Source organism: Bradyrhizobium sp. 31Argb, from assembly GCF_043638955.1.
Taxonomy (GTDB): Bacteria; Pseudomonadota; Alphaproteobacteria; order Rhizobiales; family Xanthobacteraceae; genus Bradyrhizobium.
Map to the genome: position 1 here is coordinate 1 of NZ_JBEGDB010000017.1, position 56647 is coordinate 56647.

Annotated in this window: 45 protein-coding genes; 33 read left to right on the forward strand and 12 right to left on the reverse strand. The window is 62.5% G+C overall.

Going from position 1 to position 56647, the window contains the following annotated elements; genetic code table 11:
* The first annotated feature begins 114 nt into the window (after window positions 1–114).
* From AAFX91_RS05390 to AAFX91_RS05460, 15 genes are all read left to right on the forward strand, one after another.
* Entirely contained in the window at window positions 115–1077 is a 963-nt protein-coding gene (locus tag AAFX91_RS05390) for a zinc-binding alcohol dehydrogenase family protein (protein WP_394565778.1), read from the forward strand.
* On the forward strand, window positions 1074–1508 hold the full coding sequence (locus AAFX91_RS05395; RefSeq protein ID WP_207234451.1) for a PaaI family thioesterase: 435 nt from the start codon (window positions 1074–1076) through the stop codon (window positions 1506–1508). The genes AAFX91_RS05390 and AAFX91_RS05395 overlap by 4 nt, the downstream gene beginning before the upstream one ends.
* A 67-nt stretch (window positions 1509–1575) precedes the next feature.
* Window positions 1576–3180 (forward strand): ABC transporter substrate-binding protein, encoded by a 1605-nt coding sequence (locus AAFX91_RS05400; protein ID WP_130578622.1) that lies wholly within the window; start codon window positions 1576–1578, stop codon window positions 3178–3180.
* 16 nt (window positions 3181–3196) lie between these two features.
* Window positions 3197–4165: an ABC transporter permease gene (locus AAFX91_RS05405; protein ID WP_130578621.1), complete on the forward strand. Its 969-nt coding sequence runs from the start codon at window positions 3197–3199 to the stop codon at window positions 4163–4165.
* 4 nt (window positions 4166–4169) lie between these two features.
* Window positions 4170–5015, forward strand: a complete 846-nt coding sequence (locus tag AAFX91_RS05410; protein WP_130578620.1) for an ABC transporter permease — start codon at window positions 4170–4172, stop codon at window positions 5013–5015.
* A 1-nt stretch (window position 5016) separates the two neighbouring features.
* The gene (locus AAFX91_RS05415; protein WP_130578619.1) at window positions 5017–6033 is read left to right on the forward strand and encodes an ABC transporter ATP-binding protein; all 1017 of its coding nucleotides are present in this window, start codon (window positions 5017–5019) and stop codon (window positions 6031–6033) included.
* Window positions 6011–7000, forward strand: coding sequence for an ABC transporter ATP-binding protein (locus AAFX91_RS05420; protein WP_130578618.1), 990 nt, complete (start codon window positions 6011–6013; stop codon window positions 6998–7000). Before AAFX91_RS05415 ends, AAFX91_RS05420 begins: the two co-directional genes overlap by 23 nt.
* 26 nt (window positions 7001–7026) lie before the next feature.
* Complete coding sequence (locus AAFX91_RS05425) at window positions 7027–8538, forward strand: class I adenylate-forming enzyme family protein (RefSeq protein ID WP_130578617.1); 1512 nt, start codon at window positions 7027–7029, stop codon at window positions 8536–8538.
* Window positions 8535–9296, forward strand: a complete 762-nt coding sequence (locus tag AAFX91_RS05430; RefSeq protein WP_130578616.1) for an SDR family oxidoreductase — start codon at window positions 8535–8537, stop codon at window positions 9294–9296. The genes AAFX91_RS05425 and AAFX91_RS05430 overlap by 4 nt, the downstream gene beginning before the upstream one ends.
* A gap of 251 nt (window positions 9297–9547) precedes the next feature.
* A complete protein-coding gene (locus tag AAFX91_RS05435; protein WP_130578615.1) occupies window positions 9548–10012 on the forward strand; it encodes an Lrp/AsnC family transcriptional regulator in 465 nt (154 codons plus the stop codon).
* A gap of 273 nt (window positions 10013–10285) precedes the next feature.
* The gene (locus AAFX91_RS05440; protein WP_130578614.1) at window positions 10286–11047 is read left to right on the forward strand and encodes an STN domain-containing protein; all 762 of its coding nucleotides are present in this window, start codon (window positions 10286–10288) and stop codon (window positions 11045–11047) included.
* Entirely contained in the window at window positions 11044–11559 is a 516-nt protein-coding gene (locus AAFX91_RS05445; protein ID WP_130578613.1) for an RNA polymerase sigma factor, read from the forward strand. Before AAFX91_RS05440 ends, AAFX91_RS05445 begins: the two co-directional genes overlap by 4 nt.
* A gap of 100 nt (window positions 11560–11659) precedes the next feature.
* Window positions 11660–12658, forward strand: a complete 999-nt coding sequence (locus AAFX91_RS05450; protein WP_394565779.1) for a FecR family protein — start codon at window positions 11660–11662, stop codon at window positions 12656–12658.
* A 165-nt stretch (window positions 12659–12823) separates the two neighbouring features.
* Window positions 12824–18967, forward strand: coding sequence for a filamentous hemagglutinin N-terminal domain-containing protein (locus AAFX91_RS05455; RefSeq protein WP_394565780.1), 6144 nt, complete (start codon window positions 12824–12826; stop codon window positions 18965–18967).
* 65 nt (window positions 18968–19032) lie between these two features.
* Window positions 19033–24903: a filamentous haemagglutinin family protein gene (locus tag AAFX91_RS05460; protein WP_394565781.1), complete on the forward strand. Its 5871-nt coding sequence runs from the start codon at window positions 19033–19035 to the stop codon at window positions 24901–24903.
* A gap of 78 nt (window positions 24904–24981) precedes the next feature.
* Here AAFX91_RS05460 and AAFX91_RS05465 read toward each other — a convergent pair whose 3' ends face one another.
* The 3 genes from AAFX91_RS05465 to AAFX91_RS05475 are packed head-to-tail and all read right to left on the reverse strand — an operon-like array spanning window position 24982 to window position 29319.
* Complete coding sequence (locus AAFX91_RS05465; protein ID WP_394565782.1) at window positions 24982–25953, reverse strand: HlyD family secretion protein; 972 nt, start codon at window positions 25951–25953, stop codon at window positions 24982–24984.
* Complete coding sequence (locus AAFX91_RS05470; RefSeq protein ID WP_394565783.1) at window positions 25940–28270, reverse strand: ABC transporter permease; 2331 nt, start codon at window positions 28268–28270, stop codon at window positions 25940–25942. The genes AAFX91_RS05465 and AAFX91_RS05470 overlap by 14 nt, the downstream gene beginning before the upstream one ends.
* Entirely contained in the window at window positions 28267–29319 is a 1053-nt protein-coding gene (locus AAFX91_RS05475) for an HlyD family secretion protein (protein ID WP_130577630.1), read from the reverse strand. Before AAFX91_RS05475 ends, AAFX91_RS05470 begins: the two co-directional genes overlap by 4 nt.
* Window positions 29320–29561: 242 nt before the next feature.
* On the opposite strand from AAFX91_RS05475, the gene AAFX91_RS05480 reads away from it, so the two are divergent.
* The 4 genes from AAFX91_RS05480 to AAFX91_RS05495 all read left to right on the forward strand — a co-directional run bounded on the left by AAFX91_RS05480 (window position 29562) and on the right by AAFX91_RS05495 (window position 34761).
* Window positions 29562–29759, forward strand: coding sequence for a thiamine pyrophosphate-dependent enzyme (locus AAFX91_RS05480; RefSeq protein WP_245475745.1), 198 nt, complete (start codon window positions 29562–29564; stop codon window positions 29757–29759).
* A gap of 110 nt (window positions 29760–29869) precedes the next feature.
* Entirely contained in the window at window positions 29870–31117 is a 1248-nt protein-coding gene (gene dinB / locus AAFX91_RS05485; RefSeq protein ID WP_394565784.1) for a DNA polymerase IV, read from the forward strand.
* A 301-nt stretch (window positions 31118–31418) separates the two neighbouring features.
* Window positions 31419–32471, forward strand: a complete 1053-nt coding sequence (locus tag AAFX91_RS05490; RefSeq protein WP_130577637.1) for an NAD(P)-dependent alcohol dehydrogenase — start codon at window positions 31419–31421, stop codon at window positions 32469–32471.
* Window positions 32472–33090: 619 nt separating this feature from the next.
* Entirely contained in the window at window positions 33091–34761 is a 1671-nt protein-coding gene (locus AAFX91_RS05495) for an aromatic/alkene/methane monooxygenase hydroxylase/oxygenase subunit alpha (protein ID WP_394565785.1), read from the forward strand.
* Between the two features lie 40 nt (window positions 34762–34801).
* On the opposite strand, the gene AAFX91_RS05500 is transcribed toward AAFX91_RS05495, so the two are convergent.
* Window positions 34802–34957: a hypothetical protein gene (locus AAFX91_RS05500; protein WP_245475749.1), complete on the reverse strand. Its 156-nt coding sequence runs from the start codon at window positions 34955–34957 to the stop codon at window positions 34802–34804.
* Between AAFX91_RS05500 and AAFX91_RS05505 the strand changes: the two genes are divergently transcribed.
* The 12 genes from AAFX91_RS05505 to AAFX91_RS05560 all read left to right on the forward strand — a co-directional run bounded on the left by AAFX91_RS05505 (window position 34886) and on the right by AAFX91_RS05560 (window position 46241).
* Window positions 34886–35884, forward strand: a complete 999-nt coding sequence (locus AAFX91_RS05505) for a 2Fe-2S iron-sulfur cluster-binding protein (RefSeq protein ID WP_394565800.1) — start codon at window positions 34886–34888, stop codon at window positions 35882–35884. The two genes, AAFX91_RS05500 and AAFX91_RS05505, sit on opposite strands and share 72 nt — an antisense overlap.
* Before the next feature lie 55 nt (window positions 35885–35939).
* The gene (locus AAFX91_RS05510; protein WP_165421014.1) at window positions 35940–37010 is read left to right on the forward strand and encodes an aromatic/alkene monooxygenase hydroxylase subunit beta; all 1071 of its coding nucleotides are present in this window, start codon (window positions 35940–35942) and stop codon (window positions 37008–37010) included.
* 6 nt (window positions 37011–37016) lie between these two features.
* Window positions 37017–37388, forward strand: coding sequence for an MmoB/DmpM family protein (locus AAFX91_RS05515; protein WP_130577625.1), 372 nt, complete (start codon window positions 37017–37019; stop codon window positions 37386–37388).
* Between the two features lie 123 nt (window positions 37389–37511).
* The gene (locus AAFX91_RS05520; RefSeq protein ID WP_394565786.1) at window positions 37512–38534 is read left to right on the forward strand and encodes an amidohydrolase family protein; all 1023 of its coding nucleotides are present in this window, start codon (window positions 37512–37514) and stop codon (window positions 38532–38534) included.
* 5 nt (window positions 38535–38539) lie between these two features.
* Window positions 38540–39385 carry an iron-sulfur cluster assembly protein gene (locus tag AAFX91_RS05525; RefSeq protein ID WP_394565787.1) on the forward strand — a complete coding sequence of 282 codons (846 nt, stop codon included), beginning with the start codon at window positions 38540–38542 and terminating at the stop codon, window positions 39383–39385.
* A 91-nt stretch (window positions 39386–39476) separates the two neighbouring features.
* On the forward strand, window positions 39477–41108 hold the full coding sequence (locus AAFX91_RS05530) for a molecular chaperone GroEL (RefSeq protein WP_394565788.1): 1632 nt from the start codon (window positions 39477–39479) through the stop codon (window positions 41106–41108).
* A 312-nt stretch (window positions 41109–41420) separates the two neighbouring features.
* Window positions 41421–41915 carry a hypothetical protein gene (locus AAFX91_RS05535; protein ID WP_130577621.1) on the forward strand — a complete coding sequence of 165 codons (495 nt, stop codon included), beginning with the start codon at window positions 41421–41423 and terminating at the stop codon, window positions 41913–41915.
* A 121-nt stretch (window positions 41916–42036) separates the two neighbouring features.
* Window positions 42037–44079, forward strand: coding sequence for a sigma-54-dependent Fis family transcriptional regulator (locus AAFX91_RS05540; protein ID WP_394565789.1), 2043 nt, complete (start codon window positions 42037–42039; stop codon window positions 44077–44079).
* 14 nt (window positions 44080–44093) lie between these two features.
* Window positions 44094–44543: a hypothetical protein gene (locus tag AAFX91_RS05545; protein WP_394565790.1), complete on the forward strand. Its 450-nt coding sequence runs from the start codon at window positions 44094–44096 to the stop codon at window positions 44541–44543.
* Between the two features lie 26 nt (window positions 44544–44569).
* On the forward strand, window positions 44570–44863 hold the full coding sequence (locus tag AAFX91_RS05550; RefSeq protein ID WP_282528459.1) for a hypothetical protein: 294 nt from the start codon (window positions 44570–44572) through the stop codon (window positions 44861–44863).
* 8 nt (window positions 44864–44871) lie between these two features.
* Window positions 44872–45987, forward strand: a complete 1116-nt coding sequence (locus AAFX91_RS05555) for a WD40 repeat domain-containing protein (protein ID WP_394565791.1) — start codon at window positions 44872–44874, stop codon at window positions 45985–45987.
* A 20-nt stretch (window positions 45988–46007) separates the two neighbouring features.
* Entirely contained in the window at window positions 46008–46241 is a 234-nt protein-coding gene (locus tag AAFX91_RS05560) for a hypothetical protein (RefSeq protein WP_245475742.1), read from the forward strand.
* 14 nt (window positions 46242–46255) lie between these two features.
* Here AAFX91_RS05560 and AAFX91_RS05565 read toward each other — a convergent pair whose 3' ends face one another.
* From AAFX91_RS05565 to AAFX91_RS05590, 6 genes are read right to left on the reverse strand one after another with little or no spacing between them, the layout of a single operon-like run.
* On the reverse strand, window positions 46256–47290 hold the full coding sequence (locus AAFX91_RS05565; protein WP_394565792.1) for a Bug family tripartite tricarboxylate transporter substrate binding protein: 1035 nt from the start codon (window positions 47288–47290) through the stop codon (window positions 46256–46258).
* On the reverse strand, window positions 47283–48422 hold the full coding sequence (locus tag AAFX91_RS05570) for a mandelate racemase/muconate lactonizing enzyme family protein (RefSeq protein WP_282528456.1): 1140 nt from the start codon (window positions 48420–48422) through the stop codon (window positions 47283–47285). Before AAFX91_RS05570 ends, AAFX91_RS05565 begins: the two co-directional genes overlap by 8 nt.
* Before the next feature lie 9 nt (window positions 48423–48431).
* Complete coding sequence (locus AAFX91_RS05575) at window positions 48432–49394, reverse strand: NAD(P)-dependent oxidoreductase (protein WP_394565793.1); 963 nt, start codon at window positions 49392–49394, stop codon at window positions 48432–48434.
* Window positions 49387–50292 (reverse strand): fumarylacetoacetate hydrolase family protein, encoded by a 906-nt coding sequence (locus AAFX91_RS05580; RefSeq protein WP_394565794.1) that lies wholly within the window; start codon window positions 50290–50292, stop codon window positions 49387–49389. Before AAFX91_RS05580 ends, AAFX91_RS05575 begins: the two co-directional genes overlap by 8 nt.
* A gap of 15 nt (window positions 50293–50307) precedes the next feature.
* Window positions 50308–51447: a mandelate racemase/muconate lactonizing enzyme family protein gene (locus AAFX91_RS05585; protein ID WP_394565795.1), complete on the reverse strand. Its 1140-nt coding sequence runs from the start codon at window positions 51445–51447 to the stop codon at window positions 50308–50310.
* Between the two features lie 59 nt (window positions 51448–51506).
* Window positions 51507–52475, reverse strand: a complete 969-nt coding sequence (locus tag AAFX91_RS05590; protein WP_394565796.1) for a Bug family tripartite tricarboxylate transporter substrate binding protein — start codon at window positions 52473–52475, stop codon at window positions 51507–51509.
* Window positions 52476–52553: 78 nt separating this feature from the next.
* On the opposite strand from AAFX91_RS05590, the gene AAFX91_RS05595 reads away from it, so the two are divergent.
* The gene (locus AAFX91_RS05595; protein ID WP_245475741.1) at window positions 52554–53288 is read left to right on the forward strand and encodes a GntR family transcriptional regulator; all 735 of its coding nucleotides are present in this window, start codon (window positions 52554–52556) and stop codon (window positions 53286–53288) included.
* A 49-nt stretch (window positions 53289–53337) separates the two neighbouring features.
* Here AAFX91_RS05595 and AAFX91_RS05600 read toward each other — a convergent pair whose 3' ends face one another.
* Together AAFX91_RS05600 and AAFX91_RS05605 are read right to left on the reverse strand one after the other, a co-directional pair.
* Entirely contained in the window at window positions 53338–54168 is an 831-nt protein-coding gene (locus AAFX91_RS05600; protein WP_394565797.1) for an IclR family transcriptional regulator, read from the reverse strand.
* A gap of 153 nt (window positions 54169–54321) precedes the next feature.
* Window positions 54322–55236: a dihydrodipicolinate synthase family protein gene (locus AAFX91_RS05605; protein WP_394565798.1), complete on the reverse strand. Its 915-nt coding sequence runs from the start codon at window positions 55234–55236 to the stop codon at window positions 54322–54324.
* Window positions 55237–55478: 242 nt separating this feature from the next.
* Here AAFX91_RS05605 and AAFX91_RS05610 point away from each other — a divergent pair.
* The coding region (locus tag AAFX91_RS05610; protein WP_394565799.1) for an MFS transporter at window positions 55479–56647 on the forward strand (1169 nt) is incomplete at its 3' end.

Below are 56647 nucleotides of genomic sequence, written 5' to 3' on the forward strand. Positions count from 1 at the left end.
CCGCGCGAAACTACTTCGCCGTCGTCGCCATTGCCGCCACTCTGCTCTGGATAAGGTAACTGTCCACACGGCCTAGTCCTTCGCGAACATGGCGACAACGACAAGCTTCAATTCGTGCCCGATTATCCAACGCCGAAGGCGGCGGAGGGTGACGTCGTCGTGCGGGTCAAGGCCTCTTCGATCAACTACCACGATGTGTTCACCCGCCGCGGCATGCCCGGCATCAAGGTGCCGCTGCCGGTCATCATCGGCCTCGACGTAGTCGGCGAGATCGCGGAGCTTGGCGCGGGCGTCACCGGCTGGAAGGTCGGCGATCGCGTGCTGATTGATCCGGTCAACCGCGTCGAAGGCGGCTTGATGGGCGAGACCCAGGACGGGGGCCTCGCGGAATATTGCCGGGCCAAGGCGCACCAATTGGTTAAGATTCCCGACAATGTCGGCTTCGAGCAGGCGGCGGCGCTGCCGGTGGCCTACGGCACGGCGATCCGCATGATGAACACGATCGGCAAGATCAAGCCGGGCGAAAAAGTACTGATCCTTGGCGCGAGCGGCGGCGTCGGCGTTTGCTGTGTGCAACTCGCGAAACTGGCCGGCGCCTATGTGATCGCCTGTGCCGGCAGCGAGGAGAAGGGGCGGCGGCTCAAGGAGCTCGGCGCCGACGAAATCATTCTCTACACGCAGACCGATTTCATGAAGGCAGTCTTCGAGCGCCACGGCAAGCCGCATCGCCGGCGCTTCGTTGAAGGCGGCGGCGTCGACGTGGTGGTCAATTTTACCGGGGGCGACACCTGGGTGAAGTCGCTTCGCTGCCTGAAGCTGGGAGGCCGTCTCCTGACCTGTGGCGCCACGGCTGGATTTTCGCCCACCGAGGACCTCCGTTTCATCTGGACTTTCGAGCTGCAGGTCCTCGGTTCCAACGGCTGGGAGCGCGAGGATATCGAAAAGCTGTTCGATCTGGTGCAGGCGGGCAAGCTGCAGGTCCTGATCGACAAGTCCTATCCGCTTGAACAGGCCAAGGAAGCGGTGCGCGTGATCGAAGATCGGGCGGTGTTCGGCAAAGTCGTGGTGACGCCGTGAGCAAGACAGAAGTCACCACGCTTACCGCGGCCGATATCCAGAAGATGCTGGATGTCTCGCCGTTCAATCTGTTCCTCGGTCTGACCGTCATGGACGCCGATCCGGTCAAGCAGGAAGTCACCATGCGCTCGGCGATGCGTCCCGAATTCGAGCGTCGTCCCGGCTCGAAGCAATGGCACGGCGGCGTGATCGCTTCCGTCATCGACACGGTCGGCGATTTTGCCGTCGGCATGATGGTCGGGCGGGGCCTGCCGACTGTCAATTTCCGCGTCGACTACCTCAGGCCTGCGGTCGATACGGCGCTGGTTGCAGTGTCACGCGTGCGGCGCGCCGGCAAGAGCGTCGGCGTCGCTGATGTCGATGTGTTCGACGAGAAGGGTTCGTTGCTCGCGATCGGAAGGGGCACCTATTCGACGCTGGATACAAAGTAACAGCAAGAACGGGACGGATGCGCGCTGCAATGAGGCCGGTTCGACGCAATCATAGAGGGGCCAGACGATGAGCAGGTTTTCGAGACGTGACTTTCTGATCACCACGGCGGGTGCCGCGCTCGCATCAAGCATGGCCGAACCTGCGCTGGCTGGGCTGGAAACGCCAAAGCGTGGTGGTACGCTGATCGGCACCTGGGGCGGCTTCGAGCCGCAATCCCTGTTCGTGCCGCCGGGCGGCGGCTCAAGTCCGTACTTCACCTCGACCAAGGTACTGGAGCGTCTGATCCGCCTGACGGTCGATCTGAAGTTCGAGCCGGTGCTGGCCGTCGACATCAAGCCATCGGCCGACTTCAAGAGCTACACGATCAAGCTGCGCGAGGGCGTCACCTGGCATGACGGCAATCCGTTCACCGCCGAGGATGTCGTTTTCAACGCGATGCAGTACTGGAAGCCGATCTCGGCCGGCGTCTCTCTCGATGCGCTCGAAAGCGCGGAGGCTACCGACCCGCTCACCGTGGTGCTGAAGTTCAAGGCCCCGGTCCCTGAATTCTTCCTCAAATCTGTGCTGGCCGGCAAATCCGGCTTGGTAATTCCAAAGCACATCTACGCCGGCAGCAACATCATCACCAATCCGATCAATAACGCGCCTATTGGTACCGGCCCGTTCAAAGTCAAGGAATGGGTGCGTGGCAGCCATGTCGAGTATCTGCGCAACGAGAAATACTGGAATCCGGGACTGCCGTATCTCGACCGCCTGGTCATTCGCTGGTGGCGCGATCCGGCGTCAAGGGCGGCTGCGTTTGAGGCAGGGCAGCTCGACATCGGAACCTTCAATCCGATCCCGATGCCGGATATCGCGCGGCTGGCCTCCGGTGGCAAGATTATCGCCGAGACCAAGGGATATGCGAACTCGGCCTGGGTCACCACCATCGAGTTCAACCAGCGCCGCGACATCTTCAACAAGCGCGAGGTGCGTCAAGCGCTGATGCAGGCCATCGATCGGCAGTTTATTGCGGACACCGTGTTCTTCGGCCGTGCGCGTCCCTCGCTCGGCGCCGTTCACAGTTCCAATACGATCTTCTTCACCAACGACGTCCAGGACTATCCGTTCGACGTCAAGAAGGCAGGGAAGATGCTGGATGCCGCGGGCTTCCCGGTGAAGGGCGGCTCGCGCTTCAAGCTCAGCCTGGTTTCGGCCGGCTGGTTCGAGGAGAACATCAAGATCGGCCAGTATGTGAAGCAGGCGTTCGAGGACCTCGATATCACCGTGGATCTCGCGGTGCCGGATCGAGCCACCTCGCTCAAGCGGATCTACAGCGATTACGACTATGACGTCGCGATCTCCAATAATTCCGGCGGCATCGAGCTCATCCCGAGCACGACGCAATATTACACCACCGACGGCATCGTGAAGGGCGCCGCATTCCGTAACGCGACCGGCTATTCCAATCCGAAGCTCGACGAGATCGTTGCCAAGATGACGGTCGAGACCGATGAGCCGAAGCGCATCGTGCTGGCCAAGGATTTCGATCGCCTGGCCACGATAGAGGCTCCGCTGCTTCCCATGGTCGATCTGGAGCCGGTGACGATTGTCCGATCCGACGTCCGCAATCACTCCGCTACCGCCGACTTCATGGGGGAAAGCTGGGCTGAACTCTGGCTCGATCGCTAGATAAGGGAGCACCGACTTGAACCGCATCGTGCTTCGCCGATTGGCTCAGGTAATCCCGCTGGTTCTGGCGGTGATCGTGCTCAACTTCGTGCTGATCCACCTCGCGCCGGGCAGCCTGTTCGACGTCATGACCGCCGAGCAGCAGATCTCCGATCCGGCGATGCTGGATCAGCTCCGTCACACCTACGGCGTCGACCAGCCGACCTGGGTGCAGCTCGCCAAGTATATCTGGTCGGTGATGCGGCTCGATCTCGGCTTCTCCTACCGGCAGAACGCGCCGGTGCTCAACGTGATCATGGACCAGTTGCCGGCCACTGTGATCCTGATGCTGGCGGCGACTTCGGTGGCACTGCTCGTGGGGGTCACGGCCGGTGTGCTGGCGTCCGTCAGGGTCAACACGATCTGGGACAATTTGATCTCGCTTGCGGCAGTGTTCTTCTTCGCCGCGCCAAGCTTTTGGCTCGGCATCATGATGACGGTGCTGTTCGCGGTCAAACTCGGCTGGTTTCCGGTCGGAGGCATGCGGACGATTGGAGCCGGCAACGGCGCGTTCGCCGATGCGCTCGATGTCATGCACCATCTGGTGCTCCCGGCGACGGCGCTCGGGTTGTTCTATGCCGCGACCTATGCGCGGGTGATGCGGGCCTCGATGCTGGAAGTGTTCCGGCTCGACTTCGTCCGCACCGCGCGCGCCAAGGGGCTCTCGCCGTCACGCGTTGTGGTCGCACATGTCATGCGCAACGCGTTGCTTCCGATCGTGACGCTGCTCGGCCTGCAGCTCGGCACCATCCTGGGTGGCTCCGTCGTGATCGAGGCCGTGTTCAGTTGGCCCGGCATCGGCAGCCTGCTGTTCGACAGCGTGATGAGCCGGAATTTTCCGATGGTGCTTGGCGTGCTCGTGCTTGGCTCGCTGCTCGTGGCGGTCGCCAACGCAACCGTTGATCTGCTCTATCTGCGGCTCGACCCGCGCATCCGGGCGAGGTAGGCGGATGCTCAGGCTCGGGATCGATTTTGTTCGTCGCTTCGCGCGCAACCGCGCCGCGCTGATCGGCCTTCTGCTCGTCATTGTCGTGATCGGCGTCGCGCTGGCGGCGCCTTGGCTGTTCCCGCGCAACCCCTTGCGCATCGTCGGCCGTCCCGAGATCTGGCCCTTTGTCAATTCGCGCTACCCGTTGGGCACCGACTCGCTCGGCCGGGACATCGCGGCGATGATCGCGTACGGCGCGCGCACGACGCTGTTGATAGGGCTATGCGCCAGCGTCACGGCGACGCTGATCGGGATCACGGTCGGCGCCACCGCCGCTTACTTCGGCGGTTGGGTCGATGAAATGCTGATGCGTTTCACCGAGCTGTTCCAGACCGTTCCGAATTTGATTTTCGTACTGACGATCGTCTCGATCCTCGGCCAGAAGATTGAATATGTCACGATCGCTGTCGGTATCGTTACATGGACTCCGATTGCGCGACTGACGCGGGCGGAATTCATGGCGCTGCGCGATCGTGAGTTCGTCCAGGCCTGCCGCGCCATGGGCATGGGAAACTTGCGCATCATGCTTGGCGAGATCCTGCCAAATGCGCTGCCGCCGGTGATCGTGCTGTCTTCGCTCGTGATAGCCGGCGCCGTGCTGTTCGAATCCGCGGTGTCGTTCCTGGGGCTTGGCGATCCCAACGTCTCGAGCTGGGGGCGGCTGATCGGCGATGGCCGGACCCTGATCCGCACCTCCTGGTACATCTGCGCCGTGCCGGGACTGGCGATCATGGTCACGGTGCTGGCGCTCAACCTGGTCGGCGATGGTCTCAACGATGCGCTTAATCCGAAACTCAGGGATCGCTGACATGGCGGCTGGCAACGGCCCGGTTCTCGAGATCGACCGGCTGAAGGTGTCGCTGTTCACGCGCCGCGGCGTGCTGCCGGCGGTGGATGGGCTGTCGTTGACGGTGGCGGCAGGCGAGACGGTAGCGATTGTCGGCGAGTCTGGCTGCGGCAAATCGCTGACCGCGCTCGCGGTCATGCGGCTGTTGCCATATCCGCCGGCGAAGGTCGTCGGCGGTAGCGTGCGTTTCATGGGCAGCGAGCTGACGTCCTTGTCCGATCGCGAGATGCGGCGGGTTCGAGGCAAGGACATCTCGATGATCTTTCAGGATCCGATGACCTCGCTCAATCCGGTCACCACCATCGGCGACCAATTGATCGAGGCGATTCAGCAGCACAATGACGTCTCGCGTGCCGAGGCGCATGCCCGCGCCGTCGAATTGCTGCGCCAGGTGCGCATCCCCGATGCCGAGCGACGGCTGAACGATTTTCCGCATCAGATGTCCGGCGGCATGAGCCAGCGCGTCATGATCGCGATGGCGATCGCCTGCGGGCCGAAGCTTTTGATCGCCGATGAGCCGACCACGGCGCTCGACGTGACGATCCAGGCGCAGATCCTTGCCTTGCTCAAGGAATTGCAAGCGAGTTCGGGCATGGGGCTGATCATCATCACGCACGACCTCGGCGTCGTGGCCGAGACCGCCGACCGCGTTGTGGTGATGTATGCCGGCCGCAAGGTCGAGGAGGCGCCGGTAGAGGCGCTATTCGAGCGGCCGCTGCATCGCTACACCCGCGGCTTGCTCGGTGCCACGCCTTCGGCGACGCGTCGGCGCGGCACCCGCCTGGCAGAGATTGGCGGCAGCGTGCCGCCGCTGTCGGACCTGCCGGCCGGCTGCGCCTTCCAGAATCGCTGTCCCGACGCATTCGATCGTTGCCGCGCGCAGAGACCGGACCTGATGTCGCTATTGCCGGGACGCACTGCGGCGTGTTTCGCCGCCGAAGAGGAGCTGTCGCGACATGCCGCTGTTGTCCGTACGTAGCCTTTGCGTTCAGTACCAGACCGCGCAGGGCACTGTGCGCGCGGTCGACGACGTCAGCTTTGAGCTCGAAGCCGGAGAAACCGTCGGCTTGGTCGGCGAATCCGGTTGCGGCAAGTCGACCCTCGGCAAGGCGATCATGCGGCTGGTCCCGAGCTCCGACGGCCGCATCGTGCTTGACGGGCGGGACATCACGAGCATGTCGAGCGGGCAGCTCAAGTCCCTACGCAAGAACATGCAGATGATCTTTCAGGATCCCTATGGCTCGCTCAATCCGCGCCATGACGTCGGCACCATCATCGGCCAACCGCTCAGCGTTGCCGGCTGGTCGCGCCGTGACATTCGCGATCGTGTTGCCGAGCTGATCAGGCAAGTCGGCCTGCCGGCGGATGCCGAGCGCCGCTATCCGCACGAGTTCTCCGGCGGCCAGCGCCAGCGCGTGGGCATTGCGCGTGCGCTCGCGCTGCGGCCGAAAGTCATCATCTGCGACGAGCCGGTATCGGCGCTGGACGTCTCCGTCCGCGCACAGGTGATCAATCTGTTGCAGGACCTGCAGCAGCAGACCGGCGTGTCCTTTCTCTTCATTTCCCACGACCTCTCGGTGGTCGAACACATCTCCGATCGTCTGATCGTGATGTATCTCGGCCGCATCGTCGAAAGCGGCAGCGGTGAAGAAATTTGGCGGCAGCCGGCGCATCCTTACACGCTTGCCCTGCTGGCGGCGGCGCCGATCGCCGATCCACGACTGGCGCGCGGCCGGGCCAAGCAGGTCTTGCAGGGCGAACTGCCAAGCCCGCTCGATCCACCCCAAGGCTGCAGCTTCCATGAGCGCTGCCCGATGGCGCGCGAGCGCTGCGGCAAGGAGCGGCCGGTACTGCGAAAGGTGTCCGGCAGCCGAATGGTGGCCTGCCATTACGACTTGCTTGAGCAGCCCGCCGAGTTGCCGCGGGCAGTGAGTGCGGCCAGTTAGCTGATACGAAAGACGGAGTTCTGCCGATGCGTTGGCACAATCTGGGCGATCTGATCGATCGCAGGGGCAACCTGGACAAGGAAGCGATCATCGATCTCGCCTTGCCCGGTGGCCCGAGGATCTATACCCACCGACAGGTCGATCAGCTCGCCAACGGGGTCGCAAAATATCTGACAGACCGTGGATTTTCCCGCGGTACGCATATCGCCATCCTGTCATTCAATCGCGCCGAATATGTCGCGGCTTATTTCGGCATCATGCGCGCGGGCTGTATCGCGGTGCCCGTCAATATCAAGGTCGCGCGCGATACCATCGACTATGTGATGGACGACGCCAAGATCGCGCTCGCCTTTGTCGACGGTGCGAACCGCCCTCAGGTGCGCGAGGGCATTCCGGCGATCGACTTCGACGACGTTGGGCCGAACGGTTTTGCCGCGAGCATAAAGCCCTTCGATTCCTTCGACAGCGTCGTGGCCGGGCCGGACGAAGTGGGCCAGATGCTCTACACCTCCGGTTCGACCGGCCGGCCGAAAGGCGTGCCGTTGTCGCATCTCGGTCAGCTCTGGGCGCTCTCCACCCGAACCAGCGGCGCGCTCAACGAAAGCGAGCGCTACATCATCGCGCAGCCGCTGTTTCACATGAATGGGTTATTCGCGACCAAGACAATCTTTGCGACCAACGCGTCCGTGGTGCTGCTGCCATCGTTCGAGACCAGGAGCTATATCGAGGCGATCGCCAAGTACAAGGCAACGGCGGCGACGGCCGTTCCCACCATGTGGGCGCGGGTGGTCAAGGAGCGCGAGCTGCTGGCTCAGAACGACATCACTTCCGTCAGGCGATTGATGCTGGGCTCGGCGCCGATGACGATGGGCCTGTGGGACAAGATCAAGCAGGTCCTGCCGAACGTCACGCTCTCCATCGGCTACGGCACCACCGAAGCCGGGCCCGCGGTGTTCGGGCCGCATCCAAAGGGCATTCCAACGCCGCCGCTCGCGCTCGGCTATCCTATCGATCCCGAGACCGTCAAGCTCATCAATGGTACCGAGAATGAGGGCGTGCTGTTGATGCGCAATCCTGCGCTGATGGATCATTATCACAATCTGCCGCAGCAGACGGCGAAGGCGATCACCGATGGCTGGTATTACAGCGGCGACGTGATGCGTCGCGACGGGAACGGCTTCTACTATTTCGTCGGCCGCGCCGACGACATGTTCGTCTGCTCGGGCGAGAACGTCTATCCGGGCGAGGTCGAGAAGCTGCTCGAACGTCATCCGCAGGTGCAGCAGGCGGCGGTGGTGCCGCTGCCGGACGAGGAGCGCAGCCAGGTCCCGGTCGCCTTCATCGTCACCCGCGCCGACGCCAAGCCGACCGCGGACGATATCCGCAAATTCACGATCGCGAATGGACCGGCCTATCAGCATCCGCGCCGCATCGAGTTCGTCAATGAGCTGCCCTGGGCTGGCACCAACAAGATCGACCGCAAATCGCTGATTGATCGCGCCCGCCAGCTCGAGGCGGCGAAAGGCTGGTCGGCGTGAGCACGCTGGCAGGCAAGATTGCATTGGTCACCGGCGCCAGCCGCGGCATCGGGCAGGCGATCGCACTCAGGCTTGCAGAAGACGGTGCGATCGTTGCGGTTCATTATCACTCTGCCGAGGGTGCCGCGCGCGCTGTTGTCGACGCGATCGTCGCTGCCGGTGGGGCTGCGTTTGCACTGCAGGCCGATCTATCGGCGCGTGGCGGTGCCGTGGCGCTTGCCGCAAAGTTCACCGCGGAACTAACCGAGCGATACGGCAACACAGCGTTCGATATCCTCGTCAACAATGCCGGTGTCGGCAAGCGTGCGACGATCGAGGAGATTACGGAAGAAGATTTTGAGCTTCTGTTGCAGACCAATCTCAAATCGCCGTTCTTTCTTATCAAGGCTCTGTTGCCCCATCTCCGCGACGGTGGCCGCATCATCAACATTTCGTCGATGGGAACGCGCGCCGCTTACCCCGCCATGGCGGCCTATGCGCCGACAAAAGCGGGCCTGGAGGCGTTCAGTCGGCTGCTCGCCGTTCATCTTGGCGGGCGACAAATCACGGTGAACTCCGTGATGCCAGGCGCCACTGCGACCGACATGAACGCCAACGCGCGCGACCCCGTCGCCAGCCGCGCGGTTGCCAATTCGATTGCGCTTGGACGTGTCGGCCAGCCCGCCGATATCGCCAAGGTCGTCGCGTTCCTGGCGTCCGACGATGGCGGCTGGGTCACGGGCCAACAGATCGACGCCAGCGGCGGCCAGCGGCTGTAAGCCGCACTGCCGCCGGAACAGGCAAGGATTGGCCGCTTTAGCTGTCCGATGCCTCGCCTGGCGGGCTTTTCATCAGCAGATTTCCCATGAGGGCGCCTGGCTCGCGGCGGGGACGCTACACGCTGCCGCGAGATTGTACAGCGTCTGATGAAAGTTCATGCTAGCCGCAGCGTGCATATGGCAATAACATTCTTCAAACAAGGTTCACGGCAACCAAAACATTCTTTTCCCTCCTGGATTCGGAGGTTTGCATGCTCGACGACTTCGACCGCAAGATCTTGGCAACGCTGCAGGTGAATAGCAGCCTCTCGATGCAGGACATTGCCGAGCGGGTCGGGTTGAGTTCGACGCCCTGCTGGCGGCGGATCCAGAAGCTTGAGAGCTCCGGCTACATCAAACGCCGGGTGGCGCTATTGGACGCGGAAAAGCTGAACCTTGGTGTCAGCGTCTTCATCGCCGTCAAGACCAACCAACACAATGCGGAGTGGGCGCAGAAATTCCGGAAAATCGTCACGAGTTTTCCGGAGGTCGTGGATTTCTATCGCTTGAGCGGCGACGTCGATTATTTGATCCGAGCTGTCGTATCTGACATTCGCGCCTATGATGATCTCTACCAACGATTGATCGCAAAGATCGACTTGCACGACGTTTCGTCGATGTTCACGATGGAGCAGATCAAGTCGACCACCGAATTGCCACTTGCGAGTCTCGCGTGAGCGACTGAGGCGGGCACCCATGTGCCTGGGCTGGATCGTCGACACGGATACCGAGATGGGACACGACGGGGACATGGAAACCGGCTTCTGCCGCGGCGAAGCCGGACACGTGAGGGCTTCGGTTGTCGTCAAACCGTAATATTACGTCACTAGCGTCCGCCGCGCGTTGGCTTGGGATGTGCGCTGACGCGCAATTTGGACCGTCGGCGGGCAGGTCGTAGCACTGGGAAGCTGGAGCGGCTGTCCTGATCTGCGTGGGCGGGGACAGTGGTGATGCTTCGATCGGCCCAAGCCGAACTCAAACCGGATCGCGCCAAGCGTGTTGTCGCTGCGTCGGCCAATAGGCGGCTGGCAGCTTGGGCATGCGCGTTGACCGTCGCGGGCATGGCTGCGGGTATCGACATGGCCGCGGCTCAGACAAGGCCAGCGAATGCGCCGATCGAATTCAATATCCCCTCGCAACCGCTCGCCGCCGCACTCAGTCGCTATGTCGATGCGACCGGACGCGACGCCCTCTACGACACGAGCCTTGCGGCCGGCCGCCTCTCCGGCGATGTCCTGGGCGTGTTTGCGCTGGACGAGGCGCTCCGAAAGCTCCTGTCGGGCACCGGTCTGGCTGCCGAGTTCGTCGCCGAGACGACTTTCGTGCTGTTGCCAGAACCGCTCGCCACTCAGCAGGCGGCGCAGCAAACACGATCGCCAGAACATCGGCGTTACTATGGACAGATTCAGGCGAGCATTGCGGATGCTCTTTGCCGATCGGGCGGCGCGCGTCCGGGCAGGTATCGCTTCGCCGCCGTGTTCTGGATCGCGCCAGACGGTGCCGTCCAGAGATCCCAACGTATCGGGTCCACCGGCACGCCGGATGCCGATGAGCGGATTGATGCGACCTTGCGCAGCGTGCGGTTCAACGAGCCGCCGCCGGCGGGCTTCCTGCAGCCGGTCTTGATCTTGATCGTGCCGCAAGGGCCCGGCGTGGTGCAGGGTTGCGGCAAGCCCGATCCCAACCTCCGATCGGCCGGGACCCGGCCATGACCGAGAACGCCTTGACGATCATCCGCCGCCTGTTTGTCGATCGCTATGACGACCTCAAGGCGCGTCTGACTCAACGCCTCGGCTCGGCCGATCTCGCCGGCGATGCCATGCAGGACACGTGGTTGCGCCTGTCGCGCGCGGAATCGATTGGCGCCGTTCAAAGTCCGCGCAGCTATCTCTTCCGAATCGCGTTGAACGTGGCAGAGGATCGCCGCCGGATGGAGCGGCGTCAACGCATATCGGCCATCGAGATCGAAAGCCTGCTTGAGCTGCCCGACGATGCGCCGACGGCTGAGCAAACCATGTTGGCGCGGTCTGACCTGGAGGCATTCGAGGCGATCGTCGACGAACTCCCCGAGCGGCGACGGGTGATCTTTCTGGCGGCGCGGGTGGGCAATGTTCCCCGCCAGGAAATCGCCGACCGGCTCGGAATCTCCCGGCAGCTCGTTGCGAAAGAACTCCGCTTGGCACTCGAACATTGTCTGGCGCGCTATAAGGAATTGAAGGGTTGAGCGTGCACTTCCGGTCGCCGAGAATCGTCTTAGAGGCAAGAATTCCTGCAATCGTCGCCGGCGTTCTCACGGAAGAAGCCGCGAAAGGTGCAGCATCGAGATGAGCAAGGCACATCCAGGTCTGGATCCGGTAGAGCGGGAAGCGGTCAACCGGCTGCAGAAGCTCACATCCGGAGACATGACGCCGAAAGACCTGGCGGCGCTGGAACTCTGGCGCGCGCGCAGTCCTCTCCATGAAGCCGCCTTTTTGGAGGCGAAGCGCCTATGGCGTACGGCCGGTGCCGCCGGCCATGCTCTGTCGGATCCGGATGAAAGCTTTGTAGCCAAGCTCGATGCGCTGGGACGGCGCCGCAGGATGAGCCGTCGCGCGGTGTTGAGCGGCGGCGTCGCGGCACTTGCCGCGGTATCGGTCTACGGCGTGCTCGACCCGCCGTTCGGACTTTGGCCGTCATTGTCCGAACTGAATTCGGATTACCGCACCGGCACCGGCGAGCAACGCCATGTCACATTCGCTGGCGACGTGGCGATCGGCCTGAACACGCAGACGAGCCTGGCCATCCGTCCCGCGGAAGGAATCGAAGATCGCATCGAGTTGCTCTCCGGCGAGGCGTCGTTTGCAATATCGACGCGCCTGGCGCGATCGCTCGTGGTCCTGGCGGCAGACGGCAGGACGACCACCGAATCCGGCCGGTTCGATGTTCGCTACACCGCAAGCGGCGAGCGGTCCCCGGTCAGCGTGACCTGTTTCGAGGGCGCGGTGCGGATTGAACGTGGAACCGACGTGGTGGCCCTGCGATCTGGCCAGCGCGTGCGCTATGATCTTGCGGGACTGAGCCAGATTGCTGCAGTCGATCCGCAGCTAGCCTCGGAGTGGCAGCGCGGCATCGTCGAATTCCGCGGTACGCCACTCATCGAAGCCGTGGAAGAAATCAATCGATATCGGCCCGGCCGCATCATTTTGATGAACGCGGCCTTGGGCCAGAAACAGCTCAGCGGTCGCTTTCGCATCGATCAGATGAATGAGGCGCTGTTGGGATTGGGGCGTGCGTTCGGCGCAAAACTGCAGCGATTGCCGGGTGGAATCGTGCTGCTGAGCTGATTCGGGCGAGGGCGGGTAAAAAATTTCTCAAAAAAATCTTCCGAAAGCGTAGTCAACGGCCACTCGGGATTCGGTCTCAGCGGTGAGACCTCTCTTGACCCCCGAGGCGGCGGCGACATCCGGCTGCAGCGTCAGGGGCGTACCGTTGTCTGAAGGAGCCGCCCGATGTCCGCCCGTCCGTCCTCGACCGCCACCGGTCCCACGCGCCGCCATGCCCGTCACGCGGCGCTGCTGACCGGCGTCAGTGTGATGGCGCTGTTCCTGGCGAATGCGGCGGTGATGGCGCGCCCACTGGGCGGACAGGCGCCGACACCATCGGCGGCGGCGATGGCAGCATCGCAGTCGGCGGCGCAGGAGGCCGCGGCAGTCGCCAAGCAAAGCCAGGATGCGCTGGCGCGGGCCACGCGCGCCATCCAGGCGATGCAGGCGGTGCAGGATGCGGCGCGCCTCGCAGCGCAGGCCTCGCAGCGCTCCGCGACGCTCCCGCAGGTCGCGGTACCGAACGGGCTGGCGCCGGGCGGCCTGCAAGCCGCGCCCGGATGGCAGGGCGCGAATGCGCCGACGCAGGCCGTCGATGCCAGCGGCCAGACCCAGGTCGGCATCCAGCAGACCAGGGCGCAGGCGATCCTCAATTGGAATTCGTTCAACGTCGGCGCGCGCACCACGCTCACTTTCGACCAGCAGGGCAATGCGAATTGGGTGGCGCTCAACCGCGTGGTCGGCAGCACGGCGCCGAGCCAGATCCTCGGCAACATCAAGGCCGACGGCTCGGTCTATGTGATCAACCAGAACGGCATCATCTTCGGCGGCGCGAGTCAGGTGAATGTCGGCAGCTTGATCGCTTCGACCGCCAACATCACCAACGACCAGTTCCTCACCAGTGGCATCTACGCACGGCAGCAGGGCGGCCAGTACGTGCCGAGCTTCACCGATGCCGGCGGCGCCGTGACGGTTGAGGCCGGCGCGCTGATCGTGACCAGGGCGCCGTCGTCGGCGAAGCAGGGCGGCGGCTTCGTCTTGTTGATGGGCACCGATGTCAGCAATGCCGGCTCGATCAGCGCGCCGCGCGGCCAGGTGCAGCTAGCGGCCGGCAACGACTTCCTGCTGCGGCCGGGCTACAGCACCGACTCCAACCAGGCCTCGACCACTCGCGGTAACGAGATTTCGCCGATCGTCCGTGATGCGTTCGCGGCCGTTGGCAATTCCGGCCTGATCTTCGCCCAGCAAGGCGATATCACGCTCGCGGGCCACAGCATCGGCCAGGACGGCGTGCTGGTTGCCACCACCTCGGTCAACACCCGCGGCACCATCCACCTCTTGAACGCTGCCTCCGATGCCGCCGGCAGCGTCACGCTCGGCAGCGGCAGTCTGACCGCCATCCTGCCCGAGCTCGGCAGCACCGAGACCGCGCTCGACAGCCAGCGCAACCAGTTGATTGCCGATTCCAACGCCTTCACCCACGTCCCGGCCGCCAACGCCCAGTTCAACAATCTCTCGCTGCTCGCCGATCGGCTCGACCAGGGCCGCGTCGAGATCGTCAGTGGCGGCAACGTGGTCTTCAAAGATGGCTCCATCACGCAGGCGCAAGGCGGGCAGGTCGCAGTCTCCGCCGGTCGCCGCGTTTTCGCCGAGGATGGCGCGGTGATCGATGTCTCGGGCGTGCGCGGCGTGCTGCTGCCGATGTCGGCCAACAACATCATGGTCAACGTGCAAGGCAATGAGCTGCGCGATTCACCCATCAATCGCGATCAGGACTATCTGAAGAACGCGGATGTCTGGATCGACGCGCGCAACCTGGTGCTGGTGCCGGCCGGCACCGGCGGCTATTCGACCGACCGCTATTATACGCCGGGCGGCTTGCTCGAGGTCTCGGGCTATCTCGCCAATACCGCCCACCGCATCGGGGAATGGACCGCGCTCGGCGGCACTATCACCCTGGCGGCGCCGGAGGTGGTCGCGCAGAAGGGGGCGGTGTTCGACGTCTCCGGCGGCTCGGTCAGCTATGAGGGTGGCTATATCAGGACCACCAACTTCCTGGGAGCCGACGGCCGAACCTACAATATCAACAATGCGCGCGCCGATATGCAGTTCATGGCGCTCGGCGGCGGCTATGTGCGCAAGCATTATATCCAGGGCGAAGCTTACGATCCGCTGACCGAGATCTGGGCGTCCCCGTTCGGCAAGGGCGCCGTCAATCTGCGTTGGGAGGATGGCTACACCGTCGGCCGCGACGCCGGCTCCCTCATTCTGTCGACGCCGACGTCGATCTTCGAAGCCACCATCCTCGCCGACATCGTCAAGGGTGAGCGCCAGACCACGGCGCGGCCGAGTGGCACCACCGATGGCTACAAGCTGCCGCAGGACGTCGCGCCGCTCCAAGGCAGGCTCGCGCTCGGCAGCTACTCGGGCATCGGCCTCACCGATGCATCCGCTGCGCGGGTCGTCTTTGGCCGTGTGCCTGGCATCACCGAGGCGCTGAACGACACATCGGCGTTGCCTGACAGCCGCATCGGCACCGCGTTGTTTGATGCGGATGCGATCAATGCCGCCAAGCTGGGCGGTCTCAACTTTGCGAGCAGCAAGGAAATCGTTGTCGAGGCGCCGCTTGAGCTTGCGCCCGGCGCGGAGGTGACCTTCGCGGCGCCGCATGTCGATATCGCCGCGGACGTCACGGCTCGCGGCGGCAGCCTCACGCTGACCAATCTCATGCATGCCGTGCTCGGCAAGGGGCAGAACGAGCAATGGTGGGCGCTCAACGATGCGAACGGCAATTCGCAGGTCACGATCGGCGAGAGGGTTGCCGTTGATCTCAGCGGGTTGTGGACCAACGAATTCCGCGACACGCAAACCGATTCATCACGTCTCGCGCATCTTGATGGCGGAAATTTCACCGTCTCGACCACAGGCGGCATCACGCTTTCGAAGGGTTCGCTCATTGACGTGTCGTCAGGCGGCGCCATCCTGGTGGATGGCAAAACCAAAGGCGGCAAGGGCGGCAATGTCAGCCTCGTCGCCAATGATTATGCGCATCTAGCCTCGACGCAGTTCTTCACCAATCCGCTCATCCTTGATGGCGCTATCCGCGCCTATGGTTTTGGCGGCGGCGGCACACTGACATTGGATGCGGGCCAAGCGATCGCGATCGGCAAAAGCGTGGCCGATGCGCTGGTGCTCGATCCCGAGATCTTCCGGTCCGGCTTCTCCGCGTACAAGATCTCCAGCAACACCGGCATGGAGATCGGCGAGGGGACGCGCCTTGACGTCGAGGTGCCGGTCTATCGCTTCACGGACAAGAGCTATGACGCGGCGACGGGAAGCCCTATCGCGGATGCCGCGGAGCTGTGGACGCCGCCGAGCTTCATCATCAACCCCGTCGCGCATAGCGTCACGCAGCGCGTCGGCGCCGATGTGACGCTCTGGAGCCTGCATGATTTCACGCTGGCGAAAGGCGCGTCCATTAACGTCGATGCGGGGCGTTCCGTGTCGATCTTCGCCAATCGCCAGACCGTCATCGACGGCGCGATCTTGGCGCCCGCCGGCAATATCCTGATCACGAGCCTGCAGGACGCGCCCGGCGACAGCCGCTATAATTTCGGCTATGGCGAATTCGCCCTGACGCGGTCGATCTGGATCGGCAACGCCGCGGTGCTGGATGTCTCCGCACGCGGCGCGGTGGGACGCGATGAGCGCGGGATTGCTTACACGGCTGTGCCGGACGGCGGCACGATCCGCATCGGCGGCACGGGCGCGGTCGACAACGGGGGCGCGCCCATTGTCAGCGATGCGTTTGTGATCCTTCGTCCCGGCGCCATGATCGATGCATCAGGCACCTCTGCGCTGGTCGATGTCTCCACCGGCAACGGCTCTGTCTCGACGCCGGCCGCGAGCGATGGCGGGACGATCTCGCTCTATTCCGCCTTCGGCATCACGCTCGACGGCACCTTGCGTGCAGCAAGCGGCGGCAGCGGCGCCTCCGGCGGCGCGCTGAGTCTGACAATGGCTGAACGAGGTTATACGCTGGGGCAACCCACCGCGAGTTCGCCCTATGCCGCCGGCGACTTGACGGAAGCCTTCCAGAGGTCGCGCGATATCACCCTCGTGCAGTATGCGGGTCGCAGTGGCCTCAGCGCCGATCTTAAGCCGGGTGAGGGAGATCCGGCCCTGCAATTCGGCCGCACCGTGATCGGTGTCGACCAGATCGAAGCGGGTGGATTTGCATCGCTCTCGCTCTCGACTCGCGATCTCTTTGTTTTTGGCGGCAATATCGATCTTCAGCTTTCGCGCAGCATCCGCTTGTCAGGCGGTGTGATAACGGCGCCCTCTGATCAATCCGCTGTCAACATTCGCCTTGCGGCGCCTTACGTCCGCCTGGAAGGGTTTAACTACAGCGGGACAAAGCCGGAACAGGTTGGGGATATCAAGGGGTACTATCCCGGCATCAACGTGGGGTCGGGCTTCCTTCTTGGTGCTCCTCAATCGATCGCGAAGGACAGCCATTTCACGATCTCCGCCGATCTCATCGATGTTTACGGGGATATTCATTTCGGCGCGACGGCCCAGCAAGGCTATGGCTCAGGGCTGATCCGAGATGCCGTCGCCTATGGCTTTGACCAGGTGACGTTGCAAAGCCGCGGTGATCTTCGCGTTGGTGATGCCACAATCCGTGCTGACCAAAACGAACAGGTTGGCGGCCTCAATGCCTACAATCTCACGCTGATCGCGGATCAGATTTATCCTCTGAGCGGCGCGGTCGCCATCATCAGGGCTGGGCAGCGGGCCGGATTGGACGATGGCGGCTATGCCCCAGATACCCGTCTCACCATCCGCCGCAATGACGATCAGACACCAGCGGTCCCGGCTTCGGTCTTCGGCGGTCTCGCCTTCTTCGCCGTCGACATCGACCAGGGCGGCGTTCTTCGCGCGCCGCTGGGTCATATCTGGTTAAACACTTATGATCAGTCCGCGGCCAATGCCGTGCCGCCTAACGCGCGTATCACGTTCCGCAGCGGCAGCATTACGTCCGCGAGCGCGGCCGGCCTGATCATGCCCTTTGGGGGCACCTCGGACGGGCTCACCTATCAAGGCGCGGACGGCACGCTGCGCAACCTGGCAAGCGCGTCGTATGATGACCAGCACGGCATTAAGATCTCGAGCGGCGTTTCGATCAACGCCGCATCGGTCGTGGGCGAGGTCGGGGCCGTGCTCGATCTCACCGGCGGCGGCGCGCTCACCGGCGCGGGTTTCATTTCCGGCCGCGGCGGTTCGGTCGATGTGCTGAAGACAGCGCTCGTCAATGCCAATCCGGTCAACAGCTACAGCGCCTCCGGCAACAAGGTCTATGCGATCCTGCCCGGTTACGCCGCTGATTATGCGCCAGCGATCGCAACCAACGGCGCTGGCGATCCGGCGATTGGCCAGCAGATCACGCTTCCCTCTGGCGTGCCGGGACTGCCGGCGGGCACCTATACGCTGCTGCCCTCCAGCTATGCGCTGCTGCCCGGCGGCTATCGCGTCGAGCTTGGCTCGACGGGTGCCACCACGATTGCGCCCGTGACCATCGGCAATGGCTCCATCATCGCATCGGGCTATCTCGGCGTCGCCAATACCGGAAGCCGGGACGCGCTGCCGACGCGGGTGATCCTCACCTCCGGCCAGAACACGCGGCGCTATTCGCAATATAACGAAACGAGCTATGCCGATTTCGGGCGTGCGCAGGCGGCCCAGTTCGGCGGCTTCCGGCCTCGTTTGCCGGAGGACGGCAAGGTGCTTGAAATCAGCCTGCTCCCGTCGGTTGATAATACGAAATCGCTGTCCTTCGCCGGCACCGCGCTGTTCGATGGCGCCAAAGGCGGCATTGACGGCACGCTGATCATCAAGCCGGCTGCCGTCACGTCGGGCCCTGTCGTGCTCGACATCACGGCACCGGGGGGCACGCCCATCGTCGGGCATACGTCCATCTCGAGCGACGACATCAACGCCTTCAAGGCATCGACGCTCTTGCTCGGCGGCACGAGCATGTTCTTCGTGGAGAACAAGCCCGGCGTCGGCGCCAACGTTTATTTTGACGCAAGTACGACCTCGGCCATCAACCTGCTCGACGGCGCCATCATCCGCGCGGGCCAGGTGTTCCTGGTCGGCAAGGCCGTCAACATGGCGGGCGGCGCGACCATCGATACGCGCGGATTGAGCAGCAACGCCGTCGATTCCACGCTCGGTTATGTGTATGCCAACATCAGCCCCTATTTGTACGCGGATCCCAATTTCAGTCCGGCCGTGCTCGCGGTCGCCAATGGTGGTTCCAATTCCTGAATGCCGTTGGCCCCGGCAAGATCGACATTGCGAGCGGTGCATCGCTGCTCACCGACGGCAGTGTGGTGCTGGCCGGGCCGGGCGGGCTCACCATGGGCGACGTCAATTTCGGCGCGCGCTATCTCAACGTCACGCAGGAGCAGGTCAATATCGGCACGGAGGCTGCGCTTGCCGCGGCGCAGGCCGCGGGCCAGCTCCCCCCGGGTTGGAACCTCACCCAGAGCGTCCTCGACAAGCTCCTGCGGCCGTCGACGACATCAGGGGTTCCCGCGCTCGAACAGCTCATTCTGACGGCAAACCGCGCGTTCAATCTGATCGGCACCGTCGCGCTCGACACCACGCGGCAGGAGGGGGCCGGGGATCCGCTCAAGCTCGTTCTCAACACGCCAGCCATTTATGGTCTTGGCTCGGCGAGCGATACGGCGAGCGTCACCGCCGATACGCTGATCTGGAACGGCATCCGCACTGGCACTGCCGCTCCGTATGGCAGCCAGGCACCCGCCGGTGTCATGCCCGGCGGACCCGGCACGGGTTTGGGGCGTCTCGCCATCACGGCGAACGAGGTTCTGTTCGGCTATGACGCCTCGCAAAGCAAGCCGACCGATGGCGCAACGCTGAACCGTCTTGCGCTCGGCTTCTCGGATGTCACGCTGACGGCGTTGAGGCGTGTCACGGCGAACAGCGATGGCACGTTCAAGGTGGGCTTGAGCCAGGACAGCCAGGGCGCCTTGCAGGGCGGGAATCTCACCATCGCGGCCCCGCTGATCACGGCGAGCAATGGGGCAAAGCTCGATGTCACCGCGGGTGGCGCTTTGCGTCTGGTCGCGCCGACTGGGGCCGCTCCCGCGGATACGCGCGGCGTGACGGATCTCGGCGGGACGGTCTCCTTTGGCGGCGACAGCGTCTTTGTCGATACCGCATTTGCCTTGCCCTCCGGCAAGCTGACGCTCAGCGCCACGCATGATGTCGTGCTCGGCGGCAACGCGGTCATCGACCTGTCAGGCCGTGCCATCTCCTTCTTCGATGTCACGAAATATAGCTGGGGCGGCGATCTCGTTCTGAATAGCACGAGCGGCGACATCATTCAGAGCGCCGGCTCGGTGATCGACGTCTCGGCGGTGAACAACGCTGCGGGCTCGATCACGGCCAAGGCCATCGACGCCGCGCATGGGCATGTCTCGTTCGGCGGCACGATCAAGGGATCGTCGACGGGTGATTATGACAGCGGCCAGTTCACGGTGGCGGCGCAGGATTTTGGCGCTTTCGCCGCATTGAACGCGAAGCTCAATCACGCCGGCTTCTTCGGCGCCCGCAGCTTTGATCTGCGCCAGGGCAGCCTTGTCATCGGCGATGGCGTCAAGGCGCGCTACGTGACGGTCTCCGTCGATCAAGGCAGCCTCACAGTCGACGGCAGGATCGATGCAAGCGGCGCCAAGCCCGGCACCATCCGCCTGTCGGCGCGTGATGATCTGACCTTGACGCGGAACGCCGTGCTCGATGTGCATCACTCTGTTCTGCAGACCGACAGCTATGGTGCGCCGATCGAGGCCAACAACACCGCGCATGTCGAACTCACGAGCAAGCAAGGAACAATGACGCTGGCGCCGGGCGCGACCATCGATATGTCCTCGCCGGACAACGTGGCGCGCGGCAAGCTGGAGCTCAATGCGCAGCGCCGCGGCGGGGCGGACGGCGACGGCACCGGCGCAAACGATATCGCGATCGACGCGCGCAGTCCGCTCGATATCCGCGGTAGCAGCAGCATCGCGATGAACGGCTTCCGCACCTATGAACTTCCGGGCGGCAGCGCCATCGATCAGGCGTACCTCGATGGTTTGCATGCCGACAGTCAGACATTCATCAACGCGGCGCTTCAGAACGGCGACTTGAAGAACCGGCTTGCCGGGCTGGCGGCTTATGGCTCCGCCTTCCATCTGCGGCCGGGCGTTGCCATCACGTCAGATGGAGATCTGTCAACAAAAGGCGATCTGGATTTCTCCGGTTATCGCTATGGGCCAAAAGCCGATCCGGCCGTGCTGGGCTCCGGCGAGCCAGGCGTGCTCATCGTCCGCGCCGCAAGCGATCTCAAGATCAACGGCAGCATGAATGACGGTTTCGCACCGCCGCCGAAATCGCCCGACGCGCTGACGGTGCTGATCCCGGCAGGTAGCACCCTTACGTCAAATTACACGATCACAATGGATGACGTGGTCATCGGCAATGGTTCGACCATTCCAGCCAGTATCAAAATCAATTTGGAACTGAATCTCGTCGGGGGAAGGGTCAAGGCGAGCCCGACTGCTGCTAATCCAATTCCTGTCCAGATAACTTTGGCACAGGCTTACACGATAGGAGGAAACGCCGCACAGACCAGGACATTGAACGGGGGGCGTATCATTACCCCGACAAAAACGTACAATCCTGGCGATCCGCTTCCATTCAAAACAGTATTCCCGGTGGGCACCGTGTTCGAGAAAGGTGTCTATTTCACCGGAGTCGCATTCATAAACTCGGCCAATGCCAACAATCTGGTTCTCCAGCCGGTGACCCTGCCAGCGGGGACCAGCCTTTTCGTGTTCTCAGGCTACAAGTTCGCTGCCGATACGCTGATCCCCAAGGGTACGGTTCTGCCTTCCGGCATGACGAACGTGAAGCTGACCGGGCCGGGCGATCGTCAGGTGTGGGCGATCGCGCCGATGCTCGCACCGGGGACGCAATCCTGGTCGATGCGGCTCGTGGGCGGCGCCGATCTTGCGAGCGCCGACAGTCGTGCGCTGAAGACGGCAGATAGCCTCGCTGGTTCAGGCAATGTGGTGTTGAATGATCCCTTCCAGGTCACGCTTGTCGGCAGCGCGTCGACTACTGGCGTCAGCGTCGTGCGCACTGGCACGGGCGACCTCGAACTTCTCGCCGGCGGCAATTACGAGCAGAAATCGGCTTTCGGTATCTACACCGCCGGCACCGCGATCAAGGGGACCGGGACCGCGGCCAATGATTCTTACAACGTCAGCCGGGGCACATTGTCGGACGGCACAGTGCTGGGCTCGGCAAACGCCGCGTATGAAGCGACGCTCGGCTCGGAGCGCATGTACTACACCGAGCATGGCGGCGATTTCCTGCTTGCCGCGCAAGGCGACATCAAGGGCACGCTGACGACACGCGCTGATGAGATTGGAAGCTGGCTGTGGCGCCAGGGTGGTTCGGAGATCAGCCAGCGCACGGCATGGGGCATCAATTTCGGCAGCTATACGTTTGATCAGATCGACACGAGTCAGGCTGCGGCTTTGAATCTGTCCGCTTTCTCCGGTATCGGCGCCCTCGGCGGCGGCAACGTCACGCTGCAAGCGGGCGGCACGATCGGCGGCGACACAGGTCGCGGTGTGGTCATCGCCGTCGGTGGCAGCGGCCGTGTGATGGGCGATGGCAGTCTTGTGCAGACGGGCGGCGGCACGCTGTCGGTGAAAGCGGGCGATATCGGCACCGGTGGCAATCAATTCGTGAATCTGCGCGGGATCATGGATGTCGCGACCGGAGATTTCGGCAGTCTCACCGCGACGAACATTCGTAACGATAACGGGACGGATCCGCGGCCGATCAATCCGCTGACGCCCTATTCGATGACCACGCTCTATGGCGGAGATTTCGCGCCAGGCGACAGCGTGATCAATCTTCGCGCGCGTGGCGATCTGGCCGTAGGAACCATCCTCGATCCGGGCCGCGTCGGCGTCACGGCCTGGACGGACGCGAATAACGGTCAAACGAACGGTGACGGCGCGAGCTGGTTCACGCTGTGGACGGGGCAAACCGCCGTCAACATGTTTGCCGCGGGCGGTTCGCTCCAGCCGGGCAGCGGCGCAACATACTCCCGGTATTTGCCCCCGATCGTGCGGGCGGTCGCCGCGAACGGCAACATCTATAACCCGGGCGGAGGAATGCTGCTGCCGTCACACGACAGCGTGCTCGAGCTGCTGGCGCAGGGATCGATCTTCGGCGACGGGCACGAGATGGGTCCCTTGATGTCTTCGCTGTCCGCCCTGGCGACGCCATTCCGGCCGGCGTGGGCGATCTTGAATAACGGACGGACGATCACGGCATCCAACTATTGGGGCGATTACACCACCGTCGACGATCGGGGGATCGGATCACTGGAGGTTTATTCCTATGAGCTCGGTGGGCATCCCTTCGTCTTCGATGCGAACACGGTAAAGGATAGGGACCAGGCCGTGCTGGGCCAAAGCAATCTCTCACGTATTTATGCGGTGGGCGGCGATATCACCGGCATCACCTATGGCCGGATCCTCACCAAGACTCGGACCGTCGCCAGCGGTGAGATCAAGAACGTCTTCCATCAGGCCGGAGGGCCGCTGCGGATGCTTGCGGGCGGCGACATCGTCAATACGAAGGGACTGATCCTGCACAGCGATCAGAACGACGTGTCCACCATCGCGGCCGGCGGCAGCATCATTTATGCAGGCACGCCGTCGCTCGAGTCCGTCGAAAAGGGAGGCTTGGCGATTGCCGGCCCCGGCACGCTCGAAATTACAGCCGCCAAGGACATCTATCAAGGCTCAATTGCGACGGTTGAGAGCCTCGGACCGTTGCTTGCGGGCGACAACCGGCCCGGCGCTGGCGTCGTCATGCAGGCCGGCGTCGGTGCCGGCGAAATCGGTGTTGGACAAGTCGACTGGACCGGTTTTGCGAAGCTCTATCTCGATCCGAAGAATCTCGCGGGCGAGGGGAAACTTGCCGACCAGCCGGGCAAGGTCGCGAAAACTTATGGGGATGAACTTTATGACTGGCTGAAGGAGCGCTTCAGCTATAGCGGATCCAAGGCCGATGCGCTCGGTTACTTCTTCACCTTGTCGGCAGCGCAGCAGCGCATCTTCTTGCGGCAGATCTATTACGCCGAACTGACGGCAGGCGGGCGCGAATACAACGAGGACGGCGGTCCACGTGCCGGCTCTTATTTGCGCGGGCGCCAGGCGATTGCAACGTTGTTGCCGAACGATGCCGCCTATGGTGGAGATATCACCATGTTCTCGGCGACGGTCGGGACCGGCACGCCGGGTAAGACAACCGTTCAAAGCGGCTATGTGCACACCGATTTCGGCGGCGACATCCAGTTCCTGGTGCCGAATGGCACAGTCACGCTCGGGACCGAGGGGCTGTCGCCGGGCGCCGATGCCGGACTGATCACGCAAGGGTCGGGCAACATCCAGGTCTACTCCAAAGGCAGCGTGCTGCTTGGCCTGTCGCGCATCATGACCACGTTCGGCGGCAATATCATCGCCTGGTCGGCGGAAGGCGACATCAATGCCGGCCGCGGCGCCAAGACCACGGTGATCTACACGCCGCCCAAACGCGTCTATGACAGATACGGCAATGTCACCGTGTCACCCGTCGTGCCGTCCAGCGGCGCCGGCATCGCGACGCTGAGACAGATCGCAGAGGTGCCGCCTGGGACGGTCGATCTGATCGCGCCGCTCGGCACCGTCGATGCGGGCGAGGCGGGCATCCGCGCGTCGAGCTTTGTCAACATCGCGGCGCTGCACATCGTCAACGCCGCGAACATCCAGGCGCAGGGCGGCGTCGTCGGCGTGCCGCAGGTCCAGGCGCCCAACATCGGCGGTCTGACCGAAGCCTCGAACACGGCGGGCGCCGCTGCCCAGCAAGCCACCGTGCCGCAGGCGCGTGCCGGTGAGCAGCCCTCCATCATCATCGTCGAGTTTCTCGGCTTCGGTGGCGGAAGTGAGGAAGATCGCCCCAATAGCGAACAACAGCGGAATCGTGGCAGGCAAAGCAACAACAATTATGACCCGAACAATATGGTCCGCGTCCTCGGCAACGGCACCTTTACCGCGGACGACACCAAGCAGTTGACGGCGGTGGAGCGCGATACGCTCGCCCGCCAGGTCGTTGCGCCGAGCTCTCCATAGTCGGCATGGAGCGATCTGCGTGGGAACGTCGCGTCATTGGTGGTGACCGTTATGGAACGGGCAGGCAATGCTTTGTAGTCAATGCTTGATCCAAACAGTCATCCCTGGCGCGAGGCCCGCCGCCTCGTCCTGCGGGTCAAGGCGCAAGCGCAGCGTATTGCGGTCGTGATCGCCGATCACCCGCTCGGCCTGCCAGGTTGCAAAGACGCCGAGCGGCCGCAGTTCGGTGACGGCGCTCTTGATCGCGCCATCGGCGCTGTTCCGCATCACGCTCACTGTTTCTCCGACCGCGAGACCACTCAGATGGTCTTCGCGTACGTTGAATGAGAGCCATTGCTTGCCTGCCGCCTCGACCATCAGGATCGGTTGGCCCGCGCGAACGTTCTCGCCCACCTCCGCGGCGATGACGCTGACGACACCGTCGGCTGGAGCACGCAAGACCATCTTGTCGAGGCGGCGCTCGAGCACCGCGACCGCAGCCGCTGCGGCCTTCACCTGCGCGTCGGCGATCGCGCGTTCCTCCCGGGTCGGACCAGCCACGGCCGCATCGTAGTTCGCCTGGGCCTCCGCGACATCGGCGCGTGCGCTCGCGGCGTCGTTTTCGGCCTGGTCAAGCGCTTGCTGGGACTCGAAATTCTGGCGTGCCAGCGTGCTGGTTCTTGAGAGCTGGGCCTGCGTATAGTCGAGGCGGGAGCTTTCCCTGGCGATTGCAGCTTTCAGAGAGTCGACCTGTTCGCGACGCACGCCAGCATAGACGTTGTTGCGGTTTGCTATTGCCGAGGCGAGGGCGGCCCGCGCCTGGTCTACCTGTGCCGTCAGCTCCACCGCGGAGAGCCTCGCCAGGACATCGCCGGCCTGCACGCGCGCGCCCTTCTTGACCGCAATCGACATCACTTGGCCGTTCACCTCCGGCTCCACCCTGACCTCGGTCGCCCGCACGACACCGACGACTGCGGCTGGCGATCCGGAACGACGCATGGAATAGATCAGAACGCCCGCGACGAGCACGAGTGCGATCGCGGCGAAGGCGGCACGCCTAGCTTTGCGCATGTGTCTGCCCTCTCTTGACGGCAAGCGCCGAGATCACGGCGAGCGCGAAATAGGCGAGCGCCAGACACCACAGTCCGAGCCAATCATGCGCGACCTCCCAGATGCTGGCACCGAGCTGGTTGATGCGCACGAGGCCATCAATCGCGAAGTCGGCCGGGAACAGTCGGCCCAGCGCGATGGCCGCGTCGGGGATCGCTTCGCGCGGCCATGCGAAGCCGGCGGTGAAGAATTGAGGCAGGCTGGTTGCAAGGAGCAGGATGGTTGCGTTTTCCGGCCGCGTGAACCAGGCGCCGACGGCCTGCCCCATGAAGCTCGTCGCAAGCAAGAAGACGGCAGCAAGCGCGAGGAGTTGCGGAAGATGCCCGAGCGTCGAAAAGCCATAGATGCGCGGCAGCACAATGAGATAAAGCGCGAGCGCCGGAAGGTAAATCGTCAGATGGGCGAAGCCGCGGCCGAGCACGCCGGCGAATGCTCCGCCGCCGGTCGCCAGCGCAGTACGGGTCAACATCGCGGCACCGATCAGAAGGGTTTGCTGCAGGATCAGCACAAACGCCGCTGGGACGATGTAGCTTGCATAGCCGCCTACGGGGTTGAAGATCGGCTGCAGCAGAACGTCCGCGGGGCTCGAGTTCGCCAGCTTCGCCTTGACAAGGCTTCCATCCGAGCGTGCGCCTCGCGAAACAAGCTCGGACGTCAAAGTTCCGATGGCCGTGGCAACCCCGCTGGCGGTCGATCTGAATATGAACAGGTAGGTGGCATCGGCGTAGATCGGAATGTGAGCGGTGATGCCCTTGAGCACGTCGCGCTCGGTGTCTGGCGGGATTTCGACGGCGGCAAAAGCCTTCCCACGATCGATTGCGGTCCGCGCCTCGGCCAGTGTGCGGGCGCGGACTGCGACGCTCAATGCTCCACTCGCATCTAGCGTCTCGACGATCTGGCGGCTGAGATCGCTCAGATCGTTGTCGACGACCGCGATGGGAAGCTTGCGCAGGATCTGGTTCAGATAGGGTTGCGGATAATAAATACCGTAGACCAAAGGAGCCAGGAACAGGAGGGCGAAGGCGCTCCGCGCGCCGAGCACGCGCCGCCACTCCGCCATGAAGGCGCCGCCGAGGCCTCGCGGCGCGCGGCCGCTCTCTGATTGCTCGGCAGGTCGCGCCATCTCAAACCAGCCCTTGCGCTTGAGGCTCGCCATGCGCAGCAATGCGAGGCCGGCATACAGCACCGTCAGGCCCGCGAGCGGCGCGAAGGGAATGGCGGAGTCAGAGACGGGCAATCCCCGCGCCGCTTGTCCCAGCAAGACGGCCATGTACCAGCGCAACGGCAGTATCGCGCTCCAAACTTGCGCAAACGCATTCATGCCGATCGTGGGGAAGCCGACGCCGGCGTAGCCGAATGCAGGAGAGGCAACGAGGCCCGCAAGTCCCAGCCCCGTTGCCAGGTCGCCGGCCAGGAGCTGCAGCAAGGCGCCCAGCGACAGATAGGCGACGATCAGGAGGGAGCCAGCGGCCACCATCAACGGCAGGTCTCCCTTGAAGGGGATTTGCAGCACACCCTCAAGGAAAAGCGGCTCGGCCAACATGATGAGGATGAAGATGCCGAAGAGGGGTGCGAGTTTGCCGGCGAGCGCAACGACCGGATCGCCTCCGGCACTTTCGAGCCAGGCCCGCGCGTCGCGACGGCGGAATTCGGAGCCGACGGAATAGCCTGCGGCGAGCGTGATCACCACATGGATGATCGTCGGCAGCAGCGCGCGGAGCAGGAACTGCGCGTAGTTCTTTTGCGGATTGACAAGCGCGATGGTCTCCCCGGCCAGCGTTCCGATGGAAGCCGGCGCAGGCGCTGCGCTCTTGGCGGGAGCCGCCACAGCCGCCGCGGCGGAAAGCGCATCGCTCAGGCCCGAGGACGCAATGCCGGCCGCCGTGAGGAACTGCTGGTTGTAGAATCCGACGACCTGCGGGCGGCGTTGAGCCTGCAGGTCGCGTTCGAAATCCGGCGGGATATAGATTGCCGAGATCGCCTGGCCGGACCGTATATCCTTCACGGCCGTGGACAGCGTACCGGAGCGGTCGACGATTTTCAGGCTCGGTGATGCCGCGACGTATTCTACCAGGGCACGCGAAGCGTCCGACTTGTCCTCGTCAACGACAGTCACCCCGAGCCCCCGGATGACCGGATGGCTGAAGACCGTCGTGAGAACCACGAACGCAAAGAGAGGCACGCCAAAGATCAAAAGCAGCGCCACACGATCGTGGAACAGCCAGCGGCATTCGCGCTGTGCGACCAGCAGAAATCCCGGTTTTGACGCTAGCCTCATTGCCGCGATCGCCAGTCGAGATAGGCGCTCATACCCGGTCGCAGCTCGGGCACGGGCTGGACCGGGTAGGCGCGGATCGAAAATGTCCGCAAGTCGAAATCGCCCGAAGCACGCGTGGCCCGCCAGCTCGCATATTCCCCCTTGGTCGCAACAAGCTTGACCTCGACCGTGACACGGCGGTCATCGAGAGCCGGAATACGGACATCAAATCGATCGCCGACCTTCAGGCCCTTGACGAGATCCTCGCGAAGATCGAAGTGGATCCATACGTCGGCTAGATCGATCAGGGTCACCAGCGGCACGCCCGGCGATACGTATTCGCCCGGCTCGATATTGCGCTGATAGATCTGCGAGGCGACGGGGGCATAGACCACAAGTTGGTCGATGATCGATTGAACGCTCTGGATATCGGCATTGGCCTTTTCGACGTTGGCCCTCGATATCGCCCGCTCCTCCTTTGTGTAGCCATTGACAGCCTGGTCGTAGGCCGATTTGGCCTGATCGACGGCGCGTTCGCTTTCGTGCAGCGCGTCGGTCACTTGGTCGAGACGGGCTTGCGGCGCATTGCCTTGCTGGGTCAATGTGTAAGTACGGTCAAAGGTCTTCTGCGCAAGCACCTGAGCAGCCTGCGTCCGCTCCATTTCCGCTTTCCGCGCGGCAATGGTTTCCACCCGCGTTCCGACGAGTACGTTGGCAAGTTGAGCCTCCGCAACAGTCTTTGCGGCCGTCATTTGCTCGTGTTTGGCCAGAGTTTCCGGGTTATCGATCCGCACGAGCACAGCGCCAGCCGGAACGTTCTGGCCACGCTCGACGGGTATTTCCTTGACCCGTCCGTCGACACGCGCGGCTATATCCAGCCGCGTTGCATCGACCTCGCCTTGCACGAGCAGCGGTTCCGGTCGCAAGAGATAGAAGACAGAAAGCGCGACGACGGCGGCTGCGACGATGCCGACGATGATGGAAGGAGCACGCGTCGCGGTGCGGGTGTTTTTCTCGCCGTCACTCGGTGCGTCGGACGTACTTTGAATTTCCTTGTCAGAGGTCGGCATGTCCGCGCCTGATTCCCCTTTGCGTGACCGGGGTAGCCGTTTGCTAGCTTTGGTTGTTAGGCCTGTCCAATCTCGATCCGCTGAATTCCGCGAGCAGGAGGATCAACTATCGGCAGGGTGCATGTCAACCTCCGCCCTTATCGGATGCCGTCTGCTCGTCACTCGGGATAGCATATCGAACAGCACGGCTAGCTCCGCAGAATTATATGCGCTCGCCTAAGTCATCTTCGTGAGTCTGCTTCATGGAACGGGCCAACGATATGCCGTCAGCCATCGGACTCCAGAAAGCAGAACCTGGTCAACAAGTCGTGTGCATGGCAGGCGAGGGTGGAATTTCGATGCTGTTCGGAGACCTGATGACGGTCGTGCAACAGGAGCCTTTTGCTCAATTGCGTTCCCGAGAGCGGAAGGAACGGTCGCTCAACCGGGCGCAGGCTTGATCAGCCAATCGCTTCTTAGCCTTTGTGAAACTCGGCTTGACACTCGCTCTAACATGTTCTCATTATGTTCTCTGTGGATTTCGGTCAAATTTCACCGGTGAACGGTCTGGATGGCAACGATAGCCACCATCCTTCATGCAGACCTTGATGCTTTTTATGCCTCGGTCGAGCAACTGCTCGATCCTTCGCTGCGCGGCAGACCTATCGCTGTCGGTGGCGGGGTTGTGCTTGCTGCCTCATACGAAGCCAAGGCGTTCGGGGTGCGAGGTGGTATGCCGGGACGGCAGGCACGTCGGCTATGTCCGCAACTCACTTTTGTCAGCGGCCATTTCAAGGACTACCAACGGCTCGGCGATGCTGCCATCAAGGTGATCAGCGATTTCACGCCTCTCGTGGAGCGTATTTCCATCGACGAGGCCTTTGCCGACGTTGCGGGCTGCACTCATCTCTTCGGTGCGCCCGCCGAAATTGCAAAGACAATCCGCCGACGCGTGCGGATGGAGATTGGTCTTGCGATCTCGGTCGGCGTGGCGCGCACCAAGCATCTGGCGAAAATTGCCTCGCAAGTCGCCAAACCCGATGGACTCGTGGTCGTCGATCCCGACACCGAACTGGAGTTCCTTCACCACCTGCCCGTCGAGCTGATGTGGGGAGTGGGTCCGGTCACGAAGGCGCGGTTGGCCGAAATCGGCGTGTTGACGATCGAGCATCTGGCAAAGACGCCAGGATGGTCGCTCGAGCGGTTGCTCGGTCCCGCTGCAGGGGAAAAACTCGCAGCGCTGGCGTGGAATCGCGATCCGCGGGAGATCAAGTCTCACCGCCGAGCTAGATCGGCAGGGGCGCAGTCGGCGATCGGCAGGAAGCCGGCCGAAGAGCGGGTTATTTGCCCCACGCTGCTTCACCTCGCGGACCGCATCGCGACGCGACTCCGGGCGAAGTCCAGGCCCGGTCGAACCGTGACGGTCCGCGTTCGCTTCGCTGACCTGAACTCGGTGACGCGCTCGGTAACGCTCGATGCGCCGATCTCCGCGACTATGATCCTCGCTGAGATCGCCGAGGAACTGGTGCGAGCGATCCTTGCAGATCATCCGGACCAGAAGACCATCTCGCTATTGGCGATCTCCGTGTCGCATCTTGAGGAGCACTGGGATCTCGAGCTCGAACTCCCGCTTGGACTTCAAGATGAAGCGCGCCGCCCCGGCACCAGGATGGGCATGGCCCGTTGGGCGGCCGATTGCGCCGTCGACAAGATCCGCAATCGCTTCGGATGGGATGCGATCGGATATGGCCGGGCAGCGCTGGGCATTTCTCGTTCCGTGCCCGACGAGTTTCGCAAACTCGCCGAAAGAGACCTGTAACCCGCGAAAGCCTTGGCCCGACAAGGCGACCGGTGGGCACGAGCTCCTATTTACCAGCTAGAGCATGATCCGGAAAAGTGGAAACCGGTTTTCCGAAAAAGATCGTGCTCAAACAAAGAGCTAAAGCGGGATGACGATTCGAAGAAAAGTTATCGCGCTTCAGCCGCCAGTGGCAAAGACCTCCGTGTTCCTGACGCGCTTAGATGCGCGCGCTTGCGCTGTGCAGCTCCGCTGGCACGAAAAATGCTGAGGCGCCTCCGCGATGGCGAGCGCAAAGCTCGCCGGGCAGACGGAGGACAACATGAGAGCCCAAGTATTGAGAGCGTATGACGAGAAGCTTTCCAACGACCAATGGGTCAGCGAAGAAAAAGTGTCTGATCCCAAGTTGACTAAATCGACTGACGTCATCGTCCGCATCGGTGGTGCCGGCGTATGCAGGACCGACCTCCATATCATCGAAGGTGTATGGAAGCCGCATATGGATCCGACCGGCGACAAACTGCTACCCATCATCATGGGACACGAAAATGCAGGCTGGATCGAAGAGGTTGGCAAGGAAGTCGAGGGAGTAAAGAAAGGTGACCCAGTCATCGTTCACCCGAAGATCACCGGTGGCACCTGTCTCGCCTGTCGCCGAGGTCTCGATATGCATGGTCCCGGCACATTTCCGGGTCTTGATTGCAACGGCGGCTATGCAGAATTCCTTTGCACCTCCGAACGCAATATCGTGCCGCTGCCACGGACTCTTGCGCCAAAGGATGTGGCGCCTTATGCGGATGCGGGCCTCACGGCCTATCGCGCGGTCAAGAAGGCCACTCGTCACCTTTTGCCAGGCGAATCCTGCGTCGTCATCGGCGCAGGTGGGTTGGGCCACATTGGAATCCAGTGTCTCAAGGCGATGTGTGCGGCCGACATCATTGTGGTCGACAAGTCCGAAGCATCGCTGAAACTGGCCGAAAAATCGGGCGCCGACCATCTGGTGAAAGCTGACGGCAATGAAGTGGCAGCCGTTCTGGCATTGACTGCCGGAAACGGCGCGGAAGCCGTGATCGATTTTGTCGGCGAGAAAGGCACGACGTCCAAGGGGCTGGCGATGACCCGCCCGATGGCCAGCTACTACGTGGTCGGCTATGGTGAGGACATCCGTGTCCCGACCGTCGACATGGTGATTACCGAGAAAAACATTATCGGCAATTTGGTCGGTACATGGGCTGAGCTAACGGAGTTGATGGCGCTTGCGGATCGGGGTTTGGTTGAACTCGCAACCGCCGAATATCGCCTCGCGGACGCCAACAAGGCATTGCGCGATCTCAACGCCGGCAAGATCCATGGACGCGCAGTTTTGATTCCTTGACAAGGCGCATCCAATCCATCGCGGGCATACGTTTGCTCGCGGTGGATTTGCTGCCTGCCAGTCATATGCCATTGCGCACTTCGTCCCAGCGAGTGACCACTACCGCGGCGCAAACATTGCGATGCAAACTGGCTCCTCTGCGTTGCAGCGATTCTCATTTTGCAATTCCTGTCGCAATTTGCATCTCGATCAGTCGTCAAGCCAAGCGCCATGCGGGCACGACCGTCACTCATCCCACGCTCACGTCATCAGAAACCATCTGGCGAGGCGCTCGGACGAGCTGGCACGCCCATTGCAAAGCTTCTCAGCACAACAACGCTGACTGGTCCTCGTCTGGGGCGAGCCGCGAAAAGAACGAGGGAAGGGGATGCCTAGCTGAGGACGTATCTTGTGCGGGACAACACAATTGCGATCGGGAAGCCGCTGGTTCCAAGATCGCCGCTGATCGCCCGCGGAGTGCTCCACAGTCATCCTGAGACCCTTGCCGATATCAAACGTCCGGTCGTGAGAACGGCCGCGAGGTGGCCCGTAACGCACGGGTAAGCACTGCCCGGCCGTCGAGGCCTGGGGCAGGCGGAATATCGATGTGGTTTCTGACTCGATCAGGAGGATAGACTAGATGTCTGGAACGCTAACACTCAACAAGATTACCGCCCAGCGCGGCATTTCTGTCGGTGAAGCTGCAAAGAAGATTGCAGATCTCGGCTGGAATCCTTCCTACGTACAGGAGGCGATGACCTTCCCCACGGACTACAAGATCACGAAAGCGCCGAAGGATCCGATGAAGCAGGTCCTTCGCTCCTATTTCCCAATGCAGGAAGAAAAGGACAACCGCGTCTACGGCGCGCTCGATGCGGCTCTGCGCGGCGACATGTTCCGCAACGTCGAGCCGCGATGGGTCGAGTGGATGAAGCTGTTCCTGGCGATCATCCCGTTCCCCGAGATCTCGGCGGCGCGCTCGATGGCCATGGTCGGCCGTCTCGCTCCGGGTGAGGATCTTCGCACCGGCTTCACGATGCAGATGGTCGACGAGTTCCGACACTCGACGATCCAGATGAACCTCAAGAAGTGGTACATGGAGAACTACATCGATCCGGCCGGGTTCGATATCACGGAAGAGGCGTTCGGCAAGTGCAATGCCACCACGATCGGCCGTCAGTTCGGTGAGGGCTTCATCACCGGTGACGCAATCACTTCGGCGAACATCTATCTGACCGTCGTGGCTGAGACCGCCTTTACGAACACGCTGTTCGTGGCGATGCCGTCCGAGGCCGCCCGCAACGGCGACTACGCGCTTCCGACCGTGTTCCTTTCCGTGCAGTCGGATGAAAGCCGGCACATCGGCAACGGCCATTCGATGCTGATGTCCATGCTCAAGGAGCCCGACAACCATCTGCTGATCGAGCGGGATCTGCGCTATGCCTTCTGGCAGAACCACGCGATCGTCGATGCCGCGATCGGAACCTTCATCGAGTACGGAACCACGAACCGCGACAAGAACAAGGAGTCCTATGCGGAGATGTGGCATCGCTGGATCTTCGAGGACTATTATCGCACCTATATGCTGCCCCTCGAGAAATACGGCATCAAGATCCATCATGACGACGTCCAGACAGCCTGGAAGCGCCTGACCGAGAAACATTACGTCCACAGGGTCGCGCAATTCTTCGCGGTCGGCTGGCCGGTGAACTTCTGGCGGATCGAAGCTCAGACCGACAAGGACTTCGAGTGGTTCGAGCATAAATATCCAGGCTGGTACGCCCAGTTCGGCGAGTTCTGGAAATGGTACGAGAAGCTGTCGCATCGCGGCCAGACCAACATCCTCTTCAACAGCGATGTCGGTTACGTCTATCCGCATCGTTGCTGGTCGTGCCTTGTGCCCTGCCTGATCCGCGAGGACATCGTCACCGACGAGATCGATGGCCAGCTCTATACCTTCGCGCACGAGTTGGATCGCTGGACTGTCGCGCAGGCATTCGCCGGCGAGTACGAGGGACGGCCGACGCCTGCGATGGGTCGGTTCAGCGGACGGCGCGAATGGGAAAGCTGCTACGATGGCTGGGACCTCGCCGACGCGATCAAGGATCTCGGCTTTGTCCGCACCGACGGGAGGACGCTGGTGCCGCAGCCACACCTGCGCTTCGACGAGAAGGAGATGTGGACGCTTGACGACCTCCGCGGCCACACGCTGAAGAGCCCGCTGATGGCACTGCGCGCAATGAGCCCGGCCGATCGCGAGGCGCATCTCGCCGAGTATCGGAAGGGATTCACCATCAATCCCTGCAACTAAGCAGCCAGGAGGGAGCCAGCTCCGGCTGGCTCCTTCCCGATCAATCCCCGAAGATCTGCAAGCCTTGGTTCGAGGAGGCCTTATGGGCGCGCCCGCTAATGTCGTTCGCCTGCATCCGGTAGGCATAGAATTCGAGGTCGAGGAGAACGAAACCGTCCTCGACGCCGCCTTCCGCCAGGGCATCGCGTTGCCGCATGGTTGCAAGGAGGGACAGTGCTCCGCGTGCAAATGCGTTCTTACCGAAGGCGATGTGGAGCTGAAGAAATACTCGACGTTCGCCCTCAACGAGATGGAGCGCAGTCAGGATTACATCCTGTTGTGCCGGACGCTGGCCTACTCGGATCTTGAAGTAGAGCTCCTCAACTATGACGAAGAGGTGCTGTCGAAATCGATCCCGGTCAGGGACTTCACAGGCACAGTCACGAGCGTCGCCGCGCTAACCCACGACATCAGACACCTCGAGATCTCGCTGGACCAACCTCTGAAGTTCTGGGCGGGTCAATATGTCGACATCACGCTCTCGGGGGCAGAGACGATTACGCGCTCGTTTTCCATGGCAAATTCGCCGCTCGAAGGCCAAAAGCTCGCATTCATCATCAAGAAGTACCCGAACGGACGCTTCTCCTCCCAGCTCGACGGAGACCTCGCCGTCGGAACCAGAGTCGGGGTCAGGGGACCTTACGGCACCTGCTTCCGGCGAGAAAACAGAAACGGAGCCGTGATCCTGGTCGGGGGCGGATCGGGAATGTCGCCTCTCTGGTCGATCCTCCACGATCACATCAACTCCGGAGAAGTACGTCCGGTGCGCTTCTTCTACGGAGCCCGGACGCAAAACGATCTTTTCTACCTCGATCGCTTTGCAGAACTCTCGGCAAAGCATCCGGATTTTACGTTTGTGCCCGTCCTCTCTCACGCGGCCGATGACACGACTTGGCGCGGGGAAAAGGCCTTCGTGCACGAAGCGGTCGGGGCACACCTGCGCAACTCGGGATACGGGGAAGACGTCGACGTCTATGCCTGCGGACCATCGCCGATGATCGAGGCGCTGACGCCGGTGTTGCAGATGAACGATGTCGAATCGGATCGCATCTTTTTCGACAAGTTTACGCCGGCCGCCAACTGAGGCTTTCCGAATGCCGGTCCAGCTAGTGCAAGCCACCAATGGGAGGAGGAAGACTATGACTGCAGTTCCAATTGTTTCAGTGGGATCCGGTGCAGCGGGCGCTGCGGTGTTTCCGGATTCGGACAGCCGCAGGTACAGATACTTCGAGCCACGCAGCAAGCGGGCGACGCACTACGAGGACGTGACCGTCGATGTGCAGCCGGATCCGGAACGCTACCTGCTGCAGGACTGGATCATCTCCTTCCCCAACGGGAAGGGCGCCTACACCAAGGACAATACTGCGGCGCTGAGCTCGAACTGGCATGCGTTCCGTGCTCCCGATCAGGAGTGGGAGCGCACCCACTACCAGCGTCAGTCCAAGATCGAAGGCATGGTTCAATCGGTGATCGCCAACGGCCGCAAGTCCGGCGCGCCGAAGGCTTTCAACAAAGCGTGGGTCAAGATTCTGCAAAACCACCTCGGCGCGTGGAAACATGTCGAGTTCGGCCTCGGCACGTCGCTGATGCAGGCTCAGCGCTATGGCTATACGCAGATGATCAACAATGCGACATTGACCAACTCGTCCTACAAGCTTCGCCTTGCGCAGGATATCACGCTCTATCTCGCCGAGATCGGAATGGACATTCCGGGCTTCGACGACACGGCGGGCAAGCGCACCTGGCTGGAAGACAAGGGCTGGCAAGGCACCCGGGAAGCGGTCGAATCGATCATGGGTTCGGCCGACTATCTCGAGCAGTACTTTGCCACCAACATCGTGTTCGAGCCGCTTGTCGGCGAATTGTTCCGTAGCGGCTTCCTGATGCAGGTGGCCTCGTCCAACGGCGACTTCATCACGCCGTCGGTCATTTCGGCCGCAGAGGCCGACTATGAGCGCAATCTCGCGAACACGATCGACCTGCTGCATCTTCTGGTGACGGACAATCAGCATGCTGCCCACAACAAGAACCTGTTCCAGGGCTGGGTGAACAAGCATGTGGCGCTCGCCAACAAGGCGGCCGTCGGCCTGCAGCCGATCTGGTCGCAGCCGCACTCGAAGCCGGTGCAGTACGCCGACGCCCGCGCACAGTCGGTCGAACGCATCAAGAAGATCCTCGGCGAGCTCGGCCTCGTCCTTCCCAAGGAGTAAATTGCAATGTCCGTTGCTTCCAGAACTGCGACCAACCAGAACATCTTCCAGAAGATGGGAGACATCGTCTTCGACCAGACGATTTCTCATCAGTGCGGCGTCACGATGAATGACAGCGTGGAAGCGCGCGCCATCGCCGAATTCATGGCGAAGAAGCCGAACGTGACCGTGACCTATCAGCCGGCCCTGATCCGCATCGACGGCGAGGGCAAGTTGATCTTCAAGATGGATGAAATCAGCGAAATTCTCGGGAAAGACATGACGGCCGAGATCTTCGAAGTGAATACCTCGACCCACTATGGCCGAATGGTGCGCATCGACGACAACACAGTGACGCTGTTCGGAAATATGGAAGAGGTCTTCGAATACATCGAGTGAACTCTTTCAACTCCCGAGCCTGGGGTGGACCACATCCGGACGGTTGTGGCTCCACCTCATTCTCGCACGATCGGCCGTCCTCGACGTTGACGTAAAGCACTTGGCAAAACCTTGGAGATTATCATGTTCATAACCCCCACCGGCGAGGAAGTCTTCGTCATCGACGAGCACACCCATTTCTGGGACGGCAGTCCGGCGAACCAGCGAAACATTCACGGCAAGCAGTTCATTGACTGCTTCTACACCTACCACACCTCGCTCAGCCCGCCCGACAAGCTCTGGCCCAAGGACCAGTTCGAGAAGTACAGCGCCGAGCAGATGTACCACGATCTGTTCGTCGACGGCCCGGACGATATGGCCATCGTACAGTCGACCTATCTGACGGAATTCTACAAGAACGGCTTTAACACCATCGATCGCAACGCCGAGATGGCGAAGAAGTACAAGGATCGCTTTGTCGTCAACGGCGCCTTCGACCCGCGCGATGGCGAGCGGGCGCTCGAGTATATCCACTACATGAAGGAGACGTTCGGCATAAAAGGCGTGAAGCTTTATACGGCCGAGTGGAAGGGCGAGTCGCGAGGCTGGAAGCTCACGGATCCCAACGCCTATCGTTGCCTCGAGCTCTGCCAAAAACTCGGCATTACAAATGTCCATGTTCACAAGGGGCCGACCATCATTCCCTTGGACAAGGATGCTTTCGATGTTCACGACGTGGATCATGCCGCCACCGACTTCCAGGGTCTCAATTTCATAATTGAGCATTGCGGCCTGCCACGGCTGGACGATTTTTGCTGGATCGCGGTGCAGGAGACGAACGTCTATGGTGGCCTCGCGGTGGCGCTGCCGTTCATCCACGGCCGTCCGCGTTATTTCGCCGAGGTGATCAGCGAGCTGCTGTTCTGGGTCGGCGAGGACAAACTCCTTTTCGGCAGCGACTACGCAATCTGGACGCCTCGCTGGCTCGTCGAAAAATTCTGGAACTTCGAACTGCCCGACGATCTGAAGCAGGAGCACGGTGTCGATCTGACGCAGCAGGCAAAGAGGAAGATCCTTGGTCTCAACGCTGCGCGCCTCTACGGCGTTGATGTCGAGGCGCAGAGGGGCAAGCTCGCGGGAAGCGCGCACGCAACCGCGGCGGAGTGACAACGATGGACGCTGTCCTTCTGCATCATGACCAAAGGACCCGCGAGGTGTGGGCACGCCTCGCGCTGGTCACCGATCCCGAGCTGGACGAGCCGGTCACCGAGCTTGGATTTATTGAGCCTGTCACCATCGATGATAGTTGCGGGGTCGATATCGTCTTTCGCCTGCCGACCTACTGGTGTTCGGCGAACTTCGCGTTCCTCATGGCCGACGACATGCGTCGGGCGGTTTCCTCGCTGCCGTGGGTTCGCGAGGCGCGGCCGCAGCTCCGGGATCACATGGTCGCGGAGGAGATTAATCGTGGCGTCAGCGAAGGCAAATCATTCGGCGACGCCCTGAGGGACTTTGCCTCCGGAGGGTCGCTCGAAGAGGTGCGCGAGAAGTTCCGCCGCAAGGCGTTCGAGCGACGCCAGGAGGTCATGATATTAGCGTTGCGCGAGGCCGGTTATGACGACCAGGCGATTTGTCAGATGAACTTGAGCACCTACGACAAGGTCGATTTTGACACGGAGGAGGCCGCGCACCAGAAGCCGCGCTATCGCGAGCTTCTGGTTGAACGGCGCCTTGTCTCGCTGCCCGGCGATCAGGCCTTCGTCACCTATGACGGGTGCTCCATCAAACGCTACGAACTCGCCTCATATCTGCAGCGGTTGCGGGGCGTGCGCATCAACATGGAGTTCAATAGCTCGTTGTGCAGAGGTCTTCTTGCGGCGCGCTACCGCGAACCCGAAGGGACTGGCGCGGGACGGACTCCTGTCGACGCGGCGCCGTGTGGAGGCTGCGGCAGTGGCTGTGCTGCGCGGTCCGTCGAGCCGCCCGTGACGGCCGAGAAGTCCGCGGCGCTTGCATGAGGCAAGCGGCTTGCTGGTGCCAATAGCGGGAGCGGTCAGCAAGTCCGCCCCAGCATATAAATAAGAGACGACCACGTGGGAGCAAAACGCTATGCCGAAAGTTCTGCTGCATGACATAGAGGCCCGACGCGCTCTCGCACGCGGAGTCCAGAAGCTCGCCGCCGCGGTCGAATCGACACTCGGTCCCAAGGGCATGAACGCGATGGTCGACCGGCCGATTGGCACACCCATCGTATCGCGCGATGGCGTCACCATCGCGTCTGAAATCGAATTGCCCGACCGCTTCGAGAACATGGGCGCGCAGGTGGTGCGCGAGGTCTCGATGCAGACCAACGCAGTCGCCGGCGACGGTACGACAACGGCGATGGTGCTCGCAAACGGCCTGATTCAAGGCGGGGTGGCAGCCCTGGAGCGCGGCGCCAAATCGGTTGATCTCTGCAAGGGTATTGATCGCGCCGTCGAGGTCGTTGTCGAGACCCTGAAGAGTTCGGCAATTGGCGTGTCGGACCGCAAGACGCTGCAGGCGGTGGCGACGATCGCGTCGACCGACTCCCATCTGGGCGATCTAATCGCGGAGGCGGTGGAGCGTGTCGGTAAGGACGGCATCATCAGTTCCGAGTACGGGTTGACGACCAGCACGACGCTCGAAGTCGTCGAAGGCATGTCGTTCGACCGCGGTTACATCTCCCACCACATGGTGACCGATGTCGAGAAGATGGAAGTGGTGCTGGATCAGCCCTACATCCTTCTGACCGACCTGAAAATCAAAACGCCGGGCGAGCTGTCGGCGGTGCGCGCGGCGGTCGCCCCGACCGGGCGGCCGCTTGCTATCGTCGCTGAAGAGGTTGCGCCCGAAGTCGTCGTTACGCTGCTTGGCGATGGCAACCGTGGCAAGGTGCTGGTGGTCAATCCACCCGACTATGGCCACTGGCGCAAGGCGATGATGGACGATCTCGCCATTATAACGGGGGGACGGGTAATCGCTCGCGAGCTTGGTGGCAAGTTGGAAGAAACCAGCCTTGCCGATCTCGGAACCGCGCGGCAGGTTCGGGCAAGTGGGCGCGAAACGGTGATCGTTCGCGGCGGTGGCGACGACGCGGCGATCGCGGCGCGGCGCCAGCAGGTGGCCAAGCAACATGATCTGGCACCACCCAACATCGAGCAGGACAAGCTCAAGGAGCGGCTGGCGAAGCTCTCAGGCGGGACGGCCGTGATCCTTGCGGGTGGCGTCACGCCCGTCGAGCAAAAACGGACGATCCAGTTGATCGACGATGCGCTCAGTGCGGCGCGTGCTGCAGCCGAGGAGGGCATCGTGCCGGGTGGCGGCACCGCATTGGCGCAGTGCGCGCCGGTGGTCGTGCGTACGCTCGGCAACGTCAATGGCGACCTCGGCGAAGGCATCAAGTTGGTGCGCGAAACACTATCCCGTCCCGCTGCATTCATTGCCCGGAATGCGGGCTATGATGCGGAGAAGGTCGTGGCCGACCTGCTGAGCGCGCCGGCGGGCGTCGGATTCGATGCCGCGAACGGTGTCTTCATCGACATGGTTTCAGCAGGGATCGTCGATCCGGTGCGGGTGACTTATACCGCGCTTCGAAACGCGGCTTCCGTCGCCACGCTGGTGCTGACCACCAACACGCTTGTTGCCGACGTGCCGGAGCACCTCGATCCGACACAGGGGCCGGCACTGGGCGGCGGGGCAGAGAAGCTTGGGCGTGCATGAGGCATGTGTCCGCGGTCCGTGTTCCGCCGCGCCGTCCAGGGATCCGGCGAGCGGGATATTGCGGCCAGATACTCAGTTCTATTGAGAAACCGAGTGCCCAGCGACGCGCGAATCGAACGTCGCGGCATCGAAATCATCACCGGGGAAGGAGAGGTTATGCGTAAGCACGCTGCGGCGTAACCTTTGTGGTCGAACGATTGGACGGTGACAACTATCGAGAACGGGTTACAATCTTAAAAGCTCCGGCGTGAGCCGAAGGAGGTGATACACAAGCCTCCACGGCCGTCCGACCAACCGGGGCGGGAGGAAAACATGGTCCACATCATTTCCAAGCGCGACGGTCCGCACCGGGAAGAGGTGGCGGCGAAGGACTTCATTCAGAAGAACCGCACGAAGATCGACGCGATCGCCAATCATCTGACGGCTGGGCGCTGGCAGGAATTGCGCAATCCCGCCCCTGTTCCGCAACCCCAGCCATCAGGCAAGCTCTGGTTGACGCCGCCAGGCCGCCCCAGAGAGATGGAACCCTATGTACGGATCAGTCTTAACGGCCGTGTCGTGATCGCTGATCTCGCATCGGGGCGACAACTCCATTTTGTCGGCGAACTGCGCGGAAAGGGCCAAGCGCGATACTTCGCTCTGGCCACGCGCGAGAACGGAATCTTCGATCCGCTGGATGAGGAGCTCTGCAAGGTCCTCGCCGACCTTGAGGGAGTGAGTGTGCCCGACGAGGTGTCCGAGGAGCGCCTGGAACAGGTTATCGCCCGCCGTCTCGGGTTGGATGCGATCGCCAAAAGCGTCGAATGATCTCCGTAAACCGAACCTGTGGGGATGACGATCCCGATTAGGTCCGATTCAGGTCGCTTCTGCCGATCGGGTTGCTGTTTGCCAACGTACGTATGGTGCTCCAATGCTGACGGAAACGCTCATGGCTAAGCCGCCGTTCTCCCTGGAAGGCTACAAAGTTCCGGGCGCCACGGACGCGGAGCAGGGGCGGCCATACGATGAGCGAGAAACCAACGGGGCGTGGGAAAACTTTCTGACGTTCGGAGACCTCAGGCGTGAGAACGCACCGGTGCGAGGCCTCATCGAGGACTCTTGGCAGCGCAGTGTCAAGTCCGGGGTCAATGCTCATGGCAACGGCAGCAATCTCGTCGCCTCGCCGGACGATCTTTACGAACTGCGTCTGAAGAATGATGACTTGCTTGATTCGAGCGCGGAGACCTTTCGCCGCGTCGCGCAGGTGCTTGGCGACGCGGCCACGATGGTGGTCATCACCGACAGCAATGGCGTCGTGCTGGACGTGGGGGGCGATCAGCGGACGATTGATGCGGGCCACGATATTCGCCTGGAAATCGGCGCCGCCTGGGGCGAGACGATCACCGGCACCAACGGCATCGGCACAGCGCTCGTCACCGGAAAACCGGTTCATGTCCATGCGGCCGAGCACTTTTCCGAGGGCATCAAGGCATGGACCTGCGTCGGCAGTCCCATTCGCAGTCCGATCGACGGCAGCATTATCGGCATCGTCGATTTTTCCGGACCCCAGGCGATCTTTCACCGGCATAATGTGGCGCTGGCGGTCGTCGCGGCCAATCATATCGAACTTGCGCTCTCGGAAAAGATTCGCATCGAGAGAATGCGGCTGCTCGAGGCGAGCATTTCTCGAATGCCCGGGATGAACAGCGCTGACGGCGTCGTCATTCTCGATCGGTTCGGCAGGGTTGTTCACCACAACGACATGGCGTCGGTCCGCTGGCGGCGGATTGCGCAGTCGCAGGACTTGAGCATCGGAACGCAGCTAATCCCAAGCAGCGAGGGCTTCTTGGCTAGAGAGCTTGCGAATGGACTGCCCGAGGAACTGCGCGAGCAGCGGATCGAGCCGTTGGTGGTCGACGGGGTGGTGAAGGGCGCGATGCTGGTGCTCGCATCGAGGCCGCGCGTGAATCCTGCCGCATTCCAAATGTCGCCGGCAGCCCACGCGGCACTCATGTCGGCTAAGGAAGCAATTGTCGGATGCAGTGAAGCATTGCTGCAAACCGTCGAGAAGGTTGAGCGGGCGGCGCTTGGCCGGACGGCAATTCTGCTTGAGGGCGAGACGGGGGTCGGCAAGGAACTATTTGCGCGCCTGGTTCACGCCGCCAGCCAGAAGACGGGCAAGGAGCCGTTCATTGCCTTCAATTGCGGTGCGGTATCGAAAGAGCTTCTCGGCGGCGAATTGTTCGGCCATGCGCCAGGCGCCTTCACCGGCGCCACGCGCGAGGGCAGGCCTGGACGGTTTGAGTTTGCCAATGGCGGCGTGCTCAGCCTCGACGAGATCGGCGAGATGTCACTGGATCTGCAGCCTTATCTGCTCCGCGTGCTGGAAGAGCGCGCGGTATACCGGCTCGGTGAGAGCAAGCCGCGCCCGGTGGACGTCCGGCTCGTAGCGTCGACCAATCGGAACTTGAAGCAGGAAGTGGCGGAGGGACGGTTCCGAAAAGATCTGTATTTCCGGATCGGTGTCGTCAAATTTATCATCCCGCCGCTTCACGAGCGCTTGGGCGACGTCGAGATATTGATCGATCATTTCAATAGACAGTTCGCCGCGACCTATAGCACCGAACCGCTGCGTTTCGAGGCAGCCACGATGGAATTGCTGCGGCGCTATAGCTGGCCGGGAAACGTTCGCGAACTGCGCAATCTGATCGAGAACCTTGTGCTGATGACGCTCACCGGCATCGTCACCCCCAGGGACTTACCGGAGGATTTACGGGAAGCTGCGGCTCAGATACCCTCGGCGCGCTCGCCGGCGGAGCATGACCCAGCGTCGGGAGGCGACGAGATCGCGCGCTTCGACGAGATGGAGCGTCGGGCCATCGAGAGGGCCGTCGCAAACGCTGGCGGCAACATTGCCGCCGCCGCCGAAAAGCTGGGGCTTTCGCGTGCCACGCTGTATCGCAAATTGCATCAATACCGTTCGCGGACCTGAGGATAGGGCCAGGCATGCCGACTGTCTGGGATGAACAGAAGGGCGAAGGAGAGCCGGTCGCTGCGGCGACGGTGGCGTCGCAGATCCTTGCGCGCGCGGACAGCGACATAACCTTTATGGTGCACCTGATTGGCGAAAGCCAAAATCTCCTGGTGCGGCATTTCATCGTGTTCATCGAGACCGAACTCGCAAGGCGCGGCATCAGTTATAGCGCACATCCGCTACTGCGTCCCTTCATCGAAACGCATGCACGCGAGCTGACCGATTTCGTCTTGCAGGGGATCGGCTTACGGCATCAGTTCGGCCTGCAGACGCTCGAGACGATGGCCGGCGATCCGGCGCGGTTGCTCAGGGTCGATCTGTGGGACTCGCTGCAATCTCACATCAATGATGCGCAGCAACACTTCGTGTCCGGTGTCGGTGGCCTGCAGCGAATCCTGGTTCAGATCGAGACGGATTCATGAGTGGCGATTCTCCGACGCTTGTGGAAATGCTGAAGCAGCGGTTGCTGGTCGTTCAGGAGATATCGTCCGCGCAATCGCGCAATCTTCTGAACCGTCAGCTTGGCGGCGGGGCGGAATTCGAGATTCAGCGGATCGAGCGGGAGATTGCGGCGACAGGCGCCTCGCATGCGCTTGCCACGGCCCTCGAGGACGCGCGGGGACGCTTGCAAAACGCAAATGCTGGAATGGCGGTATGCGATGCTCATTGCGCCGCGCTGGAGCGACGCCTCGAAGAGCTGGACAGGTGGATTGCCGACGCAGGTTGGCCCATCCGAATGTGAGGCGATCGATGGACACGATGGAAGCAGAGACCGTAACGCTCTATGAATTGCTTGGACGGCACTGGACTCTAGGCGCGCCCGTTACCAGTGTGGCGTTCGACCCCGTGGGACAGATGGTTGCGTTCGCGCTCGCCGATGGTGCATTGGCGATAGCTCCCCTGACTGACATCGAGCCGCCGCAGGATCGCTGTCGTATCGCGCTCGACGGAGGCCGGGCAACGATTTCACCGCGACGGAAACCGGTGCCACCGTTGACGAAAGTCGCAATCAGTGATGCTCCATTTCATCTCGCCCCGCTCGGGACTTCGGGCTTCATCGCAAGTGATCGCAGCCGATTGTTGAGCGTGTCGGCATCCGGTGTCACACAGCTAGCCGCAAACCATGGTTCGCCGATTGATCTCGTAGCGCCGGTGCAGGCTGGCGGCATCCTGGCTGCCTCTGGCGGGTCGGTCATATCTTATGACTCCAATGGTGACGTCGGCTGGCTCCAGGAGCGTGCGGGAGGAAATGCATCGGCAATCGCCGTATCACGGGATGGTCGGCGCTTTGCGATGGGAGTCGACGGCTGTCTGCTCATTCGTGCCTTCGGGCCACGACCCGAGCCGGCGGCCTCATTCGAGTTAGGCTCCATCTCAACCTTGTCATGGAGCCCCGACGGAAGCTGGTTGGCCATATCAGCCGCAAAAACGGGCATTGTGTTGCTGCGCCTTGCCGATGCGCGGATCGTCCGGATTCCTGGCTATCCCACGAGCGTTGCGTCTCTTTCGTGGAGTGCAGACTCTCGCGTCCTTGTTACGAGCGGAGCCTATCGGATGATCGCATGGGACGTTTCCAGCCTCGACGACGCCAGCGAACAGCCGGTCAACCTCGCGACCGGCCGCGCCAGATTTGTCCTCGTCGAGGCGGTGGATATGCACCCGGAGCGTCGGCTGGTCGCAGCAGGTTATGGCGACGGCATGGTCGTTGTCGCAAGGATCGGAGAAGCCGACGAACTGGTCGTCAAACAGCCCGGTCGAGGTCCTGTCCACGCCTTGCAATGGTCCCGCGATGGTCAGCATCTTGCAATTGGAACAAGCGACGGGGAGGCGGCAATCGTGACGTTTCCGCCGAACGTTTTCAAATAACCGGACCCGGTTTAAACGGCTTGATCTGGCTGCAGGCGGAGAGCCGTGCCGCAATCATCAGGAGGAAAATCATGACAGCTACTCGATCGCCAAATGAAGCCGAAAGCAAAGACCAGTTCTTCAAGGAACTGGCGGAGCTTTCCGAGCGGATGATCGCCGCGCATGGAAAGGAGTTTTCGATGGGCGCTCTGGTGCTGGCCGCAAGGTTCATCGCCGAGAATAAACCGTTCGAGCGAAGCGCAGTAACACAGTGACGTGCAACGAAAACTTACTCCGGCTGAATATTGGCGTCCTTCACGACCTTGGCCCACTTCTGGATCTCGCTGCGAATGTGATCCGCGAATTGCGAGGGTGAGCCGCCAACGGGGTCGACGCCCTGATCCTGGAATCGACGCTTGACGTCGTCCGTCCCGAGGATCGCATTCAGTTCTGAATTCAGTTTGCGGACGATCTCCGGCCGCATCCCGGCAGGCCCGACGATGCCAAACCAGACCGTGACCTCGTAACCGGGAACGCCGGCTTCCGAAACCGTCGGAACGCTTTCCGCGAGAGTCGAGCGTGCCGTACTGCTGACGCCGAGCGCGCGCAACTTGCCGGCATTGACCTGCGGCAGCACGTTTGGCGTATTGTCGAACGCCGCATCGATGTGATCGCCAAGCAGATCGTTCACCATCGGTGCGCTTCCCTTGTAGGGGACATGCACGATATCGATTCCGGTCATGCTCTTGAACAACTCCATCGAGAGGTGGTTCGACGAACCGATGCCCGTGGACCCGTAAGAGACCTTGCCCGGATTGTTTCGGGCGTAGTCGACGAAATCCTTGACCGAATGGATCGGCATGGCGGGTCTTACGACGAGAAGATTCTGCGTCTGACCCGCAAAAATCAGCGGCGTGAAGTCCTTTACGGTGTCGTAAGGCAGGCTCCTGTAAATGCTTGGGTTGGAGCCGAACGGAAACGCCACGCCGAGCAGTGTATATCCGTCGGGTGCGGATTTGGCGACCGCGTCGGTCCCGATCAGCGTGCCGCCACCCGGCCGGTTCTCGACGACGACGGGAACGCCCCATGCCTCCTGAAGTTTCTGCGACACGATCCGGCCCAGCGTGTCGTTGAACGCGCCCGGTGGGTAGGGAACGATGTAGCGGATCGTGTGGCTGGGGTAGGTGTCCGGATCGGCTGTTGCAGGCGCGACCGGGGTCTGCGCGGAGGCCGCGCTCGTCAACAGAAGCAGGAACGCGCCGCAGGCGAAGTAAGCAAGACGCATGGCGCGCGATTTGACTTCAGCCTGCAGCGGTTCAGACATAGCAGGGGCCCTCGATCAGCGGATGCGCGTTGATGAAAGCCTCGTTGATCTCGACCCCGAGGCCAGGTGTTTCAGACGGCTTGACGCAACCTTCGGCGTCGAGCGTGTACGGGACGCCGCCGACCTCGTCGCGGAACGGATTGTGCTTGGCGACGTCGCCCTCGAAATAGCCGGGGGCATCGACGGCCGCGAGCACGTTGATGGTTGCCGCCATGTTGATGCCGGTCGCGGAGGTGTGTGGATTGAAGGACAGTTTCCACGCATAGGCCATCCCGGCGATCCGCATCGCCTCGGTGACGCCGCCGGTCTTGGACAGATCCGGCTGCACAAAGCTGACGGCGCCATCCTCGATCAGGCGGGTAAATTCGAAGCGCGTGAAATGATTTTCGCCGGCCGCCAGCGGCGTCGAGCCGAGCGAGGCGGCGGTCCGGTACGAACGATAATCCTGCGCCGGGAACGGCTCCTCGAGCCATCCGATCTCTAGCTCGTCATAGGCCGGCATCACGCGGCGCACGTCATCGACCGTATAGCCGGTGTTGGCGTCGACCAGAATTTCTATGGTGTCTCCGACCGCCTCGCGGACCGCCGTGGCACGCGCTACGTCGTCGCGCGCATTGTCGCCGACGCGAAGCTTGATCGCCCTGTAGCCCTGCGCGACGTAGCCCAGCGCCTCCTGCGCCAGCGACTCCGGCGCCTGCCATCCAAGCGAGATGCCGCCCGCATAGGCCTTGATCGGCTTTGAGGCGCCGCCGAGCAGTCGGTACAGTGGCCAGCCTGCTGCCTTGGCGCGGATATCCCACAGCGCCAGATCGAGGCCGCTGAGCGCCATCGCGGCGGCGTAGCCCATGCCGTGGCTCGCCAACTGCATCTGGTAGACGCGCTGCCAGACCCCGACCACGTTCATCGCATCCATACCGACGACCAGTTCGGAGATCGTGGTGTCGATCAGCTTCGCGATCGCACCGGGGCAGCGGCCGTGATGGGCTTCGCCCCATCCGACGAGGCCCTCATCCGTCGTGACCTTGACCAACACCGCGTCGCGCTTCACGGCACGGCCGATGCCCAACCGGACGTTCTGGCCCTGCGGCACGGGATAGGAGATCGGGACCGCCTTGATCGATGTGATACGCATTTTGAAACCTCAGACCGTCTTGTGTTCGGGATTGACGAGATTGAGCGGCTGCTGGCCGCGCAGGATTCGGAGCATTTCTTCGGCCGAGCCAACCGCCATCGCGCGGCCACTCGTGGCGGTGATCCCCGCGGTATGCGGCGTCAGCAGCAGGTTGGGACAATCGAACAGTGCATCGTCGGGCGGCAGCGGCTGGACATCGAACACATCGAGCGCAGCGCCGGCGAGCTTGCCTGACCGCAACGCGTAGATGATGGCGGGCGTGTCGACCACGGCGCCACGCGAGACGTTCACGAGGACGGATTGCGGCCGCATGTGCGCCAGCAGATCGTGGCTGACGAGCCTGCGCGTCTCGTCGGTCAATGCGCAGCAGACCACCACGGCGTTGCTCCGCGCGAACAGCTCCACGAGCGTGACTTCCTCGACATCAGGCGGCAGCGATCCCTTCCGGCGCGACGTGCCGAGCACAGTCATTCCAAAACCGTTGCTCGCGATGTTGGCGATGCGGCGCCCGATCGTTCCTACGCCGAGGATGCCGAGTGTCGTTCCGCTCAACTCGGTAAGGCCGTCCGCCATCGCGCGGCTGGTCGCCCAGCCTTCGGCGCGCATCAGCGCATCCACGCGCTGCAACGGCCGGCGCAGATGCATCAAGGCCGACATGACATATTCGGCCACCGCGTTGGTGTTGCTTCCGGGCAGGTTCGCAACCGCGACGCCGCGTGCCGTGGCGGCTGCGACCGGGATGAAGTCGAGGCCGACGCCGTGACGGACGATACCCTTGAGGCGCGGCGCGTGATCGACGATGTCGTCGGGCAATTTCGCGCGCACGATGATGCCGTCGGCGTCAGCGGCGCATTGGCGCAGCGTCTCCGGCCTGGTGTCCGACGCGACGATCAGCCGAACGTGCGGGGTGAGAAGCGCCTCGCCATCGCGGTGCATGGCGTTGGTCAAGAGGACGACGGGTTTCTCAGGCATCTGGTGTAGGCCCCTCGATGATTGGATTTTGCAGGCGGCCGAGGCCTTGGACCTCGACCTCGACGGTCGAGCCAGGCCTGAGCCACGCTGGTGGCTTGTGCAGCCCGGCCACGCCGGCCGGCGTGCCGGTGGCGATGATGTCGCCGGGTTCGAGCGCCTGTAGCCGCGACAGATAGGAAACGAGGTCGGCGACATCGAACAGCATGTTCGCCGTTGACCCGGACTGCAGCGTGCGGCCGTCGACTTTCAGCGTCACGGTGAGCGCGTGCGGATCCGGCACCTCGTCGCGGGAGGCGAGGTATGGTCCGAAGGGGCCGAAGGTCGGGTAGTTCTTGCCGCGGTCGAAATGGCCGTCGGCCTTGATGATCTCGCTCGCGCTGACGTCATTGAAGCAGCCATAGGCGACGACGTGATCGAGCGCACGCTCCTTGCTGACGTTCTCGGCGCGCGTGCCGATCACGGCCGCGAGTTCCGCCTCGTAGGTGACGCCGCCAATCGTTGCCGGCAGCACGATGGGCCGTTCCGGCTCGATGATCGTTCGCGGTGCCTTCATGAACAGCACCGGTTGCTCGGGCGGCGGCATACAGCGTTCGACCAGCGCGTCGCGGTAGTTATGCGCGATGCCGAAGATGCGCCGCGGCGCCGGCAGTGGCGCCATCAGCGTGACCGCGTCGCGCGAAAGCCGTGCCGCTACCGCAAGGCCATGGACGTTAATGCGTTCCACGACTTTGGGCAGACTGGCCTCGATCAGGGCCTGCATCTGCGGCGCCGCGCCGCCGAGGGATTCGCGCATCGCCGGATGCGCCAGATCGACGATCGCATCGGCGTCACCGGTGCTGTTGCCCAGTAGCACGCCGGCGCGCGAAAAGCCTTGCTCGGTGAAGGTGACGAATTTCATGAACGGACCATCGATTCACGCCACACGGTAGCGGTCGATCACGCCGCGATCGATCTCGATGCCGAGCCCCCCGCCGGTCGGGACCGCGACCTTGCCCTTGACCTGAACGATCGGTTCGACCGCCAGATGGTCGCGAAATGGGTTTTCCTCCTGCTCGAATTCCAGCATCGGCGGCATCGGAAACAGGCTCGGCGGCTGGTTCGGGATCGATGCCAGGAAGTGGATGGTGGCGGCAAGGCCGACTGCGGAACCCCAGGCATGGGGCACGCATTCCACGCCATGCGTTGTAGCGAGTGTCGCGATCTTCTTGCATTCGGTGATGCCGCCCGCCGCGCAGACGTCCGGCTGCACGATGTCCATCGCCTTGCGCACGATGGCGTCGCGGAAGCCCCAGCGGGTAAATTCGTTCTCGCCGCCGGCGACCGCCATGTCGAGCGCGCGCGAAACCTCCACATAACCGTCGATGTCTTCCGGCGAGATGGGCTCTTCGAACCACTCGATGTCGAGGTCTTCGAGCTTGCGGCCGAGACGGATCGCAGCGGGCACAGTGAAGCAATGATTGGCGTCGACCATCAGCTTGATCCCGGAGCCGACTGCCTCGCGTACGGCTTTCACGCGCTCGAAGTCGCGCTTGATCGATCCAAGCCCGATCTTCATTTTGATCGCCTTGAAGCCGGCCTCAACGTAACCCGTCGCTTCCTCGACGGCTTCATCGACCAGCCGGTCCATGTCGGTGAAGTAGAGCCCGGTGGCGTAGGCGTCGACCTCGGTGCGGAAGGCGCCGCCGATCAGCTTGTGCACTGGCTTGTTGCAGGCCTTGCCGATAATGTCCCAGAGCGCGATGTCGATGCCGCTGATGGCTGCGATCGACATGCCCTTTGGCCCGTAATCCTTGATCCGGTTGTAGAGGTCTTCCCAGATCACCTCGACGTCGAACGGATCGTGGCCGATCACGCGCGGGGCAAGCTGGGTCTCGATAAAGGCTTTTGCGACCGCCGATGGGCCGTAGCATTCGCCCCAGCCGACGATGCCGTCATTCGTTTCGATCTCGACCAGGCAGGTGCCGCGTGTCTTGTAGAGCCAGCCGCGCGAGGAGGTGAAGGGACGTTGCACTGGAGCGGCGACGACGTGACAGGTGATCTTCTTGATGGACAAGCGCGTGAACCTTGGTTGGAGAGTGTTGGGATTAAGAGCCGCGATTCCGCCGGACCCGCCTATTCCTTCGGAAAGACCTGTGACGCCACAGTGCCGAACGTGGCTGCGACGTTGTCGACTTCCTTGGTCAGCGCATCGCCGGTCAGGTCGTCGACAAGGAACACGTTCTTCTTGGCGAATTCCTTGAAGCGCGGGTCCTGAATGGCGGCGCGGAACGCGGTGATCAGCTTGGTGCGGACGTCGTCGGGGAGGTTTGCCGGACCAACGACGTAAGCCATCTGGACGACGGGGCCGTAGGGAAAGACGTCGTAGCCCTTTTCCTTGAAGGTCGGTACGTCCGGAAACATCTCCAGCCGCTCATTGGCGAAGATGCCGATCGGCTTCAGCAGGCCTTCCTGGATCTGGCCAAGTGTTTCCGAGGGCTTCAACACGCCGGAATCGACGTGCTGACCGAGCAGGTCGGCCACCACTTTCGATCCGCCGGTGTAGGGCACGTTGACGAAGTTCACGCCCGCCGCGCGCGCCGTCATCAAGGCGAAGATGTGGTTTAGATTGTAATTGCCGGGGGTGCCGATCGTGACCTCGTCGGGATTGCCCTTCATGTACTTGATGAAATCGTCGAGCGATTTCTGCTCGGCCTTGGTCGAGACCAGGAGCATCAGGGGATCGGTCGAGACGCGCGCGATGTGGGTGAATTGCGCATTCGTCAGCGGCGCCTTGCCCTGCGCCATCAGCGCCAGCGTCGAGCTGGTCCCCATGCCCAGCGTGTAACCGTCCGGCGCTGCACTCGCGACCCGGCGCATGCCGATCACGCCGGTCGCGCCGACGACGTTTTCGATGACGATCTTGATCCCATGTTCGCGCAGAATCGGGTCGAGCGCCCGAGCCGCGACGTCATTTGAGCCGCCCGCGTTCCATGGCACGATGAAGGTGATGTCCCGCTGGGGAAAGCTCGATTGACCGTGGCTGGCGGGCGTCTGGAACAGCGAGATCACGCACGCCAGGGCGATCGCGGCGGCTTTTTGCATGGTTGTGTTTCCTCCCATTTTGTTGTTTGTTATAACAAACATCGTCGGCAGGTCAAGCCTAGCGCCTGGCTGAGGGATTTGCGCGATGTCGCGCGCCGCGATACCGAGCGTTGTATGACGGCATTGAAACGAATCGAGCGTGAACCGCTGTGGGACCTCGCACACGCACAGTTGCGGGATGCGCTGCTGGCCGGGCGGTTCGAGCCCGGCACGGTCTTGACCTTGCGCTCACTGGCCGAAAGTTTCGGGACGTCGATCACACCGGTACGCGACGCCGTCACCCGTCTGGTGGCGCAAGGCGTGCTGCAACAGGGGCCGCGCAATTCAGCGATCGTGCCGCACCTGTCCCGCCGCGAGCTTTCGGACCTGACGGTGGTGCGTTGCGCCCTGGAAGGGCGCGCAGCGCGGGAGGCCGCGTTGCACCGGCATGACGATGCCACGCTGCGAAAGCTGCAAGAGCGGCTTTCGACGATGCAGTCGCTGATCGCTGCACGCAAGCTCGAGAGCTACCTCGAACATCACCGCAAGTTTCACTTCGGCATCTATGCGATGTCGGGCATTCCGCTGCTCGTCGAGACCATCGAGAACATGTGGCTGCGCTGCGGGCCGGTGTTGTCCTACGTGATCCCCGAATATGTGGTCCTGCTGAAGGGCTGGGATCACCACACCGCGGCGCTGAAGGCTATCGTCGCAGGCGACGCCGATGGCGCCGAACGCGAGATCGTCGCCGATATTAGCGACGCCGCGCACTACCTCGCGAGTCTTGCAGACTCGACGGGACAATTGAGGCGACCGTCGCTAGTCACCTCGTAGCTGCGCGCGGCACCGCGGACCGGCGAAGATGGAGGGTGAAGTCCTTCGATCAGGCGCCACGTTCGCCTTGTGCGGTTCCTGCCGCGGACCGTTGACGACGTTTGGGGGTGTTGCGCTCCGGCGCAGCGTCTGCGGCCCGGCTGTGCGAGTCAGGCTGGTAGCCCAGGCGGATCGACAGGAGCTCGGCGTGCGTCATCACGGTCCGGGCGAGCTCTGGCACCCATTCAGCCGTAACGCGCCGGCTCGGACCGCTCACGCTGATCGCCGCGAAGACGCGGCCTGCACTGTTGCGGATCGGCGCGCCGACACAGCGCAGCTCCGGCTCATGCTCGCAATCGTCCACCGAATAGCCGCGGGACCTGATTGCCGCGAGCTCGGTCTTTAGCCGCTTCGGCTCAACGATCGTGCTCGGCGTGAAACGAGGCAGGCCGGCGCGGATGACCCGGTCGATCACGGCGTCGCTCTGGAATGCGAGCGCCGCCTTACCCACGCCCGTCGAGTGACAGGGCGAGGCTTCCATCGTGATGACAGTGTTGTGCGGGCGTGCAGCAATTTGGCTGCGGCGATTGACGAAGACCATTTGCGCGCCGTCGAAGATGCAGAGATGCACATCCTCGCCACTGAGCTTGGCAAGCGTATCGACGAAAGGCGGCGCCTCGCGATACAGCGGAAGGTTCATGAGTGCGCTGCCGCCGAGCTCGAACAGTTTTATGCCAAGGCGGTAGCGATCGCGGCTCGCGTCCTGTTCCAGGAACCCGACGCTGCGCAGGCTATCTACAATGCGATGAACGGTGGTGCGCGGCAGGCCGGTGCGGCGCGCGATCTCGACAACGCTCAGCTCGGGGTCGGTCGAGGAGAAGGCCTCCAGGACCTCGAGCATCTTGAAGAGCGACTTCACGCTCTGTCGACTGCTGTCGACGCTAGTCATGTCGGACCTTTCGGGTGGCGTCACCACGCAATATCCAGGACGCGAACCATATCCGACTTAGACGGAATCGGGCGCGGCGGCAATGCCGCGCCCTTTGTCGTGTGCTCACTCGGCCGCGACCAGCCTCACGCTGCCTTCGACCTCGAGCAAAGGCCTGAGCGCAGCCGCGATCGCGTCCTTCTGCCGGCTGGTCGGAGCCGGCATTGGCTGCCGCGGAAGCCCGCTCGGCGATCCCTGTAGGGTGAGGGCGTGCTTCACGCAGGCCGGGAGATTGTCGCCGACGATCGTGTTCCAGAACCGCAACAGGCGCTTGTGGATCTCGAGCGCGGTGGCGTGGTCGCCGCGCTGGACCGCGTTCCACAGTGCCACGCAGGCGCCGGGGACTGCAGCCGGGTTCGCGGCAATCGTGCCATGCGCGCCGAGCGCGAAGGATGGATAGAGCAGCGCATCGACCGCCGTCAGCACGACCTTGCCCGCGGGCACGTCGAGCAAGAGATCGGCCATCAGCTTGAGGTCGCCGGCGCTCTGCTTGACGCCGATCACGCCGGGCAGCTCGTTCATGATCCGCAGCAGCAGCGCAGGGCTCAGGTAGTTCCAGGGCACGACGTTGTAGATGATGACCGGCTGCTTGACCGACTCGGACAGCGTCTTGAAGTGGCCGACCGTCGCATCCTCGTCTGGCTTGAAGAGATAGTGCACCGGCGTGATCTGGAGCGCGGCGACGTCGACCGATTCAATGGCACGGGCGCGGGCAATCGCTTCGCGGGTCGAGTTGGCGATGATGCCGGCGACGAGCGGCACCTTGCCGTTCAGCTCCTCTGCGCAGGCCTCGATCAAGCGCCGGAATTCGTCGGTGGTAAGCGTGTGACCCTCACCAGTGCTGCCGCCGACGCAGACGCCATGCACGCCCTTCTCAAGCAAGAACTTCACCTGGCGACGGAAAGCCTTTTCGTCGATGTCACCGTTCTGATCGAACGGCGTGGTGAGGGGCGGAATGATACCGGTAATCTTTGCTGGCACGTTATCCTCCTTTATTGTCCGGAATGTGGACATTTTGTATGACAAATGCGCGCAGGACGTCAAGCGTGTTCGCTCAAGCGTGTTCGCTGAAGTATCGACACATGCGTTGAATGTGCGGGATGGCTAGCGATCCGGCGGAAAAATCCTCTTGACATGTGGAATAAGTCGCTGCTCTTGTTGTCCGCAATACGGACAAAAGTCCAGGCGGGAATGTCTTCCTGCCGAAGCCGGAGGACGACGTCATGAGCGGAATGGTTAGGTCGATCGGGTCCAGCCGGGTGGCAGACCAAGCGGCCGCTTCGATCAAGGGTCGGGCCTCGGGCGACATCCGGAAGGTTGCTGTGGCGAGCGCCATCGGCAACATGATCGAGTATTACGACTTCACGCTCTACGCGACCGCGACCGCGCTCGTCTTCAACAAGATCTTCTTCCCGAGTTCCGATCCCTTGGTTGGATCGCTGCTCGCTTTCGCGACATTCTTCGTGGGCTATTGTGCAAGGCCGCTCGGCGGCGTGCTGTTCGGCCATTTCGGAGACCGCGTCGGCCGAAAAACGGCGCTGCTCATCACTATCCTGATCATGGGACTTGGGACTTTCCTCATCGGACTCATGCCGACCTATGAGCAGGTCGGTGTATTAGCGCCGATCTGTCTCATCGGGCTGCGGCTGTCGCAGGGAATTGGCATCGGCGGCGAATATGGCGGCGGCATGGTGATGACGGTGGAGCATGCGCCGGCCGACCGGCGCGGTTTCTTCAGCTCGCTCGTCCATATCGGCGTGCCCGCCGGATTCCTGATCCCGATCGCGCTCTTGGGAATCCTGTCGACCTCCATGAGCGAGGTTGACTTCCTCGCCTGGGGCTGGCGGATCCCGTTCCTGTTTTCGATCGTCCTCGTCGGGATCGGGCTCTTCATCCGCTTCAAGATCTCGGAGACGCCCGAGTTCAAGCGGGTGCTGAGCGAGGAGGGGGCTGCCAGCGTGCCGGTGGTCGAGGCGGTCCGCAATCACAAGGGTAACATCCTGTTCGGCATCGGTGCCAAGGTCGCCGAGAGCGGGCTGTTCAACATCTACGCCGTGTTCGCGATCACCTACTGCAAGACCAAGCTCGGGCTGCCGAGCCAGACAATCCTGAACGGCGTGCTCGTCGGCTGTGCGCTCGAATGCCTGACGCTGCCGCTGTTCGGTGCCCTGTCGGACCGGGTCGGTCGTCGCGCCGTCTATGTCGGCGGCATGATCTTCCAGGCCGCGCTCGCGCTCGTCTTCTTCCAGATGCTGAACACCGGGCACACCGGCACGATCTGGCTCGCGATCGCGCTAGTGGTTCATCACAGTGATTTTGACGTTTTGATACCGAGCCATTCGAGGATCGGCAAGTTTTCGGGTGGCAGGAGAATCTCGATGCTTCGGGGAAC

What these genes read in the sequence shown, in the direction of transcription:
- AAFX91_RS05410 (WP_130578620.1), top strand. Translation starts at nt 4,170, where the DNA reads ATGCTCAGGCTCGGGATCGATTTTGTTCGTCGCTTCGCGCGCAACCGC.
- AAFX91_RS05600 (WP_394565797.1), bottom strand. Translation starts at nt 54,168, where the DNA reads ATGCTCGAGGTCCTGGAGGCCTTCTCCTCGACCGACCCCGAGCTGAGC.
- AAFX91_RS05520 (WP_394565786.1), top strand. Translation starts at nt 37,512, where the DNA reads ATGTTCATAACCCCCACCGGCGAGGAAGTCTTCGTCATCGACGAGCAC.
- AAFX91_RS05400 (WP_130578622.1), top strand. Translation starts at nt 1,576, where the DNA reads ATGAGCAGGTTTTCGAGACGTGACTTTCTGATCACCACGGCGGGTGCC.
- AAFX91_RS05555 (WP_394565791.1), top strand. Translation starts at nt 44,872, where the DNA reads ATGGACACGATGGAAGCAGAGACCGTAACGCTCTATGAATTGCTTGGA.
- AAFX91_RS05450 (WP_394565779.1), top strand. Translation starts at nt 11,660, where the DNA reads ATGAGCAAGGCACATCCAGGTCTGGATCCGGTAGAGCGGGAAGCGGTC.
- AAFX91_RS05550 (WP_282528459.1), top strand. Translation starts at nt 44,570, where the DNA reads ATGCTGAAGCAGCGGTTGCTGGTCGTTCAGGAGATATCGTCCGCGCAA.
- AAFX91_RS05590 (WP_394565796.1), bottom strand. Translation starts at nt 52,475, where the DNA reads ATGCAAAAAGCCGCCGCGATCGCCCTGGCGTGCGTGATCTCGCTGTTC.
- AAFX91_RS05495 (WP_394565785.1), top strand. Translation starts at nt 33,091, where the DNA reads ATGTCTGGAACGCTAACACTCAACAAGATTACCGCCCAGCGCGGCATT.
- AAFX91_RS05575 (WP_394565793.1), bottom strand. Translation starts at nt 49,394, where the DNA reads ATGCCTGAGAAACCCGTCGTCCTCTTGACCAACGCCATGCACCGCGAT.
- dinB (WP_394565784.1), top strand. Translation starts at nt 29,870, where the DNA reads ATGGCAACGATAGCCACCATCCTTCATGCAGACCTTGATGCTTTTTAT.
- AAFX91_RS05530 (WP_394565788.1), top strand. Translation starts at nt 39,477, where the DNA reads ATGCCGAAAGTTCTGCTGCATGACATAGAGGCCCGACGCGCTCTCGCA.
- AAFX91_RS05545 (WP_394565790.1), top strand. Translation starts at nt 44,094, where the DNA reads ATGCCGACTGTCTGGGATGAACAGAAGGGCGAAGGAGAGCCGGTCGCT.
- AAFX91_RS05470 (WP_394565783.1), bottom strand. Translation starts at nt 28,270, where the DNA reads ATGAGGCTAGCGTCAAAACCGGGATTTCTGCTGGTCGCACAGCGCGAA.
- AAFX91_RS05580 (WP_394565794.1), bottom strand. Translation starts at nt 50,292, where the DNA reads ATGAAATTCGTCACCTTCACCGAGCAAGGCTTTTCGCGCGCCGGCGTG.
- AAFX91_RS05435 (WP_130578615.1), top strand. Translation starts at nt 9,548, where the DNA reads ATGCTCGACGACTTCGACCGCAAGATCTTGGCAACGCTGCAGGTGAAT.
- AAFX91_RS05480 (WP_245475745.1), top strand. Translation starts at nt 29,562, where the DNA reads ATGGAACGGGCCAACGATATGCCGTCAGCCATCGGACTCCAGAAAGCA.
- AAFX91_RS05455 (WP_394565780.1), top strand. Translation starts at nt 12,824, where the DNA reads ATGTCCGCCCGTCCGTCCTCGACCGCCACCGGTCCCACGCGCCGCCAT.
- AAFX91_RS05465 (WP_394565782.1), bottom strand. Translation starts at nt 25,953, where the DNA reads ATGCGCAAAGCTAGGCGTGCCGCCTTCGCCGCGATCGCACTCGTGCTC.
- AAFX91_RS05500 (WP_245475749.1), bottom strand. Translation starts at nt 34,957, where the DNA reads ATGCGGCAACGCGATGCCCTGGCGGAAGGCGGCGTCGAGGACGGTTTC.
- AAFX91_RS05540 (WP_394565789.1), top strand. Translation starts at nt 42,037, where the DNA reads ATGGCTAAGCCGCCGTTCTCCCTGGAAGGCTACAAAGTTCCGGGCGCC.
- AAFX91_RS05415 (WP_130578619.1), top strand. Translation starts at nt 5,017, where the DNA reads ATGGCGGCTGGCAACGGCCCGGTTCTCGAGATCGACCGGCTGAAGGTG.
- AAFX91_RS05475 (WP_130577630.1), bottom strand. Translation starts at nt 29,319, where the DNA reads ATGCCGACCTCTGACAAGGAAATTCAAAGTACGTCCGACGCACCGAGT.
- AAFX91_RS05490 (WP_130577637.1), top strand. Translation starts at nt 31,419, where the DNA reads ATGAGAGCCCAAGTATTGAGAGCGTATGACGAGAAGCTTTCCAACGAC.
- AAFX91_RS05420 (WP_130578618.1), top strand. Translation starts at nt 6,011, where the DNA reads ATGCCGCTGTTGTCCGTACGTAGCCTTTGCGTTCAGTACCAGACCGCG.
- AAFX91_RS05535 (WP_130577621.1), top strand. Translation starts at nt 41,421, where the DNA reads ATGGTCCACATCATTTCCAAGCGCGACGGTCCGCACCGGGAAGAGGTG.
- AAFX91_RS05425 (WP_130578617.1), top strand. Translation starts at nt 7,027, where the DNA reads ATGCGTTGGCACAATCTGGGCGATCTGATCGATCGCAGGGGCAACCTG.
- AAFX91_RS05525 (WP_394565787.1), top strand. Translation starts at nt 38,540, where the DNA reads ATGGACGCTGTCCTTCTGCATCATGACCAAAGGACCCGCGAGGTGTGG.
- AAFX91_RS05565 (WP_394565792.1), bottom strand. Translation starts at nt 47,290, where the DNA reads ATGTCTGAACCGCTGCAGGCTGAAGTCAAATCGCGCGCCATGCGTCTT.
- AAFX91_RS05515 (WP_130577625.1), top strand. Translation starts at nt 37,017, where the DNA reads ATGTCCGTTGCTTCCAGAACTGCGACCAACCAGAACATCTTCCAGAAG.
- AAFX91_RS05445 (WP_130578613.1), top strand. Translation starts at nt 11,044, where the DNA reads ATGACCGAGAACGCCTTGACGATCATCCGCCGCCTGTTTGTCGATCGC.
- AAFX91_RS05510 (WP_165421014.1), top strand. Translation starts at nt 35,940, where the DNA reads ATGACTGCAGTTCCAATTGTTTCAGTGGGATCCGGTGCAGCGGGCGCT.
- AAFX91_RS05440 (WP_130578614.1), top strand. Translation starts at nt 10,286, where the DNA reads ATGCTTCGATCGGCCCAAGCCGAACTCAAACCGGATCGCGCCAAGCGT.
- AAFX91_RS05570 (WP_282528456.1), bottom strand. Translation starts at nt 48,422, where the DNA reads ATGCGTATCACATCGATCAAGGCGGTCCCGATCTCCTATCCCGTGCCG.